This window comes from Citrobacter braakii (assembly GCF_002075345.1).
Classification (GTDB): Bacteria; Pseudomonadota; Gammaproteobacteria; order Enterobacterales; family Enterobacteriaceae; genus Citrobacter; species Citrobacter braakii.
On sequence record NZ_NAEW01000002.1, the window covers coordinates 343576 to 401246 of the forward strand.

At 51.8% G+C, this 57671-nt stretch carries 49 protein-coding genes (2 of these 49 only partly in view); 27 read left to right on the forward strand and 22 right to left on the reverse strand.

Annotated elements, in window-relative coordinates:
* Together gtdA and mhbT are read right to left on the reverse strand one after the other, a co-directional pair.
* Nucleotides 1–841: the 5' portion of a gentisate 1,2-dioxygenase gene (gene gtdA, locus BZK42_RS06125; RefSeq protein ID WP_019077221.1), read on the reverse strand. It extends 197 nt beyond the left edge of the window; the window shows 841 of its 1038 coding nt (coding positions 1–841); it begins with the start codon at nt 839–841; its stop codon lies beyond the left edge, outside the window.
* Between the two features lie 11 nt (nt 842–852).
* Nucleotides 853–2211, reverse strand: coding sequence for a 3-hydroxybenzoate transporter MhbT (mhbT, locus tag BZK42_RS06130; RefSeq protein WP_080858904.1), 1359 nt, complete (start codon nt 2209–2211; stop codon nt 853–855).
* 126 nt (nt 2212–2337) lie between these two features.
* On the opposite strand from mhbT, the gene BZK42_RS06135 reads away from it, so the two are divergent.
* From BZK42_RS06135 to preA, 8 genes are all read left to right on the forward strand, one after another.
* Complete coding sequence (locus BZK42_RS06135; RefSeq protein WP_016153710.1) at nt 2338–3246, forward strand: LysR substrate-binding domain-containing protein; 909 nt, start codon at nt 2338–2340, stop codon at nt 3244–3246.
* Nucleotides 3247–3377: 131 nt separating this feature from the next.
* Nucleotides 3378–3776: a CidA/LrgA family protein gene (locus tag BZK42_RS06140; RefSeq protein ID WP_016153711.1), complete on the forward strand. Its 399-nt coding sequence runs from the start codon at nt 3378–3380 to the stop codon at nt 3774–3776.
* The gene (locus BZK42_RS06145) at nt 3773–4468 is read left to right on the forward strand and encodes a CidB/LrgB family autolysis modulator (protein WP_016153712.1); all 696 of its coding nucleotides are present in this window, start codon (nt 3773–3775) and stop codon (nt 4466–4468) included. Before BZK42_RS06140 ends, BZK42_RS06145 begins: the two co-directional genes overlap by 4 nt.
* Before the next feature lie 148 nt (nt 4469–4616).
* Nucleotides 4617–5501: a cytidine deaminase gene (gene cdd, locus BZK42_RS06150; protein WP_016153713.1), complete on the forward strand. Its 885-nt coding sequence runs from the start codon at nt 4617–4619 to the stop codon at nt 5499–5501.
* Between the two features lie 181 nt (nt 5502–5682).
* Complete coding sequence (sanA, locus tag BZK42_RS06155; RefSeq protein ID WP_016153714.1) at nt 5683–6402, forward strand: outer membrane permeability protein SanA; 720 nt, start codon at nt 5683–5685, stop codon at nt 6400–6402.
* Between the two features lie 2 nt (nt 6403–6404).
* Nucleotides 6405–6644 carry a DUF2542 family protein gene (locus BZK42_RS06160; protein ID WP_016153715.1) on the forward strand — a complete coding sequence of 80 codons (240 nt, stop codon included), beginning with the start codon at nt 6405–6407 and terminating at the stop codon, nt 6642–6644.
* A 232-nt stretch (nt 6645–6876) separates the two neighbouring features.
* Nucleotides 6877–8118: an NAD(P)-dependent oxidoreductase gene (locus BZK42_RS06165; protein WP_080858905.1), complete on the forward strand. Its 1242-nt coding sequence runs from the start codon at nt 6877–6879 to the stop codon at nt 8116–8118.
* Nucleotides 8112–9347, forward strand: coding sequence for an NAD-dependent dihydropyrimidine dehydrogenase subunit PreA (preA, locus tag BZK42_RS06170; protein WP_080858906.1), 1236 nt, complete (start codon nt 8112–8114; stop codon nt 9345–9347). Before BZK42_RS06165 ends, preA begins: the two co-directional genes overlap by 7 nt.
* A gap of 57 nt (nt 9348–9404) precedes the next feature.
* On the opposite strand, the gene mglC is transcribed toward preA, so the two are convergent.
* The 6 genes from mglC to folE form a co-directional block, all read right to left on the reverse strand.
* On the reverse strand, nt 9405–10415 hold the full coding sequence (gene mglC, locus BZK42_RS06175; RefSeq protein ID WP_003027393.1) for a galactose/methyl galactoside ABC transporter permease MglC: 1011 nt from the start codon (nt 10413–10415) through the stop codon (nt 9405–9407).
* 15 nt (nt 10416–10430) lie between these two features.
* On the reverse strand, nt 10431–11951 hold the full coding sequence (gene mglA / locus BZK42_RS06180) for a galactose/methyl galactoside ABC transporter ATP-binding protein MglA (RefSeq protein ID WP_016153718.1): 1521 nt from the start codon (nt 11949–11951) through the stop codon (nt 10431–10433).
* A gap of 71 nt (nt 11952–12022) precedes the next feature.
* Nucleotides 12023–13021 carry a galactose/glucose ABC transporter substrate-binding protein MglB gene (gene mglB / locus BZK42_RS06185; protein ID WP_016153719.1) on the reverse strand — a complete coding sequence of 333 codons (999 nt, stop codon included), beginning with the start codon at nt 13019–13021 and terminating at the stop codon, nt 12023–12025.
* A gap of 293 nt (nt 13022–13314) precedes the next feature.
* Nucleotides 13315–14340, reverse strand: coding sequence for an HTH-type transcriptional regulator GalS (gene galS / locus BZK42_RS06190; protein ID WP_047359172.1), 1026 nt, complete (start codon nt 14338–14340; stop codon nt 13315–13317).
* Nucleotides 14341–14484: 144 nt separating this feature from the next.
* Complete coding sequence (gene yeiB, locus BZK42_RS06195) at nt 14485–15642, reverse strand: DUF418 domain-containing protein YeiB (protein WP_047500983.1); 1158 nt, start codon at nt 15640–15642, stop codon at nt 14485–14487.
* A gap of 14 nt (nt 15643–15656) precedes the next feature.
* On the reverse strand, nt 15657–16325 hold the full coding sequence (gene folE, locus BZK42_RS06200) for a GTP cyclohydrolase I FolE (protein ID WP_003027410.1): 669 nt from the start codon (nt 16323–16325) through the stop codon (nt 15657–15659).
* A gap of 322 nt (nt 16326–16647) precedes the next feature.
* On the opposite strand from folE, the gene fghA reads away from it, so the two are divergent.
* Complete coding sequence (fghA, locus tag BZK42_RS06205) at nt 16648–17484, forward strand: S-formylglutathione hydrolase (RefSeq protein ID WP_046275454.1); 837 nt, start codon at nt 16648–16650, stop codon at nt 17482–17484.
* Nucleotides 17485–17832: 348 nt separating this feature from the next.
* Nucleotides 17833–19818 carry a ligand-gated channel protein gene (locus BZK42_RS06210; RefSeq protein WP_016156980.1) on the forward strand — a complete coding sequence of 662 codons (1986 nt, stop codon included), beginning with the start codon at nt 17833–17835 and terminating at the stop codon, nt 19816–19818.
* A 65-nt stretch (nt 19819–19883) separates the two neighbouring features.
* Here the strand turns inward: BZK42_RS06210 and lysP are convergent, their stop codons facing one another.
* On the reverse strand, nt 19884–21353 hold the full coding sequence (gene lysP, locus BZK42_RS06215) for a lysine-specific permease (RefSeq protein WP_016153724.1): 1470 nt from the start codon (nt 21351–21353) through the stop codon (nt 19884–19886).
* Between the two features lie 203 nt (nt 21354–21556).
* The gene (gene yieE, locus BZK42_RS06220) at nt 21557–22429 is read right to left on the reverse strand and encodes a DNA-binding transcriptional regulator YeiE (RefSeq protein WP_016153725.1); all 873 of its coding nucleotides are present in this window, start codon (nt 22427–22429) and stop codon (nt 21557–21559) included.
* 244 nt (nt 22430–22673) lie between these two features.
* Between yieE and BZK42_RS06225 the strand changes: the two genes are divergently transcribed.
* The 3 genes from BZK42_RS06225 (at nt 22674) to BZK42_RS06235 (ending at nt 25743) form a co-directional block, all read left to right on the forward strand.
* Entirely contained in the window at nt 22674–23723 is a 1050-nt protein-coding gene (locus BZK42_RS06225; RefSeq protein ID WP_016153726.1) for a YeiH family protein, read from the forward strand.
* 71 nt (nt 23724–23794) lie between these two features.
* On the forward strand, nt 23795–24652 hold the full coding sequence (gene nfo / locus BZK42_RS06230) for a deoxyribonuclease IV (RefSeq protein WP_080858907.1): 858 nt from the start codon (nt 23795–23797) through the stop codon (nt 24650–24652).
* Nucleotides 24653–24654: 2 nt separating this feature from the next.
* Nucleotides 24655–25743 (forward strand): sugar kinase, encoded by a 1089-nt coding sequence (locus BZK42_RS06235; protein WP_046275458.1) that lies wholly within the window; start codon nt 24655–24657, stop codon nt 25741–25743.
* A gap of 43 nt (nt 25744–25786) precedes the next feature.
* Here the strand turns inward: BZK42_RS06235 and BZK42_RS06240 are convergent, their stop codons facing one another.
* The 4 genes from BZK42_RS06240 to hypT form a co-directional block, all read right to left on the reverse strand.
* Nucleotides 25787–27037 (reverse strand): NupC/NupG family nucleoside CNT transporter, encoded by a 1251-nt coding sequence (locus BZK42_RS06240; protein ID WP_080858908.1) that lies wholly within the window; start codon nt 27035–27037, stop codon nt 25787–25789.
* A gap of 96 nt (nt 27038–27133) precedes the next feature.
* On the reverse strand, nt 27134–28069 hold the full coding sequence (locus BZK42_RS06245; protein WP_080858909.1) for a pseudouridine-5'-phosphate glycosidase: 936 nt from the start codon (nt 28067–28069) through the stop codon (nt 27134–27136).
* Entirely contained in the window at nt 28057–28998 is a 942-nt protein-coding gene (locus BZK42_RS06250) for a pseudouridine kinase (protein WP_016153731.1), read from the reverse strand. The genes BZK42_RS06245 and BZK42_RS06250 overlap by 13 nt, the downstream gene beginning before the upstream one ends.
* Before the next feature lie 303 nt (nt 28999–29301).
* Nucleotides 29302–30213, reverse strand: coding sequence for a hypochlorite stress DNA-binding transcriptional regulator HypT (gene hypT / locus BZK42_RS06255; protein WP_080858910.1), 912 nt, complete (start codon nt 30211–30213; stop codon nt 29302–29304).
* Nucleotides 30214–30566: 353 nt separating this feature from the next.
* Between hypT and cuyB the strand changes: the two genes are divergently transcribed.
* Nucleotides 30567–31286: a cysteate racemase gene (cuyB, locus tag BZK42_RS06260; RefSeq protein WP_016153734.1), complete on the forward strand. Its 720-nt coding sequence runs from the start codon at nt 30567–30569 to the stop codon at nt 31284–31286.
* Nucleotides 31287–31362: 76 nt separating this feature from the next.
* A complete protein-coding gene (locus BZK42_RS06265; protein ID WP_053390083.1) occupies nt 31363–32661 on the forward strand; it encodes an anaerobic C4-dicarboxylate transporter in 1299 nt (432 codons plus the stop codon).
* 78 nt (nt 32662–32739) lie between these two features.
* Here BZK42_RS06265 and fruA read toward each other — a convergent pair whose 3' ends face one another.
* Genes fruA through fruB form a run of 3 tightly spaced genes read right to left on the reverse strand, consistent with a single transcriptional unit; the run spans nt 32740 to nt 36513 of the window.
* On the reverse strand, nt 32740–34428 hold the full coding sequence (fruA, locus tag BZK42_RS06270) for a PTS fructose transporter subunit IIBC (RefSeq protein WP_016153736.1): 1689 nt from the start codon (nt 34426–34428) through the stop codon (nt 32740–32742).
* A gap of 16 nt (nt 34429–34444) precedes the next feature.
* Nucleotides 34445–35383, reverse strand: a complete 939-nt coding sequence (gene fruK / locus BZK42_RS06275; RefSeq protein ID WP_003834544.1) for a 1-phosphofructokinase — start codon at nt 35381–35383, stop codon at nt 34445–34447.
* On the reverse strand, nt 35383–36513 hold the full coding sequence (gene fruB / locus BZK42_RS06280; protein WP_049042010.1) for a fused PTS fructose transporter subunit IIA/HPr protein: 1131 nt from the start codon (nt 36511–36513) through the stop codon (nt 35383–35385). The genes fruK and fruB overlap by 1 nt, the downstream gene beginning before the upstream one ends.
* A gap of 368 nt (nt 36514–36881) precedes the next feature.
* Here fruB and setB point away from each other — a divergent pair, with 368 nt between their 5' ends.
* Entirely contained in the window at nt 36882–38063 is a 1182-nt protein-coding gene (gene setB, locus BZK42_RS06290) for a sugar efflux transporter SetB (RefSeq protein ID WP_080858911.1), read from the forward strand.
* On the opposite strand, the gene BZK42_RS06295 is transcribed toward setB, so the two are convergent.
* On the reverse strand, nt 38060–38314 hold the full coding sequence (locus BZK42_RS06295) for a YkgJ family cysteine cluster protein (RefSeq protein WP_049281985.1): 255 nt from the start codon (nt 38312–38314) through the stop codon (nt 38060–38062). The genes setB and BZK42_RS06295 overlap by 4 nt on opposite strands.
* Before the next feature lie 157 nt (nt 38315–38471).
* Between BZK42_RS06295 and yeiP the strand changes: the two genes are divergently transcribed.
* Entirely contained in the window at nt 38472–39044 is a 573-nt protein-coding gene (gene yeiP, locus BZK42_RS06300; protein ID WP_016153740.1) for an elongation factor P-like protein YeiP, read from the forward strand.
* A gap of 56 nt (nt 39045–39100) precedes the next feature.
* Here the strand turns inward: yeiP and torD are convergent, their stop codons facing one another.
* The 3 genes from torD to torC are packed head-to-tail and all read right to left on the reverse strand — an operon-like array spanning nt 39101 to nt 43364.
* Complete coding sequence (torD, locus tag BZK42_RS06305; protein WP_047359182.1) at nt 39101–39733, reverse strand: molecular chaperone TorD; 633 nt, start codon at nt 39731–39733, stop codon at nt 39101–39103.
* Entirely contained in the window at nt 39723–42221 is a 2499-nt protein-coding gene (gene torA, locus BZK42_RS06310) for a trimethylamine-N-oxide reductase TorA (protein WP_080858912.1), read from the reverse strand. The genes torD and torA overlap by 11 nt, the downstream gene beginning before the upstream one ends.
* A 3-nt stretch (nt 42222–42224) precedes the next feature.
* Nucleotides 42225–43364 (reverse strand): pentaheme c-type cytochrome TorC, encoded by a 1140-nt coding sequence (gene torC, locus BZK42_RS06315; protein ID WP_049042001.1) that lies wholly within the window; start codon nt 43362–43364, stop codon nt 42225–42227.
* A 165-nt stretch (nt 43365–43529) separates the two neighbouring features.
* On the opposite strand from torC, the gene pdxR reads away from it, so the two are divergent.
* Nucleotides 43530–45002 carry a MocR-like pyridoxine biosynthesis transcription factor PdxR gene (gene pdxR / locus BZK42_RS06320; protein ID WP_080858913.1) on the forward strand — a complete coding sequence of 491 codons (1473 nt, stop codon included), beginning with the start codon at nt 43530–43532 and terminating at the stop codon, nt 45000–45002.
* A gap of 45 nt (nt 45003–45047) precedes the next feature.
* On the opposite strand, the gene uxuA is transcribed toward pdxR, so the two are convergent.
* On the reverse strand, nt 45048–46238 hold the full coding sequence (gene uxuA, locus BZK42_RS06325; RefSeq protein WP_016156994.1) for a mannonate dehydratase: 1191 nt from the start codon (nt 46236–46238) through the stop codon (nt 45048–45050).
* 202 nt (nt 46239–46440) lie between these two features.
* Between uxuA and BZK42_RS06330 the strand changes: the two genes are divergently transcribed.
* From BZK42_RS06330 to yejF, 9 genes are all read left to right on the forward strand, one after another.
* The gene (locus BZK42_RS06330) at nt 46441–47907 is read left to right on the forward strand and encodes a mannitol dehydrogenase family protein (protein WP_080858914.1); all 1467 of its coding nucleotides are present in this window, start codon (nt 46441–46443) and stop codon (nt 47905–47907) included.
* Nucleotides 47908–48026: 119 nt separating this feature from the next.
* On the forward strand, nt 48027–49013 hold the full coding sequence (locus BZK42_RS06335) for a CobW family GTP-binding protein (protein ID WP_080858915.1): 987 nt from the start codon (nt 48027–48029) through the stop codon (nt 49011–49013).
* A gap of 35 nt (nt 49014–49048) precedes the next feature.
* Complete coding sequence (locus BZK42_RS06340) at nt 49049–49762, forward strand: phosphatase PAP2 family protein (RefSeq protein WP_046275466.1); 714 nt, start codon at nt 49049–49051, stop codon at nt 49760–49762.
* A 413-nt stretch (nt 49763–50175) separates the two neighbouring features.
* Nucleotides 50176–50745, forward strand: a complete 570-nt coding sequence (mepS, locus tag BZK42_RS06350; RefSeq protein ID WP_003027474.1) for a bifunctional murein DD-endopeptidase/murein LD-carboxypeptidase — start codon at nt 50176–50178, stop codon at nt 50743–50745.
* 173 nt (nt 50746–50918) lie between these two features.
* The gene (locus tag BZK42_RS06355) at nt 50919–52478 is read left to right on the forward strand and encodes a cyclic di-GMP phosphodiesterase (RefSeq protein ID WP_080858916.1); all 1560 of its coding nucleotides are present in this window, start codon (nt 50919–50921) and stop codon (nt 52476–52478) included.
* A 99-nt stretch (nt 52479–52577) separates the two neighbouring features.
* On the forward strand, nt 52578–54392 hold the full coding sequence (locus BZK42_RS06360; protein ID WP_080858917.1) for an extracellular solute-binding protein: 1815 nt from the start codon (nt 52578–52580) through the stop codon (nt 54390–54392).
* On the forward strand, nt 54393–55487 hold the full coding sequence (locus BZK42_RS06365; RefSeq protein WP_016153751.1) for a microcin C ABC transporter permease YejB: 1095 nt from the start codon (nt 54393–54395) through the stop codon (nt 55485–55487).
* On the forward strand, nt 55487–56512 hold the full coding sequence (locus BZK42_RS06370) for an ABC transporter permease (protein WP_080858918.1): 1026 nt from the start codon (nt 55487–55489) through the stop codon (nt 56510–56512). The genes BZK42_RS06365 and BZK42_RS06370 overlap by 1 nt, the downstream gene beginning before the upstream one ends.
* Nucleotide 56513: 1 nt before the next feature.
* Nucleotides 56514–57671, forward strand: the 5' portion of a protein-coding gene (yejF, locus tag BZK42_RS06375) for a microcin C ABC transporter ATP-binding protein YejF (RefSeq protein WP_049268560.1). Its footprint extends 432 nt past the window's final position; the window shows 1158 of its 1590 coding nt (coding positions 1–1158); the start codon lies at nt 56514–56516; the stop codon falls past the right edge of the window.

The window sequence follows — 57671 nt, forward strand, 5'->3', positions numbered from 1 at the left end:
TGCTGTCGGTGGTACGCGCCATCCGCGAGGAAAAGCCCTTCGGCAACAGTTGTAAAAAGGTCCCCATTGAAGGCATGGGATAACCACCGGTTACCGGGTTGACGTAACGCATCTTGTAACCGTCCCACTCATCGGCGTCGCCCATGCGGGTCAGGTCATGCAGCGCTTCACGGCTGCGATCGTAGCGATAGTTGAAAATTGGCGATGAGTTACCCTTCTGATGACGCAGCGGCAGCATATTGGCCGCGTAGCGTGGTAAGTAATCCCCTTCCTTGCGCGTGACTGGTTGCTGATCCTCCGGGTAATCTTCCGCAAAGCCGCAACCCAGCAGATTCACCAGTGGCAGATCCAGACCGTCCAGCCACACCACCGGTTCACTGCCTGGGTTGCCGTGGTCGTGCCAGCGCCACTGTGGCGTCAGAATAAAATCGCCTTCATGCATTTGGGTGCGCTCGCCATCCACCGCAGTAAATGCCCCTTTCCCTTCGACAATAAAGCGCAGCGCAGACTGATTATGCCGGTGACTCGGGGCAACCTCGCCCGGCATGATTAACTGCAATCCGGCGTACAGCGTTGGGGTGATTGAAGACTGTCCGCGCAGCATGGGGTTTTCCAGCACCAGTACGCGACGAATCGCCTCTTTCGCGCCAATCAGATCGCCGCTTTCCAGCAGCAGCGGGCGGATCTCCTGATAGTTCCAGTACGCAGGAGCACAATGTGCGTTCGGCGTTGGCGGTACCAGGCGGTGCAGCGACTCCCACAGCGGGGTCAGATTCTGCCCGGAAATATGCTGGTAAAACTGCTGACGGCTGTTCTTAACATCCTGATTAAGTTCTGACATAGAGATTCTCCTTATTTGTTCACGATGCCTACGCGTGACAACGCGTCAGGGACAGAGGCCGACTGGCGGATAACAACCGTCAGCAGCATAAGCATCACCGCGCTGATGGCCGCCGGAACGGCAATAATGAAAAACAGGTTATCGAATGAGAAATTCATCGCCATCATCACGCCGCCGGAGAGCGAGCCGACAATCGCGCCGCAGCGGCCAATCGCATTAGACCAGCTGACGCCCGTGGCCCGGCTCTGCGTCGGATAAAGCGTGGCGGTTAAGGCATTCAGGCCCACCTGCGAACCGCTGATGCCGATGCCGGTGCCAAAAATGGCCAGCGCCATCAACCACAGGCCGTTCTCGCTCAGGCCAATCATGACAATACACACCGCACCCAACGCATAGCTCACTGCCAGCACGCGGAAAGGATTGTATTTATCCATCAGCACTCCCAGCACCAGCGCACCTAGCGTACCGCCAATCTGAAAGGCAGCGGTCACCCATGAGGCATGCTGCAGGTCAATTCCGCGATGGTTAAGCAGCGTTGGCATCCAGCTGGAGAGCAGATAAATGATCAGCAGGCTCATAAAGAACACCACCCATAACATCAGGGTAATGGGCAACTGTTGCCCGACGAACAGCTGGCGAATGCTGCCTTTGGCAATCGCGGCGCCCTCGTTGAGATAAAATTGGGTATTGTCATAACGTTCCCGGGTGATGGCGCTGACGGTTCTGGCAATCACGTTTTGCGGCAACTGACGACGAACCTGCCAGCGCGGGGATTCCGGCAGCGCAAACAGCAGAGCCACAAACAGCATCAGCGGTAGCACGCCTCCCAGCACCAGGATGCCGTGCCAGCCAATAACCGGCACTAGCTGTGCGCTGACAATCCCGCCCATCGCCGAGCCCAGGGTAAAACCGCAGAACATCATGGTGACCAGTGCACCACGCCGACGCGCTGGCAGGTATTCTGAGGTCATAGTGATAGTATTTGGCATCGCGCCGCCCAGGCCTAACCCGGTAAGGAAGCGCAAAAAAACCAGCGTTTGCAGATCGGGGGAAAAAGCCGAAATCAGGCTCAGTGCGCCGAACAGCGCCACGCAGAATTCAATCACCCGTTTGCGGCCAAAACGATCCGATAGCGGACCGCAGAGCAGTGCGCCAGCGGTCAGACCCAGCAGGCCTGCGCCAAACAACGGCGCCAGATCTCCGGCCGTCAGTTGCCAGTGGGTGCGAATATCAGGCGCGATAAAACCAATAGCTGCGGTATCAAAACCGTCGAGCATGACGACCAAAAAACAGCAAATGATAACGCGCCACTGGGTCTTACCGACGGGGGCGGAATCGATCAGTGCTTGTAGATCACGTTGTTGAGTCATAGTGAATGCCTCAGTGCAGGTAGAGTAGATGTCTGTTTTGTTTTAGGTATGTTGCGACTTTGTATGTTTGGAGATGAAATGTACAATGGCTTTTCATGCAGAGGCATAACCTGGAGGTTATAGCAAATGGCTAACTGGGCGCAGAAACTTAAGTTACACCACCTGCAAACGCTTATTGCGCTGGGCGAACAGGGGAATTTGACTCACGTCGCCCGAATGATGAATATCACCCAGCCAGCGTTGTCAAAATGGTTATCACAGCTCGAAGATGAGATGGGTATCACACTCTTTGAACGTCATAGCAAAGGCTTACGCCCTTCAGAAGGCGGCAAGCTGCTACTGCAGCATGCCCAACGCCTGATCAATGATATGGAACGTTCACAGTATGAAATCGCCCGTTTTAAGCAGGGAGGCCTGGTAGGGAGTCTGAAGATTGGCTGCTCGCCGGTGGCGACGGACTGCGTTTCACAGGCGATACTGGGTTTGCTCACAGAGCTGCCGACCCTGCATCTTAATATTGAAGAGAAGGTGATGACCCCGCTGCTGCACGATCTGCTCGCGGGTTCGGTGGATGTGGTGGTCGGACGCGTCGGTGGCCGGGCGCTTCAGTTGCCGCTCAATTACCAGGTGCTGTATACCGAGCCGGTCTGTTTCGTCGCGCGCCCCGACCATCCGCTGGCAAAATATCCCCTGCTCACCTGGCATGATCTGGCTAACTGGCGCTGGATTGTCTGGCCGACGGGAACGCCCATCCGGATAAGCATTGACAACGCGCTGGTAGATAACGGCGTCATGCTACCGGAAAACATCATTGAGTCGGCATCGATAAACGTCAGCACCAACCTGCTGCAAAGTAGCGACATGATCTCTATTCTTTCTCTACGCCTGGCGCAGCGTTATGCCGCCCAGGGACAGCTGGCTATCCTGAATCTGCCGAAGATTGAACAAAAAGGCAGCGTAGGCGTGTTCTGGCGCAACAATGAAACACCCACGACCGCCCTGAATCGTTTTCTGTATTACCTGGCACAGGTTTAACGTGAACAATTAGGGCCATCGCCCGATGTTCCAGATATCTATTTCTTCTATGCTTAGAATTCATGATGTGATCGGTAGCACGTTTTGAAGTTTAATTGTATGATGAATCAGTCTCGTCAAGGGTTTCAACTATGAGCAAAGCACTGAACATTATCTGGCAATATTTGCGCGCATTCGTCCTGATTTATGCCTGCCTCTATGCAGGTATTTTTCTTGCATCGCTACTCCCCATCACCATTCCGGGCAGCATTATCGGCATGCTGATTCTGTTTGTCTTACTGGCTTTGCAGGTGCTACCGGCAAAATGGGTTAACCCCGGCTGCTATGTGCTGATTCGCTATATGGCCCTGTTGTTTGTCCCGATTGGCGTGGGGATCATGCAGTACTTTGATCTGCTCCGTGCGCAATTTGGTCCGGTGGTGGTGTCCTGTACCATCAGTACGCTGGTCGTTTTCCTGGTGGTGAGCTGGAGTTCTCACATTGTGCACGGTGAGCGCAAAATCGTTGGGCAAAAAGGGTCTAAAGAATGATGTCGTATATCTGGTGGTCGTTACCCCTTACGCTGGCGGTATTTTTTGGCGCACGTAAGCTGGCTGCACGATTTAAAATGCCGCTATTGAACCCGCTACTGGTCGCCATGGTGGTGATCATTCCCATTCTGATGCTGACCGGAATTCCCTACGATCACTATTTCAAAGGCAGTGAGGTGCTGAACGATTTACTGCAACCTGCCGTGGTCGCGCTGGCCTATCCGTTATACGAACAGCTGCACCAGATTCGCGCTCGCTGGAAATCAATTATTGCCATCTGCTTTGCGGGGAGCGTTGTGGCGATGGTTACAGGTACAACAATCGCCTTGTTGATGGGCGCATCGCCGCAAATTGCTGCGTCAATCATGCCGAAATCGGTAACCACGCCTATCGCTATGGCAGTGGGAGGCAGCATTGGTGGTATTCCGGCCATCAGCGCCGTGTGCGTCATTTTTGTTGGTATCCTCGGGGCTGTGTTTGGTCATACTTTGCTCAATGCGATGCGTATTCGCACCAAAGCCGCACGTGGACTGGCCATGGGTACCGCTTCGCACGCCCTGGGTACCGCACGCTGTGCAGAGCTGGACTATCAGGAAGGCGCGTTTAGCTCTCTGGCGCTGGTTATTTGCGGCATTATCACCTCGTTGGTCGCCCCATTCCTGTTCCCGATTATTCTGGCCCTGGTCGGTTAACCTTCAATTTTTGGCTAATTATTTGCGATGCGTTGCACATTTTTAATTTAAGTTTCATAAGTTGCATACACAATGAGATTTGGATCACATATAAAGCCGTAACAGGCCCGTAAACTACGATTCCATTACATTGTTATGAGGCATCGCCATGCATCCACGTTTTCAAACTGCTTTTGCCCAACTCGCGGATAACTTGCAATCAGCCCTGGCGCCTGTTCTGGCGGATGCGCATTTCCCCGCCATGCTGACTGCTGAGCAGGTCTCTTTGCTGAAACGCGAATCGGGACTGGACGAAGACGCGCTGGCATTCGCTCTATTGCCGCTGGCTGCGGCCTGCGCGCGTACTCCGCTGTCCAACTTCAACGTTGGGGCAATTTCTCGCGGCATCAGCGGCACCTGGTACTTCGGTGGCAACATGGAGTTCCTGGGGGCGACCATGCAGCAAACCGTTCATGCCGAGCAAAGCGCCATTAGCCATGCCTGGCTGCGCGGTGAAAAAGGGCTCGCCGCCATCACCGTCAACTACACGCCGTGCGGCCACTGTCGCCAGTTTATGAACGAACTGAACAGTGGACTGGATTTACGTATTCATCTGCCGGGACGTGCGCCACACGTGCTGCGCGATTACCTGCCAGACGCCTTCGGACCGAAAGATCTGGAGATTAAAACACTGCTGATGGACGATCAGGATCACGGCTTCGCACTGCAGGGCGATGCGTTGACCCAAGCGGCTATCACCGCCGCCAACAGATGTCATATGCCGTACAGCAACTCCCCAAGCGGCGTGGCGCTGGAATGTAAAGATGGTCGAATTTTTAGCGGTAGCTATGCGGAAAATGCCGCCTTCAACCCGACCCTGCCGCCGCTGCAAGGCGCGTTAAACCTGTTGAACCTTAACGGTTATGACTACCCGGATATCCAGCGTGCTGTGCTGGCTGAAAAAGCCGATGCGCCGTTGATTCAGTGGGATGCGACCTCCGCTACCCTGAAAGCGCTGGGCTGCAATAATATTGAGCGCGTGCTGCTCGGTTAATTGCCTGGCGCTACGCTTATCTGGCCTGCAATCGCTCCAGGTTGTCGGCCAGATTTGCTGTTGCTACCATCCAACAGGGCCGTTTTGCTGAAAATCCCCCCAATCAGATTGCTGTTTCTTGCGCTACGTCTTCCGGTACAGTAGCCTGATTGAAATTCCATCCAAATAACGAGTTTTCTGCATGTTAAAGCGCGTGTTTTACAGCCTGTTAGTCCTGGTAGGCTTGCTGCTTTTGACTGTGCTTGGGCTCGACAGGTGGATGAGCTGGAAGACCGCTCCCTACATCTACGACGAATTGCAGGATTTACCCTACCGCCAGGTCGGTGTGGTCTTGGGCACGGCGAAATACTATCGCACCGGCGTCATCAACCAGTATTACCGCTACCGCATTCAGGGCGCATTGAACGCCTATAACAGTGGAAAGGTAAACTATCTGCTGCTGAGCGGCGACAACGCACAACAAAGCTACAACGAACCCATGACGATGCGTAAAGATCTGATTGCCGCAGGTGTCGATCCCGCTGACATAGTGCTTGATTACGCCGGGTTCCGGACGCTCGATTCAATTGTACGAACCCGCAAGGTGTTCGATACCAACGATTTCATCATTATTACTCAGCGATTCCACTGTGAGCGCGCCTTGTTTATTGCGCTGCATATGGGCATCCAGGCCCAGTGCTATGCGGTGCCCTCACCAAAAGATATGCTCACCGTGCGGGTACGTGAATTTGGCGCCCGCTTTGGCGCACTGGCCGATCTCTATATTTTCAAACGTGAACCCCGATTTTTAGGCCCGCTGGTGCCCATCCCTACCATGCATCAGGTACCGGACGATGCACAGGGATATCCGGCGGTCACGCCTGAACAACTACTCGAATTACAAAAGAAACAAGGAAAATAAGCATGGATGTACAAACCCTTTTCGTCGTGTTGGCCTTTCTGCTCATTCCCGTATTTTGTTTTCGCGAAGCATGGAAAGGCTGGCGCTCTGGGGCAGTAGATAAAATTAAAAAGAATGCGCGCGAACCGGTTTACGCTTATCGCAATCAAGAGCCCCTGCAATTTTGGTCTTATGTGCTGGTTTATGCCGGGTGCGGATGTTTATCCTTCGGGATGGTTATTTACTTAGTCTTTTATCGCTAAAGAATTTTCTTTTATATTAGCATTTGAGAATAGCTAATATTTTGATAATAGTTACCATTTCAATGTAAGGGATTAATGCTGCCCGCCAGCATTTCCCTCAGACTATCTTCTATTTGTGAATCCTTTCACAGAATACTCTTCCTGCAGTGCTTAGCCTTAAGAATAGCCTTCACTTTTTATATTTTGTTATTAACGGTTTGCCTTAATTTACTCAAGCATTAAGGAAGAAAATATGCCACAACAAAATTATCTGGATGAGCTCACGCCTGCTTTTACCCCATTATTAGCAATAAAAGAGGCTTCTCGCTGTTTATTATGTCACGACGCCCCCTGTAGTCATGATTGCCCGGCGCAAACAGACCCAGGGAAATTTATTCGCTCTATTTATTTTCGTAATTTTAAAGGCGCTGCCGAAACTATCCGCGAAAATAATGCGCTCGGTGCGGTGTGCGCCCGGGTTTGCCCAACCGAAAAATTATGCCAGCGCGGATGTACGCGCTCAGGAATTGATAAACCTATCGATATTGCACGTTTGCAACGCTTTATTACCGATTTTGAACAGCAGACCGCAATGAAAATCTATCAGCTGGCAACAAAAACGCTCGGCAAAGTAGCTATCATCGGTGCGGGTCCGGCAGGATTACAGGCCAGCGTAACGCTAAGTAATCTTGGTTATGATGTGACAATCTTCGAAAAACAGGCCCAGCCAGGTGGCTGGTTGCGTTATGGCATTCCAGAGTTTCGTCTGCCGCAAGCAGTTTTGGATCTTGAAATTGCCCGTATCGTTGAAATGGGCGTGACCATCAAGTGCAATTGTGAAGTCGGCAATGCCCTTTCCGTTGAGCAACTCAAAGCAGAATACCGCGCCGTACTGGTTACCGTAGGGATGTCTTACGGTTCAACGTTGCCTCTGTTTGAGAGGGCGAATCACGTAGAAATCGCCGTCGATTTTCTGCAACGAGCCCGCCAATCCAACGGCGATATTACCATCGCACAAAGTGCATTAATCATCGGCGGTGGCGACGTGGCGATGGATGTCGCCAGTACGTTGAAGCTGCTGGGCTGCCCGTCAGTCACCTGTGTCGCGCGTGAAGAACTCGCCGACTTCCCGGCCAGCGACAAAGAATTCAGCAGCATACAGGCTTTAGGGGTGTCGATAATTGACGGCTTCACGCCCGTGGCGGTTAGCGGAAATAGAGTCACCTTTAAGCACGTACGCCTGCCAGGAGAACTCACGCTTGAAGCCGAACAGATTATTCTCGCCGTCGGCCAACATGCTCAGCTTGATAATTTCGCCGCGTTAAAGCCACAGCGCAATCTTATCGATACGCACAATTATCAAACCGCCGATCCGGCTCTGTTTGCTGCGGGCGATATTGTTAAAGGCGATAAAACCGTTGTTTACGCCGTGAAAACGGGAAAAGAAGCCGCTCAGGCCATTCATCACTATTTAGAGGGAGCTTGCTCATGTTAACGAAAGATCTTTCTATTACTTTTTGCGGCGTCAAATTCCCCAACCCGTTCTGCCTCTCTTCCTCTCCGGTGGGCAACTGCTATGAAATGTGCGCCAAAGCCTATGATAGCGGCTGGGGTGGCATTGTTTTTAAAACGATCGGGTTCTTTATTGCTAATGAAGTCTCCCCACGCTTTGACCATCTCACCAAAGAAGATACCGGCTTTATTGGCTTCAAAAACATGGAACAAATTGCCGAGCATCCGCTGGAGGAGAATCTGGCCGCAATTCGTCGACTGAAACAGGACTACCCGGACAAAGTCCTGATTGCGTCGATTATGGGGGAAAATGAGCAGCAATGGCAGGAACTGGCCCGCCTGGTTGAAGACGCGGGTGCAGACATGATCGAGTGTAACTTCTCGTGCCCGCAAATGACCTCACATGCCATGGGTAGCGATGTAGGGCAAAGCCCTGAGCTGGTTGAAAAGTATTGTCGGGCCGTTAAACGCGGCTCGTCCCTGCCGATGCTGGCGAAAATGACACCGAACATTGGTGATATGTGTGAGGTGGCTCTGGCAGCAAAACACGGAGGTGCCGACGGTATCGCGACCATCAATACGGTTAAATCCATCACGAATATCGATCTGAACCGAAAAATCGGGATGCCGGTCGTCAACGGTAAATCCAGTATTTCCGGCTACTCCGGCAAGGCCGTTAAACCTATTGCTTTGCGATTTATCCAACAACTGCGCATGCACCCTGAACTGCGCGATTTCCCGATTAGCGGCATCGGGGGAATTGAGACCTGGGAAGATGCCGCCGAGTTTTTACTGTTAGGCGCGGCCACGCTGCAGGTGACCACCGGGATCATGCAGTATGGCTACCGGATTGTGGAGGACATGACCAGCGGGCTGTCACATTACCTCGCCGATCAAGGGTTTGACTCACTGGAGGAGATGGTTGGTCTTGCCAATGCCAATATCATCCCCGCGGAGGATCTTGACCGTAGCTACATCGTCTACCCGTACATCCATCTTGATAAATGCGTTGGCTGTGGCCGCTGCTACATCTCCTGTTATGACGGTGGACATCAGGCGATAGAATGGAATGAGGAAACCCGCACACCGCACTGCAACACAGAAAAATGTGTGGGATGCCTGCTGTGTGGTCACGTTTGCCCGGTAGCCTGTATTGAGCTGGGTGAGGTGAAATTTAAATCCGGTGAGAAAGAGCATGCGTTAACGTTGTAACGCTGACAAAAAAGCCCGGTACAGATTACGCTGCACCGGGCTTTTTGCGGTATACGATTACTTTTTACGCGCGTACTTCAGTGAGTCCAGCGCGACCGCGAAGATGATAATGCCGCCCTTGATAATGTACTGCCAGTAAGGGTTCACGCCAATGTAAGTCAGACCGTAGTTGATGACGGTGAAGATAATCACACCGGTCACCACGCCAAACACGGTCCCTACCCCGCCGCTGAACGACACGCCGCCAACCACGCACGCCGCAATCGCATCCAGCTCATACATAAAGCCGAGGTTGTTAGTCGCCGAGCCGATACGCCCGGCTTCGAGCAAACCACCAAAGGCATAAAACACGCCAGACAACGCATAGATGATCAGCAGGTTCAGCGCAACGTTGACCCCGGACACTTTCGCGGCTTCAGGGTTTCCGCCGATGGCGAAAATGTTTTTACCGAAGCGGGTCTTGTTCCACAGCACCCAGACAAACGCCACCGCAATCAGCGCATAGAAGGTGATGTAGGAGAGGCGGAAACTACCCAGCGCAATAAAGCCCTGCGCGAAGGTGGAGAATCCGCTGTCAAAGCCAGAAATTGGCGATGCGCCGACAAAGTCGTAGTACAGGGAGTTGATCCCGTAAACGATGATCATCGTACCCAGGGTGGTAATAAACGGCGTCACATTCAGATAAGCAATGATAATACCGTTCACCAGACCGATAATGGCGCCAATCACGCAAACAATCAGCACGACTACGATGATTGGCATTGTAGCCATTTCCGGGAACACCTTGTTGGCGTTCTCCATCGACTGTAGCAAGGTTGCCGCCACGACTGCCGCCAGACCAACCTGACGTCCCGCCGACAGATCTGTCCCTTGGGTAACAATCAGCCCGGCCACACCCAATGCGATAATTATACGCACCGAGGATTGCGTCAGAATATTACTCAGGTTCAGTAAGCTTAAGAAAGTGGGATCCTGGAAAATAATAATCGCCAGCAAAACCAAAAGAACAACGTAAATTCCGCCTTCTTTCAGATAAGTAAGAAAACTTTTCTTATTTAACGCACTCATGAGGAGCCCCTAATCTTAAAGGTGCAAAGACGCAAGACGGAGGATTTCGTTTTGCGTTGTTGTTTTAGTGTCAACAATTCCGGCAACGAGACCATTGCTCATCACCAGAATACGATCGGTAATACCTAGCAACTCCGGCATTTCAGAGGAAATAATAATAATCCCCTTATCCTTTTTCGCGAGTTCGGCAATCAGCTGATAAATTTCAAATTTCGCGCCAACATCGATACCACGCGTGGGTTCATCTAACATCAGGATTTCTGGCTGCGTTAATAACCAGCGACCAATAACCACCTTTTGCTGATTACCACCGGACAGTGAACCGATTTGTGTACGATGGCCCGGCGTTTTCACCCTCATTGAGTCAATTACCCACTGGGTATCACTCTTCATGCGGGAATTATCCAGCAGACCAACTTTATTTTTATAGTTTTGGATATTGGAGATTAACGAGTTAAAACCAATATCCAGATACGCGTAAATACCGGTTGAGCGGCGCTCTTCCGTGACCAGCGCAAAACCATGATTAATGGCCTCATTTGCGCTGTGGTTATTAATCTTTTTGCCGTGTAGCGTAATCGTACCCGATGATTTCTCACGAATACCAAAAAGCGTTTCAACGATATCAGTACGTTTTGCGCCGACCAGCCCGGCAATCCCGAGAATTTCCCCTTTGTGCAAATCAAACGAGATATCACGAATCGATGGCTGACGCAGCGAGGTCAGGTTACGCACTTGCAGAATGACTTCACCGGGTTTGTTTTCTTTATCCGGAAAACGTTGGTTCAGTGAACGGCCGACCATCATGGAGATGATCTTATCCATATCCAGCCCTTCCAGCGGCTGGGTCGCAATCCACTGGCCATCGCGCAGCACGGTAATTTCATCGCATAGCTGGAAGATTTCTTCCATCTTGTGAGAAATATAAACAATACCGCATCCACGCTCTTTCAGCTTACGGATAATGGTAAACAGATGATTAACTTCTTTCTCGGTTAACGATGACGTTGGCTCATCCATGATGACGATTTTTGCGTCATAGGAGAACGCTTTCGCAATTTCAATCATCTGCATTTGCGAAACGGATAATGTACCAACGCGCGCACGCGGATCGATATCAATATCCAGCTCATCAAATATCGCTTTGGTATCGCGGTACATTTTGTCCTGATCAACAAACATGCCTTTGGTGGGATAGCGTCCCAGCCACATGTTATCCATCACAGAACGTTGTAATACCAGGTTTAATTCCTGGTGTACCATCGAAATACCATTTTCAAGCGCTTCTTTAGCAGAATGAAAATCGATTTCTTTACCCTGAAATAAAATACTACCGGAATCTTTTTGATAGATACCGAAAAGACATTTCAATAATGTTGATTTCCCCGCGCCATTCTCCCCCATTAAGGCATGAATGGAATGTGGGCGGACTTTTAAATTGACATTATCAAGAGCCTTAACGCCGGGGAAGGACTTGTTGATGCCGGTCATTTCCAACAAGTATTCGCCTGACGACTGAGTATGTGTGCTGACCATAATTATACCTTGTTGGCCTTGCAGAGTGCGTTATTAAGGGCGCAATGACATTGCGCCCAAAGACGGAATATTTACTTATTGGTAAACTCTGCCAGATTATCTTTATCGACACCTACGTACGGAACGCGAACAATTTTGTTCTCAATTTTCCAGTTAGTGCCATCTGCCGCACCTTTACCGTCAGCCAGGTTTTTCGCCAGATCGAAGGTGGCTTTCGCCTGGTTGTTGGCGTCGTTCAGCACGGTACCAGCCATTGCGCCAGATTTCACCAGAGCCAGCGCTTCAGGCAGCGCATCCACACCAAATACCGGTACGCTGGTTTTGTTGTGCGCTTTCAGCGCTTCAACTGCGCCCATTGCCATCGCATCGTTGTTTGCGATAACCACTTCGATTTTGTTGGCGTTCGGACCGGACATCCACGCATCCATTTTATCTTTTGCCTGAGCGGTATCCCACATTGCAGTATCTAACTGCAGTTGCTCAGTTTTAATGCCTTTATCGTTCAGCTCTTTAATCACGTAAGTGGTACGTGCTTCAGCGTCCGGGTGTCCCGGTTCGCCTTTCAGCAGAACAAACTGAATTTTGCCGTCTTTGTTCAGGTCCCAGTTCGGGTTAGCTGCCCAGTGTTTGGCGATCAAATCACCCTGAATAATACCGGACTCTTTAGAGTCGGTACCGACGTAAAACGCTTTGTCATAACTGTCCAGCGCCTTACGAGAAGGTTCTTTGTTAAAGAACACGATCGGTACGTTCTGCCCGCGTGCTTTTTCAATGACCGTGCCTGCCGCTGCCGGGTCAACCAGGTTAATCGCCAGTGCTTTTACGCCTTTTGCCAGCAGCACGTCGATCTGGTCGTTTTGTTTGGACTGGTCGTTCTGCGAGTCATTCATCAGCAGCTGTACATCTGGCGCCGCTTTGGCATCTTTTTCAATAGCCTTACGTACTACAGACATAAAGTTATCGTCATACTTATAGATAGTCACACCAATGCGGGTATCAGCAGCGTGCGCAGCCGCGCCGAATAACATGCTTGCCATTACAGCAGACAGGGTCAACACCTTCTTATTCATGGTATCTCCGGTTTTATTATGCAGGGTAGTACTTGAGATAAATGCTCGGCAGGCAGAACGTTACTGAAGTGTTACTGAACGCCGAAGCTCACTTTTAAAAAATATTTCTTCCGTGTCTGGCAACGCTCCAAAAACAGGCTTTAATTTTTGTTTAAGGCACCTATACCTCGGTGAAAGTGATTATTCACCGTTACATAGTAGTTACAGCGCAACAAACAGTGTCATCATAGCTATCGCATTGTTAATATACTGTGAATTTACTCACATATTGAAAGCGGTTACATCGCGCAACGTTATGAGTTAGTGATCGGTGCCGCATTCTGCCGAAGCGCCACAGAATGGCGACGCACCAGCGTCGGCATAAAGCAGTGCGTCGCCTCCAGGTCTAACGTGCCTGCAGCCCCCTGTAGCGCAAGCTCCGTCGCCATTTTTGCCATGGAGGCAATGGGATAGCGTACGGTGGTCAGTTGCGGATCGGTGTAACGCGCGATAGGAATATCATCAAAGCCAATGATAGAAAGGTGTAATGGAATAGCGATGCCGTTATCTTTTAGCGCAGTCAGCGCGCCGGCAGCCATATTGTCGTTATAGGCGAAAACCGCCGTCAGTTGTAAGTTACGTCCCAGCAGTTCTACCATCGCAGACTCTCCGCCTTGCATATCGGGCGAACCAGTGCCGACCCAACTTTCTGCCGCAACAATCCCCTGCTCTTTCAGGGCTGTTAACCACCCTTCTTTGCGCATGGTGTCATCTTCAATGCGATGGCTTGACGCCAGATAACCGATGCGTTGATGACCATTATTCAGCAGCATTCGGGTCGCCATTTTGGCACCGCTGATGTTATCCAGACAGACGCAGCGGTGGGCGTAACCCGGCACCAGACGGTTGATTAGCACCATACCGGGGATCTGATCCATAAACTCGGCGAGTTCCCGATCGCTCAGTGCTTTAGAGTGTACAATCAGTGCGTTACAGCGCTGACGAATCAACACCTCAATGGCATGACGTTCTTTTTCAGCCTCATGGTAGCTGTTGCCAATCAGGACATACTTCTGATGCTGCTGGGCAACCATATCCACGGCTTTTACCAGCGCGCCAAAAAAGGCGTCTGATACATCCATGACCACAACACCAATCGTGTCGCTCACCTGCGTCGCCAGCGCTTGCGCGTTGGCATTAGGTCGATAGCCCAGCAGAGTAACTGCCTTCATTACCGCTTCACGCGTATCGGGACTCACCAGCGCACTGTTGTTCAGTACGCGGGAAACGGTCGCTACAGAAACGCCAGACTGTCGTGCCACATCACGTATGGTGATCATATTCACTGCCCTGTTTTAGATTGCGGTTGCCCGCAGACACCCCAGGCTGGGTATTTTGTCAGCACAATGAAACGCACTGCGTGAGAGATGTCACAGGAATGAAAGCGCTTACATCCGTTTTGTTAATGAATGTGATCCAGATCGTTATCTGGATGTACGCGGCAATGATGTCCCCGCAGCACGCAGGGTTAATTGACGCCACAGCCATTCCACCGGGCCCTGGCGGTAAAAACGTAGCCATATGACGGAGAAAAGTAGGTTAACGGCCCAAACCGGAATGACGAAATACAGCAGCTCCAGTCGGTCAAATTTCATAAATAAGCCGACCTGGTAAAACAGCGTGGTGCAGATTAAGGTTTGTAACAGATAGTTAGTTAATGCCATGCGCCCCACACAGGCGATGGCAATGACCCATTTTAAGCGGCTAAGCTGCGGCCAGAAGCCGAACATCAGCGCGGCGTAACCAATGGTTTGCAACGGCGCGCCCAGCTCTCGCGGGGCTTGTAGCAAGAAGGCACACCAGCGATATGCCCAGTCCAGATGCCACTGAGCGACGATAGCAGGCAGGTTAATCGCCATCCCGAGAATGACCAGCAGTACACCGGTGCGTCGGTAATGCTGTAAGCTGTACTGCCCTTTTAACCAACCGCTGCGCATCAATGCCGCGCCGAGCAGCATCATCCCCGCCAGTTGCCAGCCGTACTGTGCGCCCAGCGCCAGCAAGCTATTGGACATCATATCCACGCGATTGCTGACGGCTTCCATTCCACCGTTTATTTTCCAGTATTTTTCATACAGCAACGCTGAGGCATCCGGCGTCCAGGCACGACTGGTTTCACTCCCGGAGATTACCCCCAGCAGCAGCAATACGCCAACGCCCACCAGATAAAGCAGTACGCCGGTGTTAAATAAGCTTTTTACCGACGGCGCATCACGGATCAACCGCCAACAAATCAGGCCGATTAAGCCATATGCCAGCAGGATATCGCCATCCCAGAAGAGTAAACCGTGAATAAAACCCAATAGAACCAGCAGCGTAAGCCGCGACTGGATCCAGCGTTTGCCGCGCGGGAGCAGCATTTGCAGACCGGCACCGAACAGCAGCGCAAACAGCGTGAGGAATTTTACCTGCGCAAAGAGATCGAGCAGCGCCCAGGTCCAGGCGTCGGATAAGGTGATGTTGCCATACCACGCGGGATTGAGGTATGCCGCCTTTGGCAGGCCAAAGGCGCTAATATTGAGAAGCAGGATACCAAGAATGGCGACGCCACGAATAAAATCCAGCGTGACATTACGCTCCATGGTCCCTGCCCTAATCAGTTGTGATGACGTACTGCGCGCAGGAATTCCTGACGCGTGTTCTGGCTGGACTTAAACAATCCGCCAAGAGAAGTGGTCGTGGTCGCACTGGTCGCATCGCGAATGCCACGCGCTTTCACACAGTAATGTACCGCATCAATCGACACCGCCACATTATTCGTCCCGAGCAGCGTTTGCAGCGCGGTGAGAATTTGCTGGGTGAGACGTTCCTGAACCTGCGGACGCTGTGCGAAAAACTGCACAATGCGGTTAATCTTCGACAGACCAATGACCGAATCTTTTGGGATATACGCCACCGTCGCTTTGCCATCGATAGTAACAAAGTGGTGTTCGCAGGTGCTGGTCAGCGTGATATCGCGAACCGTGACCATCTCGTCCACCTTCATTTTGTTTTCAATGACGGTAATTTTCGGGAAGTTGGCGTAGTCGAGGCCGGAGAAAATCTCATCGACATACATTTTCGCAATGCGATGCGGAGTTTCCATCAAACTGTCATCGCTCAAATCGAGATTGAGCAACTGCATAATCTCGGTCATATGGCCCGAGATAAGACGTTTGCGCGTTTCGTTATCCATCTCTTGCACGGGCGGACGTAGTGGCGTTTCAAGACCACGCGCGACCAGCGCTTCATGAACCAGGGCCGCTTCTTTACTGAGTGATGACATTTCTTCTTCTCCTGCAGGTGGGGCGCCTCTGCCCTGCATGGGGCAAAGTTTTTAGGCTGTGTCACAGCCAGAACATTGTGCGTGAGGCGGCGCACATAATCCAGTATTCACCGCGATAATTATTGAAATTGGCACAGCCTTTCAGCGTAGCTGATTTCACTTGTCGTTCTACCCGGCGACGTCGAGTGTTAATGTAAAGTTATATAGATGATGAAGTATGTTTGCTCAATGCGGAAGTGAAAGTTGCTCACAGTGCCATGAATAATCTGTATTATGGTGAGTTCGCAAACATATTCAGGTTCAACACAACAAGGAGCCCCGCATGGAAATGCTTGAAGAGCACCGCTGTTTTGAAGGCTGGCAGCAACGCTGGCGTCACGACTCCGCCACGTTAAATTGCACCATGACCTTCAGTATTTTTCTTCCTCCCCCGCGCGATAACACCCCGCCTCCGGTGCTGTACTGGCTGTCGGGTCTGACATGCAATGATGAAAACTTCACGACTAAAGCCGGCGCACAACGCATCGCGGCTGAGCTGGGCATTGTACTGGTGATGCCGGACACCAGTCCGCGCGGCGAACAGGTTGCCAATGATGATGGCTACGATTTAGGCCAGGGGGCGGGATTTTACCTCAATGCTACCCAACAGCCATGGGCAACGCATTTTCGCATGTATGACTATCTGCGTGATGAGCTGCCGGCACTGATTCAATCGCAGTTTAACGTCAGCGATCGCTGCGCCATCAGTGGACACTCCATGGGCGGTCACGGCGCATTGATTATGGCGCTGAAAAATCCCGGGAAATACACCAGCATTTCCGCCTTTGCACCGATCGTAAATCCTTGCCGCGTTCCGTGGGGGGAGAAGGCTTTTAGCGCGTATCTGGGTGATGATAAATCACGGTGGGCCGAGTGGGACAGCTGCGAGTTAATGTTGGCCAGCAAGCCCGCAGACGCGATTCCGACGCTTATTGATCAGGGAGACAGCGATCAGTTTCTCGCCGATCAGCTGCAACCCGCGGTGCTGGCCGAAACGGCCCGTCAAACCGCATGGCCAATGACGCTACGCATCCAGCCCGGTTACGACCATAGCTATTACTTTATTGCGTCGTTTATTGAGGATCACCTGCGCTTCCACGCCCAGTATTTGTTGAAGTAACGCCTGAGTGAGGGCGCCAGCCCTCTTCATTTCTCCATCATTCCTTCACTTTTTCTCCTTTTTTCTTTCTCCACTATCCTATTGATTTAAAAAGCATTACCCTCAAAACAAGATCAAACACAAATGATTTCGATTATCATTTGTGTTTACAAACATTCATACTTTTGTACAATCCATTCGCTTCTTTACTGAAAAGAGTCCTTAAAAGACAAATACATACAATTGTCATGGCCTTTCACATGACGCGCTGATCGTTACCCTAAATAATTCGAGTTGTATGAACGCGCGTAGCCACGCATCTGCAACTTGAAGTATGCCGGGTAAATTCATTTAAATGGAATGATACAAATGACTATACCTCACGTTAAGGCTGTAGCTGCCGCAGTATGCGTCGCCAGTCTCCCATCACTCGGGCATGCCGCTGAACAAGACACCGTGGTGGTTACCGCCACCGGCTTCGAACAGAAAATTCAGGACGCCCCCGCTTCGATATCTGTTATTACCAAGCAGCAGATTGAGGACAAAGCCTATCGCGATGTTACCGATGCGCTAAAAGATGTCCCTGGCGTCGTCGTCACCGGCGGGGGTAGCAGCAGCGATATCAGTATTCGTGGTATGGCTTCGCAATACACGCTCTTCCTGGTCAACGGTAAACGCATCAGCACACGCGGCACACGTCCTAACAGCGACAACTCAGGTATTGAGCAAGGTTGGCTGCCGCCACTGGAATCCATCGAGCGTATCGAGGTAATCCGTGGCCCAATGTCATCTCTGTACGGCTCCGATGCGATGGGCGGCGTCATTAACGTCATCACCAAGAAAGTGTCGAATACCAAAGCCTGGACCGGCTCGCTGCACGGCGATGCCACTTTCCAGGAAGACAGAGACTCCGGCGATATTTATCAGACCAACGCCTATGCGTCTGGGCCACTGATTGACGGATTACTCGGCGCAAAAGTGACCGGATTATTCTCTCATCGGGCGGAGGACAAAATACTCAATGGCTACAATGAACAGCGTATGCGTAACGGGGGCTTAACCCTGAACTTTACGCCAGATGATAAAAATGACATCGACTTCGATTACGCACGTGAACTGCAGGATCGCGACAGCACGCCAGGCAAATCCATGGCCGAGGAAAGCTGCCGCAACGGAAGCTGCAAGCCCAACAGTAAAAGCGAAAACAAGTATGTGCACACAACGTATTCACTAACCCACAGCGGTTATTACGACGACTTCAACTCCACCAGCTATGTCCAGCAGGAAGAGACCGAAAACCCAGGTCGCCAGATGAAGTCCTACAACACGATTTTCAATAACCAGAACCAGGTCTTCCTTGGGGCGCACACCCTGACGTTAGGCGGGCAATACCGTTATGAAAAACTGAGTGATAACGGCAACCAGCTGCAAGCTGCTGATGGACTGAACAAACTGACCCGCTGGAGCTGGGCGCTGTTTGCTGAAGATGAGTGGGCCGTTACCGATACCTTCACGCTGACTGGCGGTCTGCGTATGGATAAAGATGAAAACTACGGCGACAACTGGACGCCGCGCGGTTATGGCGTATGGCATCTGAGCGATCAATGGACCTTAAAAGGCGGCGTTTCAGCGGGCTATCGCGCACCGGATCTGCGCCAGTCGTCTGCCAGTTGGGGGCAGGTCACCGGCGGCGGTAGACTGAACGGCATCATTGTCGGCAACCCGGACCTGAAGCCGGAGAAAAGCCTCAGCGAAGAGATCGGTTTACTGTGGGATAACGGCAACGATCTCAACGCGGGCGTCACGCTGTTCAATACTGACTTCAAAGACAAAATCACCGAAGTGCGCCGCTGTAACAGCAGCTCCGATCCGGCCTGTACCATCGGCAATACCCACTATGACTTCGTCAGCGATCGCGTTAACGTCGATAAAGCCAATATGCGCGGCGTAGAATCCACTTTCGGCTGGAAGATGACTTCCGACATCAACTGGACGGCGAATTACACTTACACGGAATCTGAACAGAAAAGCGGTCAGTTCTCCGGTCAGCCATTGAACAAAATGCCAAAGCATATGTTCAACACCACGCTGGACTGGCAGGCCACGCAGGATCTCGGTTTCTGGAGCCGTCTGAATCTGCGCGGGAAAACGTCTGAATACCTGAGCCGTACCTCCATGGCGCAGGGCACCCCGTCCTATACTCAGGTCGATGTTGGTTTGCGCTACTATGCTAACAAAGATCTGCTGATGACCGCTGGCGTGTATAACGTGCTGGATAAGCAAATCGATTACGATACCTACGACACTGTTCTCGATGGTCGTCGTTACACGGTTGGCCTGACTTACAGCTTCTAAGTCTGGCGCAATAAAAAAACCCCGGCACTCATCATGCCGGGGTTTTTGTTATGCTTTTTATACTGTTATTTCTTCACGCGATCCGGGAATTTCATTTCGCTGTAGCGAACAAAATGAGTTCCTTTCGCCAGCTTATAGCCAAACCAGATAATCAGGAACAGCGGGATACCGATATAGGTTGCCATCACGCCGCCCCAGTCAATGCTATCTTTCAGGAACGCTTCGTAGTTCTGGCCCAGAGTGATAATCAGGCACAGCACAAAGGCGAAGATCGGACCCAGCGGGAAGAAGCCAGAACGGTACGGCAGATCCTTAACATCGTGACCCTGCAACACATAACCGCGACGGAAGCGATAGTGGCTAATCGCGATCCCCAGCCAGGCGATAAAGCCCGTCATCCCTGAGGTGTTCAGCAGCCAGAGGTACACGGTCTGGTTACCAAACATCGAGGTCAGGAAACACAGCCCCGCCACCACAGTCGTCGCATACAGCGCGTTACGCGGTACACCGCCACGAGACAGTTTGCCGAAAATACGCGGCGCTTTACCGTCGCATGCCAGGGTGTAAAGCATACGCGTGGAGGCATACATCCCGGAGTTACCCGCTGACAGTACCGCCGTCAGGATAACCGCGTTCATTACTGCTGCGGCTGACAGCAGACCCGCATGCTGGAATACCAACGTGAACGGGCTAACGCTGATGTCTTTCACATCGTTGCGCAGCAGGCTCGGATCGGTGTACGGGATAATCAGGCTGATAATCAAAATCGCGAACACATAGAACAGCAGGATTCGCCAAAACACCTGACGCACCGCACGTGGAATGTTCTTTTCAGGATCTTCAGATTCGCCTGCCGCGATACCAATCAGCTCAGTTCCCTGGAAGGAGAAGCCGACGATCATCGCCACGCCAATCATAGCGGCAAAACCCCCGGCAAACGGTGCATCACCGGTCGTCCAGTTGCTCCAGCCCACTGGCTGAGTGCCTTTGAAGATACCGAAAATCATCATCACGCCAACCACGATGAAGATAATTACAGTGGTAACTTTGATCAGCGAGAACCAGTATTCCGCTTCACCAAATCCGCGAACGGAAATGTAGTTCAGCAGGAAGATAACGCCGAGGAACAGTGCGCTCCAGATCCAGCCCGGCGTGTCCGGGAACCACCAGCTCATCACCAGTTGTGCGGCCACCAGGTCAACGGCAATCGTTACCGCCCAGTTGTACCAGTAGTTCCAGCCCAGCGCGAAGCCAAAGCCTTCTTCTACGTAGTTTTGACCGTAAGTGGAGAACGAGCCGGAAACCGGCATATAGGCAGCCAGTTCACCGAGGCTGGTCATCAGGAAGTACACCATCAGACCGATCAGGATATAAGAGAACAACGCGCCGCCAGGACCCGCCGCAGAAATAGTTGCACCAGATGCAACGAAAAGACCTGTACCGATGGAGCCTCCAATGGCAATCATCGTCAGGTGACGCGCCTTCAGTTCACGACGTAGCGTGGGCGCTTCTGTGGTTTTAGTTTCGGAAACCATGTGAAAATGCTATCCATCCAAAAAATGAGGCGCGATTGTAGCAGACGAAATGGCATTCTTCCGGCACAAATGCGCTGTTATAAGAGACCTTCATGACTGGCCGCGGATTATAAGTAAAGCAGAAAACGGGCGGCACAAGGCGGTTAAGACGTTACAGCCATTATGGATAGGGTGGCCTGACGAGAGTTAGCGCGCTATTCGCCCTACTCAACCTGGTCGCTGTAATATAAAAAACGCGTAATGGCATTGGAGATATGTTTTTGCCGGTGATGAACGCGCCAGAGAGTGCGCACTAAACGCGGTAGTGGCACGGTAACTTCGCTCAGCGTCCCTGCCTGTAACTGCTCCGCAATGACCCGACGCGACAAACAGCTGATCCCGAGACCATGGCGCACCGCATGCTTAATGGCCTCGGAGTTACCCAACTCCATCGCCATCTGAAATCTTGGCAGATGAGACAGCAGCAGGTAATCCACCAGTTCACGCGTACCCGATCCTCGCTCACGCAGGATCCACGGCGAAGCAGCCAGCTGTTCCAGCGTAACGGGCCCCTTTGTGAGCGGTGACGACGGTGCGGCAAACACCACCAGTTCGTCCTCCAGCCACGGTTCAGAGATGATTTCCGTACTGTGACACGGCCCTTCAATCAGCCCGATGTCTACCCGAAAATCCAGCACCGCATTGATCACGTCCTGGCTGTTGCCCACGCTAAGCTCCAGCGGTAAATCGGGGAAGTCCTGCCGATAACGGGCGATCATAGCGGGCAGAATATAATTACCGATGGTGCTACTGGCATAGACCCGAATGGCGCCATTATCTTTGCGAAAAAGCTGTTCGATTTCGGTCGTTTGCTCAAGTAACGCCAGCGCGCGCGGATAAAGCAAGCGTCCGTGTTCGTTAACCACCAGCCGTTTGCCAACACGGTCAAACAGTTGCACGCCAAGTTGCCCTTCCAGATCGGTAAGCGCCGCACTCACCGCCGACTGCGACAATGCCAGCATGACAGATGCCTGGGTTGTTGAGCCGCTTTTTAGTACCTCAGCAAACACTTCAAGTTGTCGCAGGGTGATATGCATAGTCGTTTTCCACCGGATAGCCGTTACTTATACCCTAAATAATTCGAGTTGCAGGAAGGCGGCAAGAGAGAGCATCCCCCGGAGCGTACTTAAGTACGTGACTGGGGTGAACGAGCGCAGCCAACGCACATGCAACTTGAAGTATCACGGGTATACCACTTATATAGATTAATTATAAATATATAATCAATTTTATTTTTAAACCACTTCGCCTTACTCTTTTACCCAGATAAAGGAGAAGGATATGACAGAACTCACCTTACAGACTCATCGTCGTACAGCGTGGCATTTTATTCCGGGACTTGCCCTGAGTGCAGTTATCACTGGGGTCGCCTTATGGGGAGGATCCATTCCCGCCGTCGCAGGTGCCGGGTTCAGCGCTCTCACCTTAGCCATCTTATTGGGGATGATTCTCGGCAACACCGTCTATCCGCACATCTGGAAAAGCTGTGACGGCGGCGTGCTGTTCGCGAAACAACATTTATTACGTCTGGGGATTATCCTCTACGGTTTCCGCCTCACCTTCGCGCAAATTGCTGACGTCGGCGTCAGCGGTATCGTGATTGATGTGTTAACGCTAAGCAGTACCTTTATGATTGCCTGTTTCCTGGGGCAGAAAGTATTTGGTCTGGACCGTCACACCAGCTGGCTGATTGGCGCGGGTAGCAGCATTTGTGGTGCCGCCGCCGTGCTGGCAACCGAACCAGTGGTGAAAGCAGAAGCCAGTAAAGTGACCGTCGCTGTCGCCACCGTGGTTATCTTCGGTACTATCGCTATCTTCCTGTATCCGGCGATGTATCCGTTGCTTTCACACTGGTTTAGCCCAGAAACCTACGGCATTTACATTGGCTCCACCATGCATGAAGTTGCACAGGTTGTGGCTGCCGGGCACGCCATTAGCCCGGATGCGGAAAACGCCGCGGTTATTGCCAAAATGCTGCGCGTCATGATGCTGGCACCGTTCCTTATCCTCCTGGCCGCACGCGTTAAACAACTGTCTCCGGCCACGGGCGGTGAGAAGAGCAAAATAACCATTCCATGGTTTGCCATCCTGTTCATTGTGGTCGCAATTTTTAACTCGTTCCACCTGCTGCCACAGTCAGTAGTGAACATGCTGGTAACGCTGGACACCATTTTGCTGGCAATGGCGATGGCGGCCCTGGGGTTGACCACGCACGTTAGCGCGCTGAAAAAAGCTGGTGCCAAACCGTTACTGATGGCCCTGCTGCTGTTTGTCTGGCTGATTGTGGGTGGCGGTGCGATTAACGTCGCTATCCACGCGCTGATGGCATAAACGATCACGACTCACCTCTATTAACCCGCTATACTCTCCCTTTTTGTATTTGAGTATGGCGGGTTAAATTTATGAAATATATCGGAGCGCACGTAAGCGCCGCTGGCGGTCTGGCTAACGCCGCTATTCGAGCCGCAGAAATCGAAGCGACCGCATTCGCCCTGTTCACCAAAAATCAGCGCCAGTGGCGTGCCGCGCCGCTGACCACCGAAATCATTGATGATTTTAAATCTGCCTGCGAGAAGTATCACTATACTGCCGCCCAGATCCTGCCTCACGACAGTTACCTGATTAACCTCGGTCATCCGGTTAGCGATGCGCTGGAAAAATCACGTGATGCGTTTATAGATGAAATGCAGCGCTGTGAAATGCTGGGCTTATCCTTGCTGAATTTTCACCCGGGCAGCCATCTGATGCAGATCCCGGAAGATGAGTGTCTGGCGCGCATTGCCGAATCCATCAACATCGCCCTTGCTCAGACCCAGGGCGTTACGGCAGTTATCGAAAATACCGCCGGACAAGGCAGCAACCTTGGATTTAAGTTTGAGCACCTTGCCGCCATTATCGACGGCGTCGAAGATAAGTCCCGCGTCGGCGTCTGTATTGATACCTGCCATGCCTTCGCGGCCGGTTACGATTTGCGCTCCGTCGAGGAATGCGAAAAGACGTTTGCGGAATTTGAACGTATTGTCGGCTTCAGGTACCTACGCGGTATGCACCTGAACGACGCCAAGAGCGCATTTGGCAGTCGAGTTGACCGTCACCACAGCTTAGGTGAAGGCAATATTGGCCACGATGCCTTCCGTTGGATCATGCAGGACAATCGTTTTGACGGCATTCCGCTGGTGCTGGAAACGATTAATCCGGATATCTGGGCAGAAGAGATTGCCTGGCTGAAAGCCCAGCAAACAGAAAAAGCGGTGGCATAAGCATGAACGACAGGGAAAAGCAGATCCTTAAGATCCTGCGTCGCAATCCGTTGATTCAGCAGAATGAAATCGCCGATATTTTGCAGATCAGCCGTTCACGCGTCGCTGCGCATATTATGGATTTGATGCGTAAAGGCATGATCAAAGGTAAAGGTTATATCCTTACCGAACAGGATTATTGCGTGGTTGTCGGGGCGATCAATATGGATATTCGTGGTGTTGCTGACATCCACTATCCTCAGGCTGCCTCTAACCCTGGTAGCATTCACTGCTCGGCAGGCGGCGTGGGACGTAACATCGCCCACAACCTGGCGCTGCTGGGCCGTGACGTCCACTTAATTTCCGCTGTTGGCAGTGATTTCTATGGCGAAACATTGCTGGAACAAACGCGTCAGGCCGGTGTTAACGTTTCCAGTTGCATACGCCTGCATGGACATAACACCTCAACTTACCTGTCGATCGCTAATCAGCAGGAAGAGACCGTACTGGCAATTAACGATACCCATATCCTGCAACAATTGACGCCGCAGTTACTGAACAGTTCGCGAGATTTGATCCGCCATTCCGGTGTCGTACTGGCAGATTGCAATCTGACTGCCGAAGCCATTGAGTGGGTCTTTACTATTGCTGATGATATTCCGGTATTCATTGACACCGTTTCAGAGTTCAAAGCGGCAAAAATGAAGACCTGGTTTACGCGTATTCATACGCTAAAACCAACGCAGAAAGAGCTGGCGATTTTGTGGGGTCAACCTATTCATTCAGATGCCGATCGCGTACTGGCCGTCAATAGTCTCCATCAGCAAGGGGTAAAACGAATCTTTGTTTGCCTGGAAGATGAATCCGTTTTTTGCAGCGAAAAGGACGGAGAACAGTTTTTACTGACGCCTCCTGAGCATACGGTTGTAGACAGTTTTGGCGCCGACGATGCTTTTATGGCGGGATTGCTGTACAGCTTTCTGGAAGGTAGTGAATTTCATGAAAGCGCTCACTTTGCCATGGCCTGCGCGGCATTATCGCGAGCCAGCGTCAGCATCAACAACCCAACCCTCTCAGCAGATAACGCCTTGTATTTGCTGCAAACTGCTTAAATGTAATGCCGGATGGCGCTACGCGTATCCGGCATTATTTTCGCTATGCCAGCCCAATAAAGAAACCGGCTATAGTGGCGCTCATCAGGTTTGACAGCGTTGCTGCTGCCAGCGCGCGCATGCCAAGCTGCGCGATTTCCGGGGCACGCTGTGGCGCTATCGCCGAAAATGCCCCGACGACAACGCCAATCGAACCAAAGTTAGCGAAACCGCACAGCGCAAACGAGATAATCGCAATGGTCTTCACATCCAGCGTTCCACCCGTTTGCAGATACGGCGAGAAGTTGAGATAAGCGACAAACTCATTAATCGCCAGCTTCTGTCCGATCAAGCTGCCTGCCAGCGTCGCATCGCTCCAGTCCACACCCATAATCCACGCCAGCGGGGCTAGCGCATAGCCAAAGATCCCTTCCAGAGTGGCGTGACCAAAGCCAAACCACCCACCAATTCCGCCAATAATGCCGTTAATCAGCGCGATAATGGCGACAAATGCCATTACGACTGTCGCCACGCCAGCAGCAATTTTCAGCCCGGTCATCGCTCCGCTCGCCGCTGCTTCGATGATGCTTTTCGGTGGCGTTTCAGTAAATGACAGGTTCTCAAAGGTGACGCGAGATTCTTCAGTTGCCGGACTCAGCATACGCGCGAACAAAATACCGCCAGGGATTGCCATCAACGATGCCGCCAGCAAATAGTCAATCGGAACGCCCATTCCGGCGTAACCAATCATCATTGAGCCAGCAATCGAGGCCATCCCGCTACAAATAGCGGTAAACAGCTCATTGCGATTCAGGCGGTCAATAAACGGCTTCACGATCGCCGGGATCTCGTTTTGCCCGAGGAAAATCGTCGTTACGGCGACAAATGACTCGATCTTACTGATGTTCAGCGCTTTCTGGAAAATACCGCCGAGGATGCGGATCAACAGCCCCATCACGCCAATGTAGTAGAGAAGACTGATCAGTGCGGTCACAAAAATGATGGCCGGTAGCACCCGAAAAGCGAAGATAAACCCGGCTCCGTCAAACAGCACATCCATTTTTGGCCCAACCAGGGAGCCAAAGATAAATGCGCTTCCCGCGTCACTATATGACATCACCTTGTGGACACCGAACGCAGCCTGTTCAACCAGCCATTTTCCCGGCGGGAAGTACAGCATAATGCCGCCGATTGCGATTTGCAGTACCAGTGCAGCCCCGACCGTGCGCAGACTTATACGTTTTTTATTTACTGACAGCAGAAACGCGATGGCCAGTAATACCACCATACCCACAACACTTCTCATTATATCCATAATGAAATTCCCTTCATGCCAGGAAACCCGGCGTTATCGCCAGGTTTTGGTAGGTTTGATATTCGCGGGCGACCGCATTCTGCCCGGGAAATTCTGTCAGACGAGGCGCTGATACTCCTTCGCAATTTCACAGGCCAGTACCGCATTGTTGAACACCAGCTGAATATTTGATTTCAGGCTGTCACCACCGGTCAGCTCTGCAACCCGCGCTAACAGGTACGGCGTACTCTCTTTGCCCACGATGCCCTGATCTTCCGCTTCTTTTACCGCCCGATCGATTGCCGCATTAATTTTCTCTTCGGCCATCGCAAACTGCTCTGGGATGGGGTTCGCAACAACCAGACCGCCGTCGAGACCCGTTTGCCATTTCACCGCCATGGCACGGGCAATCTCTTTCGCACTGTCCAGACGGATGCTGACCTCAAACGGACTGGTACGGCAGAAAAATGCTGGCAACGCGTTGGTTTGATAACCAATTAACGGCACACCAAAGGTTTCTAAATATTCAGTAGTTAAGCCGAGATCAAGAATAGATTTCGCCCCGGCACAAATTACCGTGACATTGGTATGCGCCAGTTCTTGCAGATCCGCGGAAATATCAAAGGTATGTTCAGCACCACGATGAACCCCACCTATTCCCCCTGTCGCAAATACTTTAATTCCCGCCAGTGCGGCAATAATCATGGTTGAGGCAACAGTCGTTGCACCATTTTTTCCTGCCGCGACCACAAACGGCAAATCACGACGACTTACTTTCGTAACGCTATGACCTTCTCGCCCAAGCAGCTCAATTTCATCTTTGCTTAAACCAACTTTCATTATTCCGCCAATAATGGCAATGGTCGCAGGAACCGCACCGTGTTTACGAATAGTTTCTTCTACTTCAATCGCTGTCTGGGCATTCTGCGGAAATGGCATACCATGAGAAATAATGGTTGATTCAAGTGCAACAATCGGCTTCTTACTGTTTAATGCTTCCTGTACTTCTGGAGATATTTGTAATAATTCAGAGGAAAGAGTTAATTCAGACATTCTGTGTTCTCCACTAATGAGCTTACATTCGCAACAGACAAATCAGGGTTATTGGTATATTCACAGGCTAACGCCATTGATGAACAACCCTGCGCAAATCGAACCGAATCAATAAAGGGCATGCCGTCTACCCAGCAGGAAGCCAGTCCAGCCATCATTGCATCGCCAGCCCCGGTAACATTAATGACGTGAGTTTTAATCGGCAGCGACCAACCACGACTCCCCGCAATATCACTGTAATAAACACCGTCACCGCCCATGCTGAGCACCAGCCTATTTAAGCCGCGATCATGAAACCAGGCGGCGACTTTACCCACGTCATCACGCCCGGAAAGCGCAATACCGCTTAGCGTTTCGGCTTCAAGCCGGTTGGGTTTAAGAGTGTGAATTTGTCCAAGCCGCTCGCGAATTTTGACGCATTTCCATGCCGATACCGGGTCAACAAACACCGGAACCTCTCCGGCATTTTCCAGCACCCATGCCAGGGCATCTTCACTGATATTGCAATCGGCGACGATGACTTTCGCCTGCCGAATAAAATCATGATGCTGTGATAAAAAATCTGCTGAAATATGTTCGGTAATGCTCATATCATTAATGGCAACCAACATTTCACCGGTGTTATCAAGCAATGATAAATAACTGGACGTATTCTCTCCGGGAACGATAAGACACTTATCAACATGAACTCCGGATTGATTGGTTTGCGCCAATAACGATTGTCCATAAAAATCATTACCAACCGCCGTCAGTAACCATGAATTTTTCCCCAGCAGCGCGAGATTATGTGCAATGTTACGTCCAACTCCGCCGGGGGTGAATTTTATCTTTCCTGGATTCGAATCCGCATAATTTAGAGAAGCATGCGAATACCCAGCAACATCCATATTGGCCGAGCCAATAGTTACTATGTATTCCTTTTCACGCATAGCACGTCCCCTGGCAATTAACTTGCCAAAAATGAGTTCGTTAAAAATAACCAACGCCACACATCAGGTTATTAGAGCACATGTTCACTATCAAACACATGTTCATAGTAAGCGTGTTTTTGACAAAGTAAATCCATATTCAAGATCTAAACTCAATAGATATGAACAGAATCACAATTTTTTATAGATACAGTCTGTAAAGGAAAGAGAAAATGAGAGGTAGTACACAATTCAAGCAGTCTAAAGAGTTTAACTCCGGCATAACCGGAGATTTTTCAGATGCGCCAGACGATCCGGTTCGTATCAACTGAGCGAAACAAGGTCCTCTGGCATATGGTTGTACAAAATCCGCCAGAAGTGCTCAGCCGTTTTATTCAACCGGGTATCCATTCGGTAAATATAAGCCTGAATAGGCACCATCAGTTCCGGCGTCTGCAGACAAACCAGCCGCTTTTCGCGCAGTTCGTTTACGATAGTCCACGCCGGCAGCCAGGCGATACCATGCCCATCCAATGCCATATTTTTTAATAACTCACTCATCGAAGACATAAACAGCGTTCGGGCTGAAATGCCGCCTACTTCCGCCAGATGACGGTTTACCAATCTTCCCATGTAGGATGTGCTGGTATAGTTCAGAATCGGTGCCTGCGACTGATAGATATCAAACAACGCCTTACCCTGCGCATCAGCAGCACACACGGGGTACAGTTCAGACTCAAAAACCTTCAAGCTGCAGAAAGGTGACTGCATTAAATCTTCATCCCGAAAGGAGATAATAAAATCGCTTTTCCCCTCGCGCAGAGTATTCACCGCCTGAACAACATCAATAGCTTCAACATGATAGACAAACTCCTCACCCCAGGCCGCCATTGAGTGCACCAATCTGGGCAACATCGTCAGCGACAGAGAATGTGCCGCCGCTATTTTGATATTGGGTACACCCAGTAAATTGTGGCCGCTTAGCTCATCCAGATTACATTCCAGCTGTTGCAACAAACTACGGGTTTGCGAATGAAATAGCTTGCCCTCCTCCGTGAGTTGCAGTGGGCTCGTTGTGCGATCAAAAAGCAGCACACCCACGGCTGATTCGAGCGCCTTGATCCGCCGGCTAAATGCCGGTTGGGATATGTTGCGCTCCTCAGCCGCCTGGGAAAAATGACGGCATGCCTCCAACGTCAGAAAGTCATATAACCATTTTGTCTCAATATTTTTCATGCTTATCACGCGGATATTTAAATATGCCTATTAGCCTTAAAGCATCATGCCTGAATAGTTCCGAAGATGACATTCATCATTAGCGCCTGGTGATTCGTTTTTTGCATCAAGGCTTCATCTTTAACATTAACATACTTCTCTCCCTATCGGTTACGACCGCTTGTCCGCCGTGTAACGCGGAGCCTCTGGCCGAATACCGGCCTACTGAGGTTACACAATAAACCACAGTCATGCGGTTTTTGCATTGAACCATACATTATTGCATTTCTCCTCAAGTCTCACTGCTGTTAAACATTATCAGCAGACACACCCCGGCTCTGAATATTAATTATCGGTGAATTGAGGTATATATCGTGAAAGGTTTAATTGGCGTGCTTGGTGGTATGGGACCTGCTGCAACGGTCGATCTGTTTAATAAATTCGTCACTTTTACCGCTGCGCAACGTGACCAGGAACATATCCCCTTAATTATTTCATCTATTCCTGACATTCCTGACAGAACCGACGCGTTAATGCATCATGGCCATTCCCCACTTCCGGCAATGCGCGATTATATGCATAAACTCGAAGATGCTGGCGCCGAGTGTATTGTGATCCCCTGTAACACCGCCCACTTTTGGTTTAATGAATTAAAAGCGTGCTGCCATACAGAGCTGCTCAGTATCGTTGAAACGACCATCAATGAGGTTAAAAACTGCGGGAAATCGCAAATCGGATTACTCGCCACCAACGCCACTTTATACATGGGCCTCTATCAAAAAGGCATAGAATCTCTTGGGTTAACCTGCATCAGCCCTGACTCATCCAGTCAGGAAAAAGTGATGGAAAGCATCTATTGCTTAAAAGCTGGTGATGCTAAGCGGGCGCAAACGCTGATGAATGAACAAGCTGAAGCACTCTTCTCACGCGGGGCACAAGTCATCGTGCTCGGATGTACTGAAGTTCCTGTCATTCTTGCCGAAGCAGTCAACAAGTCACCTGAGAAATATATTGATTCAACCGGTTCGTTGGTTCGTGCCGGTATTAAATGGTACGAGAAACGCGTGGGTAAAAATCACCTTTTGGCACAATGAATGTCCATACCTGTTTAATTGTTGCATTAAATAAAAATCCATTTTAATTACAAATTACTCTCTGGCGGAGGCCATTATGATTTGGCTAGAAATTATCGTAGTGTTGGGCGCAATATTTTTCGGTATCCGCCTTGGCGGAATTGGTATTGGTTTATGCGGCGGGCTGGGGCTGGCTATTTTAACGCTGGGGTTTGGGCTGCAAATTGGTTCACCACCCGTTGACGTTATTCTTATTATTATGACGGTGGTGGTGGCGGCATCGGCGCTACAGGCCGCCGGAGGCATGGATTATCTGGTTCGCATTGCCGGTAATTTTATGCGCCGTAACCCTAAATATATCAATATTATTGCGCCGATTATCACCTGGTCGATGACGATTATGGCGGGAACAGGGTTCATCGTCTTTTCTACTCTGCCGGTGATTGCCGAAGTTGCCAAAGAGTCAGGTATTCGCCCTTCCCGTACGCTCGCAGGGTCCGTAGTCGCTTCTCAGGTGGCGATATCCGGTTCACCGATCAGTGCCGCAATGGCCGCTATGCTGACTATTATGGAAGGCAACGGTATCAGCTTTATTCAGGTTATGGCGGTATGTCTGCCTGCCTCATTTGTCGCTGCGATGGTCGCTGCTTTTATCGCCTCACGTCAGGGATGTGAGCTACAGGATGATGAAGTCTATCTGGAACGCCTGCAAAAAGGACTGGTGCGTAAATATACAGGGCAAAACAGCACAACGCCAGGTGCCAGACTGTCAGTCGCCCTGTTTATGCTGGCAACGGTGGTCATCGTTATTCTTGCCGCATGCCCTCAATTGCGCCCTGGATTCGATGCAGGTAACGCAATGAATACCCGGGATATTATCATTATCTGCATGCTAGCTGCCGCGTGTCTGATGGTGGTGCTATGCAAAACATCAACAGACGCGATTGTCCTGACATCCACGTTTCGCGCGGGTATGAGTTCGTTGGCTGTGATTCTGGGGATTGTTACGCTGGGCACAACCTTCATTGATGCCCACTTAACGGGGATAAAGGATATCGCGGGCGATATTCTACGGGCTTATCCGATGCTGTTGGCGCTGGTGCTGTTTGGTACCTGCGCGCTTCTCTATTCGCAGGGAGCCACCACGCCGCTGATTATCCCTCTTGCCGTCGCGCTCGGCGTACCTACATGGGCCATTCTGGCTTCCTATGTCGCAGTGACCGGCGTGTTTGTTCTGCCAACTTATCCGACTTCGCTGGCGGCAATGGAGTTCGACACCACCGGGACAACGCGCGTGGGTAAGTATGTCTTAAACCATCCGTTTATGTTGCCAGGGCTTGGCGGGATCATTGCTGGCGTTGCCTTTGGTTTTATCATCGCGCCAATGATTGCCTGAACCGGTTAACACTACCGGGCAGATTTAATGGATAAAAAAAGGGGCAGAGAAATCTCTGCCCCGGATGTCAGCGTTAAATCAGGCCGCCTTTGCCACAACCTCTGCTTCCGGGCGTTTCAGCACCGCGTAGGAGAGACCGGCTACCAGCGTACCGGCAATAATGGCCAGCAGGTATCCAACCACCGGAGTGATTGCGCCAGGGATTAACAGCACGAACAGACCGCCGTGCGGCGCCATCAGCTTAGCCCCCACCGCCATCGAGATAGCTCCGGTAATCGCGCCGCCAACGATACAGCAAGGCAGAACGCGCATCGGGTCACGGGCAGCAAATGGGATAGCCCCTTCGGTAATAAAGCACAGGCCCAGTACCAGCGCAGCTTTACCGCCTTCCTGCTGCGCTTTGTCGAACTTACGACGCGCCACCAGCGTTGCCAGCCCCAGGGCCAGCGGAGGCACCATACCCGCCGCCATAATCGCCGCCATCGGCGCGTAGGTTTGCGTACTAAGCAGGCCCACACCGAAAGCATACGCCGCTTTGTTAACCGGACCGCCCATATCGGTACACATCATGCCGCCCAGAATCGCCCCAAGCAGCACCGCGTTCGCGGTTCCCATGGTTTGCAGCCAGTGGGTCAGACCTTCCAGAATGCCCGCCACTGGTTTACCGATCAGGTAGATCATGGCCAGACCAACCACCAGGCTTGAGAGCAGCGGAATGATCAGGATCGGTTTCAGCGCTTCCATACTCTGCGGGAGTTTCAGCTTCGTGCTGATGAGCTTCGCCACATAACCGGCAAGGAAACCGGCAATAATCCCGCCAATAAAGCCGGAACCGGTGCTCACCGCCAGCATACCGCCGATAAGACCAGGCGTCAGACCCGGACGGTCAGCGATGGAAAACGCGATGTAGCCCGCCAGAACCGGCACCATCAGCGCGAAAGCTGAACCACCGCCAATCTGCATCAGCGCCGCCGCCAGCGTACCCTGCTCCTTGAACGCTTCGATACCAAAAGCGAATGAGAGTGCAATACACAGACCGCCAGCAACCACCATCGGCAGCATGTAGGATACGCCCGTCAGCAGGTGACGATACGCGCCAGCGCTCTCTTTCTTACCTTCAGTGGTTGCAGACTGCGCTTTGCCGGCTGGCTGGTACGGCGTTGCTTCTTCCAGCGCTTTATCCAGCTCCTGCTTCGTTTTCTTCAGCGCAAGGCCAGTAGAAGTACGGTACATTGGTTTTCCGGCAAACTTCGCCAGATCAACTTCAATGTCAGCCGCCACAATCACCAGATCCGCCTGAGCCACCTCTTCCGGCGTAATGGCATTGCCTGCGCCAACAGAACCACGGGTTTCAACCTTCACCCACCAGCCACGTTTTTTCGCTTCTGTTTCAATAGCTTCAGCGGCCATAAACGTATGGGCAACGCCAGTTGGACAAGCCGTCACCGCCACCACGCGTTTTGGACCGCTACTGGCCACGGACGCTGTCGCAACCGGAGCGCTATAAGGTTTTGCGTGGCCTTTCGCTTCGCTGAGGAAAAGTTCAGGATGCGCAACCGCACGACCAATATCGCCCAGCCAGACTTTTTTGCCGTTCAGCGAACTGTCGGCAGGAAGCGTGTCGCCCAGAACAATTGCCAGTTCGGCATCATTAGGATTATCAATAATTTCCAGATGTGCTTTCTGCGCCGCCGCTCCAAGCAGGGTTTTCGCCATATAAGCGCGAGCCTGGCCGAGATTAGCGTCAATAATCAGCAGCGTTTTCATTATGCCTCTCCTGCTGTCAGTTAAACGGTTTTAAGTCGACACGCGCCATCATTGCGGCCAACTGAGGACGATCGGTAATGCCCACATTGCTTTGGCTTACCGCCAGGGCGGCAACAGCGGTTGCCAGACGCAGGGTGTGTTCACTGGATTCACGCATCAGCAGGCCGTAAATCAGGCCGCCAACCATTGAATCACCCGCGCCTACGGTGCTTACCACCTCGACTGACGGCGGTTTAGCAATCCACTCACCCGAAGCGTTAACCCACAGCGCACCTTCCGCGCCAAGTGAAATCACCACGTGAGCAATACCCTGCTCGCGCAACGCATGTGCAGCTTCAATCACATCTTTCATTTCTGGCAGCTTACGGCCTGCCCAGATTTCCAGTTCACGACGGTTTGGTTTCACCAGCCACGGTGCCGCTTTCAGACCGGCCACTAATGCTTCACGACTACTATCAAAGATAATGCAAGGACACTGACTGCGCAGGCGCGTCATCCAGTCGGTGAATGCTTCCGGGCTAACGCCGGTCGGCAAACTGCCGCTGACGCACACCATGTCGAACTGGCCCAGCCAGCTCAGCGAGTCATTCACAAAGCGTTCCCAGTCAGCCGGGGTGACTTCAAAGCCGGAGAAATTGAAATCGGACACTTCGCCGTCTTTTTCGGTCAGCTTGACGTTGATACGGGTACGCCCCTGTACAACCTGAAAACGGTTGGCGATACCCAGTTCGCTGAACAACTGCTGAAAACCATCCTGGTTGTCTTTACCGAGGAAACCACCCACCGTTACATCGATACCTAAATCTTTCAGAACCTTAGCGACGTTAATCCCTTTCCCTGCCGCGTGAAGACCGGTCGTTTTAACCAGGTTCACTTCACCGCGTTCAATTTCCGGGCAGAAACCCACCAGATCGTAGGCTGGGTTAAGGGTGATAGTAGCAACACGTCTGCTCATTACGCGCCCTCCCCAAGACCCGCCGCGATGGCTTCGCCAATCGCTTTCAGCGCCTGTTCAGCATCTTCACCCTGGGCGGTAAAGCGCAGGTGATGTCCTTTCTTCACGCCTAATGCCACAACTTTCATCAGACTGCGTCCATTCGCCGGCTTGCCGGTTCCATCAAGATTTGTCACGGTAATTTCACTGTTAAATTGTTTAATCGTATTCACCAGCATGGTGCCCGGGCGGGCGTGTAAACCATGCTCATTGCGCACAATAAATTCGGCGCTCAGTACATCATCAGTTAAGGCATCATCGCTGGTCAGCAGCGCCAGCACCGTTGCCGCATCGGCTTTCAACAAACGGTCAGCTTTATTATTCAGCAGCAGATCGCCAAGGCGCTTCAGCACCGCAACCGGTTGTTCGTCATTCATGGCGACGGTCACCAGCAGGGCTGCCGCTTCACCTTGTACATCGAACGCTGTTGCTGCGCGGCTGACCGCAATGGCGCTGCGCACATTGCCTTCAGCACAGTCATTCAGCCAGATCCCCTGACCGAGATTCATCGGTTGCTCATTAATGGCTCTGGCCACAAAGGTGGCGTCAACCGCGCCGACCTCTTTCAGCCGTGCGGCGTTGAGAGCCTGCAGCGTGACCAGCGAGTTGGCAACGACGTCCAGCGACAGCGTTTCGTTATCAAGCTTCAGCTGTTCGCTTTGCTTTTCCCCCATCAGCAACGCGCGCAACTCTTCCGCCGTGGTCGCAGATTTCAGCTGTTCAGCGACGGAGTCATCGCTCAGCACATGCGTCAGCTGACGCAGTAAACCGAGGTGCTCATCAGAGCTGGCGGCGATGCCGATTGCCACATAAGCAACCTGCCCTTCACCCCAGATCACGCCCTGCGGAAACTGAAACACCTGCACGCCGGTTTTCAGCACCCGATCGCGCGTGTCCGTCGTACCGTGAGGAATAGCAATACCGTTGCCGAGGAACGTGGACGTCTGTTGTTCACGCGCCAGCATGCCATCGACGTAGCCTTCCGCTACGTTACCTGCCAGCACTAAGGCAGCGGCAACCTGGCGAATAGCCTCTTCTTTATTCCCGGCCTGTTCGCCCGGGTGAATATCCTGAACAGATAACTGGAACATGGTTCTCCTCTCCCGCTGATTTGAAACGATTCAGCTAACATGAGAAAAAAGGCGTCACCTGACTCCATCAGTTATGGCGAGATGACGCTGAAACGTTTCAAGAAGTCTTGCTCTTTTTTCTTCAGCACACAAGTAAAGTTGACAAATTACTTGCTGAATTTAGAGATAACGCACATTTTCTCCGCGGAGGAGAAAAAATTGCTGACGCAAAAACGGCGTCAGCCTGTCAGATTCAGCAGCGTCAGCAAACTGCTTTCTCTGACTGAAATGCTATTTTGATTTTTGATGCCGATTTTGATTTGGCTCCCTGTTTATTTTCTGACAAGCAGCGTAAACTCCGCGTCTCTTCACATTATTGATATCAAAACATGCACAACACCCCCGTAGCCGCCACACCCAAGGCGTTTGATTTAACGTCTTCGGCGTTCCTGCTTGTCGCGTTTCTGACGGGTATCGCCGGTGCGTTGCAGACGCCAACGCTCAGCCTTTTTCTGACGGATGAAGTCCATGCCCGTCCCGGCATGGTCGGGTTCTTTTTTACCGGTAGCGCCGTAATCGGCATTTTGGTGAGTCAGTTTCTGGCCGGACGTTCGGATAAAAAAGGCGATCGCAAAAACCTGATTGTGTTTTGCTGCGTGCTGGGGATGTTGGCCTGCGTGCTGTTCGCCTGGAACCGTAACTATTTTATTCTGCTGTTTGTCGGGGTATTCCTCAGCAGTTTTGGTTCGACCGCCAACCCGCAAATGTTTGCTCTCGCCCGCGAGCACGCCGACCGTACGGGTCGGGAAGCCGTCATGTTCAGTTCAATATTACGTGCGCAGGTTTCGCTGGCCTGGGTGATTGGCCCGCCGCTGGCCTACGCGCTGGCCATGGGGTTTAGCTTTACGGTGATGTACCTCAGCGCGGCGGTGGCGTTTGTTGTCTGCGGCGTAATGGTCTGGCTGTTCTTACCCTCGATGAGTAAAAATGTGCCTCTCGCGACAGGCGCGGTAGAAGCCCCGCGCCGCAATCGACGCGACACGCTGCTGCTGTTTGTTATCTGCACATTAATGTGGGGGACTAACAGTCTCTATATCATTAATATGCCGTTGTTTATTATCAACGAACTGCATCTGCCGGAAAAGCTGGCGGGCATCATGATGGGAACTGCCGCGGGGTTGGAAATCCCAACCATGTTGATTGCCGGATACTTCGCGAAGCGTCTGGGCAAACGCCTGTTGATGAGAATCGCCGTTGTCGCCGGATTTTTCTTTTATGCCGGCATGCTGTTGGCCCACTCTCCGGCGATATTGCTTGGCTTACAGCTGCTGAACGCGATTTACATCGGCATCCTCGGCGGGATTGGCATGCTCTATTTCCAGGATCTGATGCCGGGACAAGCGGGTTCAGCCACAACTCTCTATACAAATACCATTCGCGTGGGCTGGATTATTGCCGGATCGTTGGCGGGTATTGCCGCTGAAATCTGGAACTATCACGCGGTATTCTGGTTTGCGTTGATGATGATCGTCGCCACCGTCGCGTGTCTGACGCGCATCAAAGACGTTTAAGGTGCGGTCAGCGCCTCGAGCTCAATGAGATAGACCATGGCCTGGTGCGTCGTCTGTCCGCACATTTCCGCACTGGGCTGTAAACCGGCGCACACTTTTGGCCGCAGAGGCGAAGCAAAAATTTTACAACGCAGGGATTCATCCAGCTGAACGCATGGTGTATTAGCGGGCTTGCCATCAGGCATGCCGGGGATGGCACTGGAAATTGAAGGCGCGGTGCAACATGCACCACAATCCGGACGGCATTCCATACAGTACTCTCTTTATCGTAAACCATCGGATTGTGCAGGAAGCGCACAGTAACACCTTTTGGGCACCAGCAAAAGCATCAATTCCGCTTGCCTGAATGCCCCGGCGCGAGTAGTTTTACGCGATATTTTAGACACTCCTCATTACAGGATTTTTTCGATGCCAAGAGCGAACGAAATTAAAAAAGGTATGGTACTGAATTACAACGGCAAACTGCTGATTGTAAAAGATATTGATATTCAATCACCAACCGCACGTGGCGCCGCCACGCTGTACAAAATGCGTTTTTCTGATGTTCGTACCGGTCTGAAAGTTGAAGAGCGCTTCAAAGGTGATGACATCGTTGATACCGTCACCCTGAGCCGTCGTGGCGTTGATTTCTCCTATGTCGATGGCAACGAATACGTCTTCATGGATAAAGAAGACTATACCCCGTATACCTTCACCAAAGACCAGATCGAAGAAGAATTGCTGTTCATCCCGGAAGGCGGAATGCCGGATATGCAGGTACTGACCTGGGACGGCCAGCTGCTGGCGCTTGAACTGCCGCAAACGGTAGACCTGGAAATCGTTGAAACGGCTCCGGGCATTAAAGGCGCGTCAGCAAGTGCACGTAACAAACCAGCGACCATGAGCACCGGTCTGGTTATCCTGGTTCCTGAATATCTGAGTGCAGGTGAAAAAATCCGTATTCATATCGAAGAACGTCGCTACATGGGCCGCGCAGACTAACTTTTCTGCTGCGACAGCGGTGAAAAGGGACAGCATTTGCTGTCCCTTTGTTCTTTTCAGCCCTGGCTGCTGAGGTAAAAATCATCCACCAACAGAGATTCCAGATACAGCTCATCCTCACGCATAAAATGCGTTATGACGTTAACCGCCTGAGGATAAACCCCCTCTTCGTCCCGGTGTAAACAACTTTCCCGTAGCAGGGGTGCCCAGCACATAATGTGATGATGCAAAAAGTAATATTGCGCCGATAACGTCTCCTTTTTGGTAACCATTCTCGCCATCAGTGCCAGCTGTACAGCAATATGGTCGGCAGGCTCGTTGTCCTGCGGTGTCAGCCCATACTCGACTAACAGCACATTCATTTCCTTGCGTTCTTCAGGCGCGGTCGTATGCGGATAATGCCCCGCATAGGGAGAAACGCCGCCGGGAGGTGCCAGTAAAAACAACGAGGCATAGTCCGCCGCCAGCTCCAGCTGTCGGCTTTCCCGGCGCAGCGCCCGAACGAGACTACGTTCCAGGTTTTTAACATCAACGGATAACCCAGGGATAGCCGTCAACGACGCCAGCCACTTTCGGCTTTCCCCACTTTCCAGACGGATGAGTTGCTCCTCGTCCAGCTCGCGGAACAGCAGTTGCGAAAACCACTGGTACACCGCCGCCCGCTGTCGATGAATGTGATTATGCTGCACTTGCCCCCTCCTCTTTCACAACCTCCGGCCCGCCAAAGCCCGTGACCTGCGGGGCATTCTCCTGGTACCGCTCCACCTCGACCAGCACCGTATGCGCCGAAGGCCCCTGCGCCAGTTGTGATGTACCGATATCCGCACTCAGCACATTCGGATCGCCATAAGTGCATAGTGTGCCCGCTTTCCCACCTTCCTGCGGCGAATACCACGCGCCTTCGTGAATCCGGACGACGCCAGGCGCGTAATCCGGACTGATCACCACCCCGGCCAGTACCTGGCCTCTGGCGTTAAACACGCGCGCAATATCCCCGGCTTTCAGGCCACGTGCGCGGGCATCCGACTGGCTCATGTACAGCGGCTCTCTTCCTGCCACCGCATAGGTGTTGCGAAACGCCTCGCTTGAGCACAGCTGAGAGTGCAGACGTTTATCCGGATGGCAGGACTGCAGATGCAGCGGATATTTATCTGTTTTGCTGCCATGGGTACGCTCAAAAGGTTCCATCCACACCGGATGCCCCGGGCAGTCATCGTAGGCAAAGCCCGCGATGGTTTTGCTGTAAATTTCAATCAGACCAGAGGGTGTTCCTAACGGGTTGATATCCGGCTGTTCGCGAAATTCTCCATGACGCACCCACGGCTTCCCGGCAGGATATTCAATGTATCCTTCGCCCTGCCAGAAGCTCTCGAAGTTCGGCATACTCACGCCAAGGGACGCTCCCGTTTTCGCGCCCTCATCATAAATGGCTTTTATCCACTGCATTTCATCCCGCTTTTCGCGGTATGTCTCTTCCTGACCAAAGCGTTTGCACAGACCGGCAAAGACATCAAAGTCATGTCGCGCTTCAAACTGCGGTTTAACCACCTGATGTATCGCCATCAGCCCTTTATTCGAGTGTGTACCGAACTGCTCAATGTCATTACGCTCATAGCGCGTGGTCACAGGCAGGACGATATCGGCAAAACGACAGGATGCTGTCCACTGATGATCCAGAACGACCACGGTTTCCAGCTTCTTCCACGCTTCGATCATGCGGTTACGATCCTGCTGCGCATGGAACGGATTGGCAGCGCTGAAAATCGCCATTTTGATATCAGGGAAAGTTAATGTTTCACCGTTGAAAGCGATCTTTTTGCCTGGCGCCAGCAGACAATCGATCATTCGCGAGGTAGGAATATGCTCTGAAGCGCCGCGGAAATCCGCTTTGTATTTCGCGGCCGGGGGATTATTGATGCTTCCGAGGCCGGACAGGACGGGACCGGCAGAAGTGACCGTCCCGCCGCCGTTATAGTGCCAGCCAAACCCTACTCCGCCGCCCGGCAAGCCAATTTGGCCAACCATGCTGGCCAGCACCACCAGCATCCACGGATACTGCTCGCCATGGTGCATACGCTGCACGCACCAGCCGCCCATAAACTGTGTCCGGCCTTTGACCAGCAGGCGGGCGAAGTCGCGGATCTGCTCCGCCGTCAGGCCGCAAATTTCCGCCGCCCATTCGGCATTTTTCGGCTGCTTGTCGCTTTCCCCAAGCAGATACGGCAAGAACTGTTCAAAGCCCACGGTATAATCGTTAATGAACGCCACGTCATACAGTTTTTCTTCGTACAGGGTATGCGCCAGCGCCAGCAATAACGCGACATCCGTTTGCGGTCGCAGCGCCAGTTGCTCACAGCCAAGATAGTTTTGCGACTTGCTACGCACCGGATCAACGCTGATAACGCGCATCTTATCCTGCGCAACCGCTTCTTTAATCTGCTGCCAATAGCCAAACGCATCGTGATCGGGAACCAGGAACTCGATCTGCAGATTCTTGATAGGATCGCAGCCCCACAGCACGATGGTTTGGGTATTTTCGATAACCATGGGGAGTGACGTTTGCTGCTCATAAACTTCCAGCGAACCAATCACATGCGGCAAAATCACCTGCGCTGCGGCTGCCGAGTAGTCGCCGACGGTCGTTACATAGCTACCGTGCAAGCTGAGTCCCCGATCCATCGCGCCGCCGGCCTTATGATATTTGCCAACAATTTGCCAGTCCGCCAGCCCGGTAAAGACGCCAGAGGATCCGTAGGTCTTTTGTACCCGCTCCAGCTCTTCATAGAACAGATCCAACGCCTGATCCCAGCTCACACGGACAAAGCGATTATCGCCGCGCTGGTTGCGATCTGACTTTTCACGCTTGCGCAGCCAGTCCAGCCGCACCATCGGGTAGCGCACGCGCGAAGGGTTGTAGACCACCTCCCGCACCGCATTCAGCATATCGCAGGGGTATTTGTCATGTTTGAAGGGGCGGGTATCAACCCATTCACCGTTCACGACTTTGGCTTCAAAAGCGCCAAAGTGCGAGCCAGACTGGATCCATTGCTCCGGGTTTTCACCCGCTGCCCAGACCTTTGAGATCAGTGGATTTGGCCCTAAAGCGCTGACGGCACCGACTGCCAGCATTCCACTTAAAAACCGTCGACGTGACGGATTAAAATCATGAATATCCATAAATTATCCTTTTGAATTGTTAGGTTGAGGTATATCGCTGGCGTGAGTCTGGAGATATTTCAACAACGTACGGTCTTCCACCGGATTAAGCCGGTAGTAGGTGGACATGGATTTCAGTCCGGCGATCCAGCCATTCGCGGAATAACGGGTCGGCGGCGGCGTGCTGTGGCAAGCGCTACAGGTGGATTGCAACATCTGATCGGCGTATTGCCAGAGGGGGTCAATATTGTCGGTAAAACCCTCCGCCGAACTCCAGGCCATCACGCTGACCTGCTGCCACTCCTGATGTGACTCCGGATCAACCTGTGTTTGCTCAACCTTCACGTTGCTCATCAGCGAGGCATCTAATACGGCAGCAAAAACGCGTTTACCCATATACTGGGTAATCACCCGTCCCCGTCCTTTGCTTTCCCGCCAGCCGGTCAGCTCTATCTGAACGTTTTTTCCTTCTCTTTTCAGCACACGCACTTGCGTTGCCGGGTACAGCATGGCTTTACCTGCCGGGCTCTCTGCTGTCGCAGTCAGTGATTTTTCGCCTAACGAATACAGCGTCGTCGCCGTGGGTAACTGCTCTCCCTGACGCTGCAGCTGCTTGTAACGATCGCGAAAACCGCTGCTCATATCGGGTTTGTGATGGGCAATGCCTTTGTGACAATCGATACAGTTACTGTCTTTTGCCGCCGCCGCGGTCATTTGCGCCGCTGCATTTGCCGATTGCTTGCCGTGATCCATCGCCTCGTAGCTATGGCAGGATTTACACGCCGCTGAATTATTCGCGCTCATGCGCGCCCATTCTCGCTGGGCCAACTCCGCCCGCTTTGCGGCAAATTTTTCCGGGGTATCGATCGAAGGAGAGATAAAGGTGTGGTAGAGGTCGTTTAAGGCTTGCGTTTTACGAACCAGCGTTGGGACGATGCCTGGCGGAATATGACAATCCTTACACTCCGCACGCACACCAGAAGCATTACGAAAATGCACGCTGGTTTTATACTCCTCGCCAGATGTGCGCATCGAGTGACACGATAAACAAAACTCGGTAGAACTGGTGTAATGAACGCCTTGCCACGTTCCCCAAATAGCCAGGGCCATTGCTACCGCCCCGGCGAATGCGCACCATAGTGCGTTTTTTCTTATCCACGACATGCTTGCCTCCATTTTTTTAATAGCGACACGCTAAGGGATAATAAAAATCAAAAATAGAGACAGCGAAGGCAGATTATAGGAACAGCATCCACTCTATGAGGTTCGTCAAATAGTAAAGAGCAGAAGTCCGTAATATAATCACCATCTATAAATAAGGAATTTATCATGCTCAAACTGACTCTCGATAGAGAAAGCCGGACTCCGCTGCAGTTGCAGATATTTCAATTTTATTTACAGGCCATTCAGCGGGGTGATTTGCTGTGTGGAGATAAACTCCCCTCTATTCGCGAGCAGGCTCAGGCATTGAACATTGCCAAAATAACGGTAGTGATGGCCTATGATAAGCTGATGGCGGCTGGATTAATTAAGAGCCGACACGGCATTGGCTATGAGGTGATATTCACCACGCCTGTACGTGTAACCCCAGCGCATGTGTCCGTACCCCAGGGCTCTCCGCCAGTAACACCAAAAGCGGCCGGGGTCTCTACCGATGTTTACGCAGAGCCTGGGCGGGAGTGCTACTGCCGGATGGGCGTCCCCGATCCCAATGCTTTTCCCTGGGCAAGCTGGCGAAAATGGAATAACGCGCCAAGCGTACTTAAAGAGCAATTGTTTACCCGATATCATTCATCAAATGGATTATTTTCACTGCGTGAGCAACTAGCCAGGTACCTTAATTTATCTCGCGGCATTAATACCCGGGCGGAGAACATCATCATTACCAATGGGATTCAGGAAGGATTGTCGCTGCTCAGTCAAATATTTATTGTTCATCATGCCGTCAGTCAGCAAAAAAGGTGCCACGTTGTGGCCGAATCCCCTTGCTATTCTGGCGCATGGCATCTGTTTAATTATTACGGTGCAGACATTACGTCAATTGCTGTAGATAACCACGGGCTGCAAACAGATAAATTACCCGAATATGAAACCCAGCTTTGCTATGTGACTCCGGCTCACCAGTATCCAATGGGAAGCGTCCTTTCGCTGGAGCGCCGTCAGTCATTATTGACGTGGGCGCAGCGCGTCGGCGCTTATATCCTTGAAGACGACTACGATGCTGTTTTTACCTATGGCGAGAACCCCCTTCCTGCCCTGAAAGCTATGGATTATCACAACCGGGTTATCTACATGGGGACATTTTCCAAAACGCTGGGGCCGGGAACGCGTCTTGGCTATCTCATTTGTCCTGATGAACTGCTCCCGGCAGTAAAGAATATGAAAGCACTCAATAACAATGGCAGTCAGTGGTTATTGCAGCAATTTTTAGCCGAATTAATGCAAAATCAGGTGTTTTACTCGCACATCAGCAAGCTGGCCTGCAACTATGCGGCGCGCCTCAATCTGTTACGCGATGGCCTTTCTGTTCTGTTTCCGTCAGGGAAAATCGCTGGCGCAACGGCGGGTCTGCACCTCTCGTTACGCGTTGACAGACACCCAGATATGATAGCCAGGCTGCAACAGCGCTGCCTGCTGGCAGGGATCCGCTTTGACACTCTGCCAGATATTGAAAATGGCTCAGGAGCCGCATGGCGTAGGGAGAACAGCGATGCTGTTATGTTTTTCGGGTTTGGCGGATTGCAGATACAGCAGATCAAAAAGGTGCTGTCGGTACTGGAGCAGGCGCTAGCGCAGCCTTGATGAATTTCAGGGATCGCGCCTGCGGCACAATCCCTGTTGTTAACCTTACAGCAGATCGCGGAACTGCGTTTGTTTTAACGCCAGTTCAACGCCGCGAACTTCCGCCAGCCCTTTCAGGCGACCAATCGCGGAGTAGCCTGGGTTGGTTTTCTTGTGCAGGTCGTCAAGCATCTGGTGTCCGTGATCCGGACGCATCGGGATAGGACGCAAATCGCCCGCCTTTTTACGGCGCTGTTCTTCGCTCAGGATGGCAGCAACCACCGATACCATATCCACATCGCCTTGCAGGTGCGCACCTTCGTGGAAGGTTTTCGGGTTATCTTCACGGCAGGTGGAGCGCAGATGCGTGAAGTGGATTCGATCGCCAAAGGTTTCGATCATTTTCACCAGATCGTTATCGGCGCGCACGCCGTAGGAACCGGTGCACATGGTGAAACCGTTATTGATGCTGTCGACGGTTTCTTTCAGCCACTGCATATCTTCGATAGTCGAAACAATGCGCGGCAGGCCGAGGATCGGACGCGGCGGATCGTCAGGGTGGACAGCCAGACGCACGCCGACTTCTTCCGCCACAGGCACAATCGCCCGCAGGAATACCGCCATATTATCGCGCAGATCGTCTTTGCTGATGCCGTCATATTCAGCGAGGCGCGCACGGAACTGATCCAGCGTATAGCCCTCTTCCGCACCGGGCAGGCCGGCAATGATATTGCGGGTCAGCTTTTCGATATCGGCATCGCTCATAGCATTGAAGTAATTCAGCGCCTGGCGTTGTTCTTCTGCGGTGTAATCCGCTGCGGCGCCTGGGCGCTGAAGAATATGCAGTTCGAAGGCCGCAAAAGCAATCTGGTCAAAACGTAGCGCTTTGGAGCCGTCCGGCAGCTGATATTCGAGATCGGTACGTGTCCAGTCGAGGATCGGCATGAAGTTATAGCACACGGTATCGATGCCGCAGGTCGCCAGATTACGGATACTCTGCTGATAATTGGCAATCCACGTTTGGTACTGGCCTGAACGCGTTTTGATATCTTCGTGGACAGGAATACTTTCCACCACCGACCAGGTCAGCCCTTTTTCAGCCAGAATAGCCTGACGCTGTTGAATCTCTTCTACCGGCCACACTTCACCGTTGGGAATGTGGTGCAAGGCGGTCACAACACCCGTTGCGCCAGCCTGACGCACATCATCAAGCGATACCGGATCGTTAGGTCCGTACCAACGCCAGGTTTGTTCCATTGTTTCACCTCACAAGTTGTTATACCAAATTAAACTACCTGAATGACGACTACCATACAGCCATCCCGGAGATGTTCAACAGATGGCCTATCATTGATTGATCCAGCTCACATTCCCCGGATAAATGAGGCACACCAATTCAATTTGCTGTCATATAACTTTATACTGCCATTGTTAATTAATGGTTAATCAGGTGTATTTAATGAAAACTATTGCCTCAGCGCCACTGGCGGAAAATGTCATGATGCCGCAGTACGACCGCCAAAAATTAAAAACGCGGATTGTACATTTTGGTTTCGGTGCTTTTCATCGCGCCCATCAAGCGTTATTAACCGACAGGGTGCTGAACGCGCAGGGCGGAGACTGGGGGATTTGCGAGATCAGCCTGTTCAGTGGCGATCGGCTGATGCGTCAGCTTCGCGAACAGGATCATTTATTTACCGTGTTAGAAAAAGGGGCTAACGGCAACCAGCCTATTGTTATCGGTGCCGTTAACGAATGCCTGAACGCCACGCTGGATTCGCTGGCGGCCATTATTGAAAAATTCTGCGAGCCTCAGGTCGCGATTGTCTCGTTAACCATCACGGAAAAAGGCTACTGCATCGATCCGGCGACGGGTTCGTTAGATCTCTCTAATGCGCGTATTATTCACGATCTGCAGACACCGGCTGAACCGCACTCCGCCCCCGGTATTATCGTTGAAGCGCTGCACCGCCGACGTGAACGTGGACTGCAGCCATTTACCGTCCTCTCCTGCGATAACATCCCGGACAATGGCCATGTGGTAAAAAATGCCATACTGGGGATGGCGGAAAAACGCTCTCCTGAGCTGGCGCACTGGATCCAGGAGCACGTCAGTTTCCCGGGTACTATGGTGGATCGCATTGTTCCCGCCGCCACCGAAGAGTCGCTGGCTGAAATCGCCCGTGAGCTGGGCGTTGCCGATCCTTGCGCAATCAGCTGCGAGCCGTTTATTCAGTGGGTGATTGAAGACAACTTTGTCTGTGGTCGTCCGCAATGGGAAACCGCGGGTGTCCAGATGGTTGAAAACGTCTTGCCGTGGGAACAAATGAAACTGCGGATGCTGAACGGCAGCCATTCGTTTCTCGCTTATCTCGGCTATCTGGCCGGATTCCAGCACATCAGCGACTGTATGCAGGATAGCGCATTTCGTGAAGCCACTTACCGGCTGATGCTCACCGAACAGGCCCCCACGCTGCAAATTACCGATGTTGATTTAAACCAGTATGCCTTAAGCCTGCTGGACCGCTTTGCCAATCCAGCTCTGAAACACAAAACCTGGCAAATCGCGATGGATGGTAGCCAGAAATTACCCCAGCGAATGCTGGAAGGGATCCGCGTGCATTTAGCACGTCAAAGCGAGTGGCCGCTGTTGGCGCTCGGCATCGCAGGCTGGATGCGCTACGTGAGCGGTGTGGATGATTCAGGCGCTACGATTGATATTCGTGACCCGCTCAGTGAGAAAATTGCCGCTCTGGTGGCACAGAGCACTGAATCAGAACGCGTCAGCGCCCTGCTTTCTCTGCATGAGATTTTCGCCGCCGATCTCGTACAGAATCCGCAGTTTGTCGCGGCCATTCAACAGGCCTGGCAACGTATTGCCCAATACGGTGCGCATCAGGCTGTCATTGAAACGTTAAAAAATTAACGATTTCTGCCATTAAACAGGACGAAGCACGTCTTCGTCCCCTCCCCCCTTCTCTTTTTCCCCATTTTTCGCCAGGATTGTTAAATGCCATTACGGTAATTTATGATTCTGGAGTAATTGTGACTAAAACCAATCTCATCACTGGTTTTCTCGGCAGTGGCAAAACCACCTCTATTCTTCATCTATTGGCGAACAAGGATCCCGCAGAGAAGTGGGCCGTGCTGGTCAATGAATTTGGTGAAGTAGGTATTGATGGCGCCCTGTTAGCCGACAGCGGCGCATTACTAAAAGAGATCCCCGGCGGCTGTATGTGCTGCGTTAACGGTCTACCGATGCAGGTTGGCCTCAATACTCTGCTGCGTCAGGGAAAACCCGATCGATTGCTGATTGAACCTACTGGCCTCGGACACCCTAAACAAATTCTGGATTTACTCACCGCACCGGTTTACGAACCGTGGATCGATCTGCGCGCGACCCTCTGTATTCTTGACCCCCGGCTGTTACTGGATGAAAAAAGCGTCGCCAATGACAATTTCCGCGATCAGCTGGCCGCCGCAGATATCATTGTTGCCAATAAAGCCGACCGCGCCACAGCGGAAAGCGAAAACGCCTTGCAAACCTGGTGGCAACACTACGGTGCCAATCGCCAGTTGGTTCATGCCGACCATGGGCAAATTGACGGGCAGTTACTGGATTTACCCCGACTAAACCTGGCAGAGCTTCCTGCAAGCGCAGAGCACGCCCATAGCCATGCAGACAAAAAGGGACTGGCGGCATTGAGTCTGCCGTCACAGCAGCGCTGGCGGCGCAGCCTGAACAGCGGCCAGGGCCATCAGGCCTGCGGTTGGATTTTTGACGCCGATACGGTGTTCGATACCATCGGTCTGCTGGAATGGTCTCGTCTTGCCCCCGTGGGGCGCGTGAAAGGTGTCATGCGTATAAAGGAAGGGCTGGTGCGCATTAACCGCCAGGGAGACGACTGGCATATTGAGACGCAAAACGTCGCGCCACCGGATAGCCGTATTGAACTCATCGCCGATACTGAGACCGACTGGAATACGCTACAGAGTGCATTGTTGAGACTTCGTTTAGACGCTAACGCGTAAGGTTGCCTTCGTTTTTATAGCAATGGTAAACGATGATGAAAACCCGATACCCTCTTATTCTCCTACTCAATATTGCGGGACTGGCGCTGTTTCTGTCCTGGTATCTTCCTGCCGGACATGGGATCTGGTCTTCATTGGATACGGGCGTTTTCCGCTTCTTTAACCAGAAACTGGTGGAAAGCCCGCTGTTCTTGTGGATTGTTGCTATCACCAATAACCGGGCATTTGATGGGTGCTCATTGCTGGCAATGGGCGCCTTGATGCTGCATTTTTGGCTGAAAGAAACGTCGGAAGGTCGCCGACGCATTGTCGCTATTGGCCTGGTTATGCTGCTCACCGCAGTGGTATTAAATCAGTTAGGCCAGGCGCTTATTCCCGTTAAACGCGCCAGCCCTACTCTGATGCTGGATAATATTTATCGCGTCAGCGAACTGCTGCATATTCCGACTAAAGATGCGTCCAGAGACAGTTTCCCCGGCGATCACGGTATGATGCTGCTTATTTTTTCCGCATTTATGCTGCGTTATTTCGGAAAAGTCGCCGGAATAATCGGCCTTATTATCGCTGTGGTTTTTGCCTTTCCACGCATAATGATTGGCGCTCACTGGCTCACCGATATCGTGATCGGTTCCATGACTGTCGTCTTGATTGGTCTTCCCTGGTGGCTAATGACACCGTTAAGCGACCGATTAGTCACTCTGTTTGCGAATTATCTGCCCGGTAAAAACAAACATTTTTTAAACAAATAACGCAGAGTAATTAACATCATCAGGGAAAACTCTGATTCCCTGATGATGCTTGTCGATATTTCATCATTCTGGCTGTCATTCTCTCGTCATCTTATTCATCTTTAAAATGATTGGGTTGCGTCTTTTTTATCCCGATTGTTCTTAATTTAGGCAATGCCGGTTATTCACTTTCTGTATCAATTTTTCTTATAAGAAATCACGTAAATTCACTCGCAATGACCGGACCGATCGGGTAATCTCGAACTCGTTTTGCCTCGCGGGATAATTATTCTCTTCAGGAATAAATTTGTGCGTTCTGCCACAGATTTGACCTTAAAGAATTGTCTCATCGTGCGATGGTAATTAGTCTCGTCACGTTTGGCATTTTTTATAACGATATTTATCGTTAAGGACTTCAAGGGAAAACAAACAAAATGGTCAAATCTCAACCGATTTTGAGATATATCTTGCGGGGCATACCCGCGATAGCAGTTGCGGTTCTGCTTTCTGCATGTAGCACAACGAACACCGCCAGGAATATGCATTCTGAGACGCATGCTGTGGGCAATGGAGATAACTCTTCACTGCAAGCCTCTCAGGATGAATTTGAAAATATGGTCCGTAATATCGATGTTAAATCACGTATTATGGACCAGTATGCTGACTGGAAAGGCGTGCGTTACCGCCTTGGCGGCAGCACCAAAAAAGGCATTGATTGTTCAAGCTTCGTACAACGTACGTTCCGCGAGCAATTTGGTTTAGAGCTTCCTCGCTCAACCTACGAACAACAGGAAACGGGTAAATCCGTTTCGCGCACTAACCTGCGCACCGGCGATCTGGTTCTGTTCCGTGCTGGCTCCACAGGCCGTCACGTCGGTATTTATATCGGCAACAACCAGTTCGTACATGCCTCGACCAGCAGCGGTGTTATCATTTCCAGCATGAACGAACCTTACTGGAAAAAACGTTACAACGAAGCTCGCCGGGTCCTGAGCCGCAGTTAATTTCGTTTGGCAGCTATCCCTTGGCTATCCTGATGAGACATTTTGAAAAGCACTGCTTCGGCGGTGCTTTTTTTTTTGCTTTGTCTTGTGACTAAGAAAAATCTCACAAGGTGAGTCATTTCAGGTTATATTCATACAGAATAAGCGGTTAACTCAGGTAAACATAAGGAACTATGTTTAAACGCTCCTCTTCATCCAATCAGAAAATCCTGCTTTCCTGTATGTTAACGGGGCTTATCGTCGCGCTCCTGGTGAGTACCCTGCAATTTTTCGTGACCTGGCATAAACGAGACATTAAGTACGACACGCTCCTTTCCGATATCCAGAATTATGTCAGCAGCTACTTCGCCGATCTCAAATCCACCACAGATGACCTTCAGCCACTGGTCGCCAACAGTTGCCAACAAGTCGCTGCTCAACTGACCTCCAGCGCGGCCTTTAGCCTCAACGTTCGCGCATTTTTACTGGTCAAAAACGGCATTGCTTTCTGCTCCTCCGCAACGGGCGCAATGTTCACCCCGATTTTAGATCTGGTCCCAAGCCTCGATATCAACAGAAATATTGATGTGGAATTACTCCCCGGTACGCCCATGATGCCGAACAAGCCGGCGATAATGATTTGGCACCGGAACCCATCGTTCACTGATAGCGGCGTGTTTACCTCACTGAATATTAATCTGGCCCCTTATCTGCTTTACACCGCCCGACAGGATGATTTTAACGGCATTGCCATAGTCGTCGGTGATAACGCGATTTCAACATTTTCATCACGGATTATTGATGCCTCCGCTCTGCCCCACTCTCACTGGCGGCAGGCGACCGTGGAAGGTATTCCGCTACAGATTCGTTTATATGCCGATGAGTGGACCTATACCGACATCTGGTATTCGATTATGTTGGGATGCATGGCGGGGATTATTGCTGCGCTTCTTCTCTGGTACTACATCTACACCATCCGTTTACGTCCGGGCAAAGATATCCTCAACGCTATCAAACATAACCAGTTTTATGTGGTGTACCAGCCCGTCGTAGAGGTGCAGACACTGGAGGTGAAAGGTGTAGAGGTGTTATTACGCTGGAATCATCCAACAACGGGTGAGATCCCTCCGGATGCTTTTATTCACTACGCCGAATCCCAGAAAATGATTGTCCCGCTGACCCAGCATCTCTTTAAGTTGATAGCCCAGGACGCACCGATGCTGCAAAAAGTGTTACCCGCTGGAGCAAAATTGGGGATCAATATCGCGCCAACGCATCTGCACGGCGAGACGTTTAAAGACGACATTCATCACCTGCAGGCCTCGCTTCCCGCAAACCATTTCCAGATGGTGCTGGAAATCACCGAACGGGATATGCTTAATCAACACGAGGCCACAAAGCTTTTTGAATGGCTTCATTCCGCAGGTTTTGAAATTGCCATTGATGATTTTGGCACCGGTCATAGCGCGCTGATTTATCTGGAACGCTTTACCGTTGACTACCTGAAAATCGATCGCGGCTTTATTAACGCCATTGGAACAGAGACCCTGACCTCTCCGGTTCTGGACGCCGTGTTGACACTCTCTAAGCGTCTTAATATGCTGACGGTTGCTGAAGGGGTTGAAACGCCTGAGCAAGCCCGTTGGCTACGCGATCGTGGAGTGCATTTTTTCCAGGGATACTGGATTAGCCGACCATTAAAACTTGCTGATTTCGTGCGTTGGATGGCGCAGCCCAATAAGCCGACGTGGTGATCGCAGTATGCGAATCATATACTCTCACTCGCCGCCACATCCCTTATCTTTCAGGCATGATGCCCGTCGGGTTGTGGCAGGAAAAGGAAATCGCTTTTAATGATCCCTCGCGTATTGCTGCTGTTTATCGCCCTCATCGGGTTTAGCGCCGAGGCGCAGTCCATCAAAGAAAGCTATGCTTTTGCCGTACTGGGCGAACCAAAGTACGCGTTTAACTTTAATCACTTTGATTACGTCAACCCTGCGGCCCCCAAAGGGGGGCAAATCACCCTCTCCGCCATCGGCACGTTCGATAACTTCAACCGCTATGCGATGCGCGGTAATCCCGGAGCACGTACCGAAACGCTTTACGATACGCTGTTTACTACCTCTGACGATGAACCTGGCAGCTATTATCCGCTCATCGCCGACAGCGCACGCTATGCTGATGACTATTCCTGGGTAGAAATCGCCATTAATCCGCGAGCGCGTTTTCACGATGGCTCCCCCATTACCGCCAGCGATGTCGCATTCACCTTCCACAAATTTATGACTGAAGGCGTGCCGCAATTTCGCCTGGTCTACAAGGGAACAACGGTAAAAGCGATCGCGCCATTAACCGTACGTATTGAATTAGCCAAACCGGGTAAAGAGGACATGCTCAGCCTGTTTTCATTACCCGTGATGCCAGAGAAGTACTGGAAAGATCATAAGCTCAGCGAGCCCTTATCATCGCCTCCGCTCGCCAGCGGTCCTTATCGCATCACGAAATGGAAGATGGGTCAGTACATTGTCTATTCGCGCGTCAACGATTATTGGGCCGCTAATCTGCCCGTCAACCGTGGCCGCTGGAACTTTGATACCATCCGCTACGACTACTATCTGGATGACAACGTCGCCTTTGAAGCGTTTAAGGCCGGAGCGTTTGACCTGCGTCTTGAAAACGATGCTAAAAACTGGGCGACACGTTATACCGGTAAAAATTTCGCGAATCATTACATCATCAAAGATGAGCAAAAAAACGAATCCGCCCAGGATACGCGTTGGCTGGCGTTTAATATTCAGCGCCCAGTGTTCAGCGACCGACGGGTGCGAGAAGCCATCACCCTGGCATTTGATTTTGAATGGATGAATAAAGCTCTGTTCTATAACACCTGGAGTCGGACCAACAGCTATTTTCAGAATACCGAGTATGCCGCTAAAAATTACCCCGATGCGGATGAACTGGTGATACTTGCGCCCTTGAAAAAAGATCTCCCTCCTGAGGTCTTCAGCCAAATTTATCAGCCGCCGAAATCAAAAGGCGATGGCTACGATCGTGACAACCTGTTGAAAGCCGATGCCTTACTGGAGCAGGCCGGATGGGTACTTAAGGGACAACAGCGCGTAAACAGCGCCAACGGTAAACCCCTGAGCTTTGAACTGTTGCTCCCGGCGGGCAGTAACAGTCAGTGGGTGCTGCCGTTCCAGCACAACCTGCAGCGCTTAGGCATTACAATGAACATCCGCCAGGTTGATAACTCACAAATCACAAACCGGCTGCGCAGTCGTGACTATGACATGATGCCGAGATTGTATCGCGCAATGCCGTGGCCAAGTTCGGACCTGCAAATTCTCTGGGCCTCTGAATATATTGACTCCAGCTATAACGCCCCGGGCGTGCAAAGCCCGGTGATTGATAAACTGATCAACCAAATCATCGCGGCGCAGGGTGATAAAGCCAAACTAATCCCACTCGGTCGGGCACTGGACAGGGTATTAACCTGGAACTACTACATGTTGCCGATGTGGTTTATGGCAGAGGATCGCATCGCCTGGTGGGATAAGTTTTCGCATCCAGCTATTCGCCCCATTTATACCATTGGTCTCGACAACTGGTGGTACGACGTTAACAAAGCGGCGAAACTGCCAGCAGCCAGACGGCAGGGAGAATAAATGGGCGCTTATCTGATTCGACGTCTGCTACTGGTGATCCCAACGCTTTGGGCCATCATCACCATCAACTTTTTTATCGTGCAGATTGCCCCCGGTGGTCCGGTTGAGCAGGCCGTCGCCGCCATTGAGTTCGGGCAAAGCGGGGCATTACCCGGCGCGGGTAGTGAAGGCATTCGCGCCAGCCACGCGCAAACCGGCGTCGGCAATATCAGCGACAGTAATTACCGAGGTGGCCGTGGTCTTGACCCGGAAGTGATCGCCGAAATCACTCGCCGTTACGGGTTCGATAAGCCTATTCATGAGCGTTATTTCAAAATGCTCTGGGACTATATTCGTTTCGATTTCGGCGACAGTCTGTTTCGTAGCGCCTCAGTGCTGACGCTTATCAAAGACAGCCTGCCTGTTTCCGTCACGCTGGGACTATGGAGTACGCTCATTATCTATCTGGTGTCGATACCGCTTGGGATCCGCAAAGCCGTTCACAACGGCAGCCGATTTGATGTCTGGAGCAGCGCATTCATTATTATTGGCTATGCCATACCGGCCTTTTTGTTTGCGATTTTACTGATCGTCTTTTTTGCCGGGGGCAGCTATTACGACCTGTTCCCGCTTCGCGGACTGGTTTCCGCCAATTTTGATTCCCTGCCCTGGTATCAGAAAGTGACCGACTACCTTTGGCATATTACCCTGCCAGTGCTGGCGACGGTGGTTGGGGGTTTTGCCGCGCTAACCATGCTGACCAAAAACTCATTTCTGGATGAGGTACGCAAACAGTATGTCGTCACCGCGCGCGCCAAAGGGGTCAGCGAGAAAAACATTCTGTGGAAACATGTGTTTCGCAATGCCATGTTGCTGGTAATCGCTGGCTTCCCGGCAACGTTTATCAGCATGTTTTTTACCGGTTCGCTGCTGATTGAAGTGATGTTTTCACTTAACGGTCTGGGACTACTGGGTTATGAATCCACCGTATCACGTGACTACCCGGTAATGTTTGGCACGCTCTATATCTTCACCCTGATCGGTCTGCTGCTGAATATCCTCAGCGACATCAGCTATACGCTGGTCGATCCCCGTATTGATTTTGAGGGACGCTAATGTCGCGATTAAGCCCCGTCAATCAGGCCCGCTGGGCGCGTTTTCGCCATAACCGTCGCGGCCATTGGTCGCTGTGGATTTTTCTACTACTCTTCGGCCTTAGCCTGTGTTCAGAACTGATTGCCAATGATAAGCCGCTACTGGTGCGCTACGACAGTAGCTGGTATTTCCCCCTGTTCAAAAACTACAGTGAAAGCGACTTCGGCGGACCATTGGCGACCCAGGCTGATTATCAGGATCCGTGGTTACAGCAGCGCCTGGAAAACCGGGGCTGGATCCTGTGGGCGCCGATACGCTTTGGAGCCACCAGCATTAACTTTGCCACTGATAAGCCCTTCCCTTCCCCGCCTTCTGCACAAAACTGGCTGGGAACGGACGCCAACGGTGGTGATGTGCTGGCACGGATCCTCTACGGCACTCGTATTTCTGTCCTGTTTGGATTAATGCTAACCCTGTGCTCCAGCGTGATGGGGATTATGGCTGGCGCAATCCAGGGCTATTATGGCGGCAAGGTGGATCTGTGGGGGCAACGATTCATTGAGGTTTGGTCAGGTATGCCAACGCTGTTTTTGATCATACTGCTGTCGAGCGTGGTCCAGCCAAACTTCTGGTGGCTACTGGGCATTACCGTGCTGTTTGGCTGGATGAGCCTGGTTGGCGTGGTACGCGCGGAATTTTTACGTACCCGAAACTTTGATTACATTCGTGCTGCCCAGGCGCTCGGCGTGAGCGATCGCAGTATTATTCTGCGCCATATGCTGCCCAATGCGATGGTCGCCGCCCTGACCTTTTTACCGTTTATATTATGCGCCTCGATCACCACTCTGACCTCGCTGGATTTTCTTGGCTTCGGCTTACCGCTTGGCTCGCCATCGCTGGGAGAACTCCTGTTACAGGGTAAAAACAACCTGCAGGCACCGTGGCTTGGTATCACCGCGTTCATCTCCGTTGCCCTGCTATTATCGCTACTGATATTTATTGGTGAAGCGGTACGCGACGCGTTCGATCCCAACAAGGCGATTTAAGATGACACAACCACTGTTAGCTATTGAAAATTTATCGGTAGGTTTTCGCCAACAGGAGACCGTGCGCACCGTGGTCAATACCCTCTCACTGAGGGTTGATGCCGGGCAAACTCTGGCGCTGGTGGGCGAGTCCGGTTCGGGTAAAAGCGTGACCGCACTTTCTATTCTACGGTTATTACCGACCCCTCCCGCAGTCTACCTTTCCGGCGACATCCGTTTTCATGGCGAATCATTGCTTCATGCCGATGAGCAGACGCTTCGCGGCGTTCGTGGGAATAAAATCGCCATGATTTTCCAGGAACCAATGGTGTCGCTAAACCCGCTTCACAACCTTGAAAAACAGCTGTATGAAGTGTTGTCGCTGCATCGGGGAATGCGTCGGGAGGCCGCGCGGGCAGAAATACTGACCTGTCTGGATCGGGTCGGCATCCGTCAGGCGGCCAAACGTCTCGCAGACTATCCGCACCAACTGTCCGGCGGCGAACGCCAGCGCGTAATGATCGCCATGGCGCTGCTTACGCGACCGGAGCTGCTTATTGCCGATGAACCGACCACCGCGCTGGATGTCTCCGTACAGGCGCAAATCCTGCAGTTGCTGCGGGAGTTACAGCGCGAGCTGAACATGGGATTACTGTTTATCACCCATAACCTCAGCATTGTGAAAAAACTGGCCGATACCGTTGCGGTGATGCAAAACGGCCAGTGCGTTGAGCAAAATCGAGCAGCACAGCTGCTCACTGCGCCAACACATCCCTACACGCAGAAATTGTTAAACAGCGAACCTTCCGGCGATCCGGTGCCTGTACCTGCCGGGCAAGCTCCATTGCTGGAAGTGGAAAAACTCTGCGTCGCCTTCCCCATCCGTAAAGGTATCCTGAAGCGCGTGGTGGACCATAACGTTGTGGTTAACAACGTCAGTTTTTCCCTCCGACCCGGTGAAACGCTGGGCCTGGTCGGGGAGTCAGGATCGGGGAAAAGCACTACCGGGCTGGCGCTACTGAGGTTAATCACCTCACAGGGAAGCATTGTGTTCGATGGCCTGGCGCTGCATACCTTAAATCGCCGCCAGCTGTTACCGGTACGTCACCGCATTCAGGTCGTTTTTCAGGATCCCAACTCCTCGCTGAACCCGCGCCTGAGCGTGCTACAGATTATTGAG

Coding starts and splice junctions, on each gene's coding strand:
- pdxR (WP_080858913.1), top strand. CDS start 43,530: ATGCTCAAACTGACTCTCGATAGAGAAAGCCGGACTCCGCTGCAGTTG.
- BZK42_RS06140 (WP_016153711.1), top strand. CDS start 3,378: ATGAGCAAAGCACTGAACATTATCTGGCAATATTTGCGCGCATTCGTC.
- BZK42_RS06330 (WP_080858914.1), top strand. CDS start 46,441: ATGAAAACTATTGCCTCAGCGCCACTGGCGGAAAATGTCATGATGCCG.
- mglB (WP_016153719.1), bottom strand. CDS start 13,021: ATGAATAAGAAGGTGTTGACCCTGTCTGCTGTAATGGCAAGCATGTTA.
- BZK42_RS06250 (WP_016153731.1), bottom strand. CDS start 28,998: ATGCGTGAAAAGGAATACATAGTAACTATTGGCTCGGCCAATATGGAT.
- BZK42_RS06225 (WP_016153726.1), top strand. CDS start 22,674: ATGACAGAACTCACCTTACAGACTCATCGTCGTACAGCGTGGCATTTT.
- BZK42_RS06145 (WP_016153712.1), top strand. CDS start 3,773: ATGATGTCGTATATCTGGTGGTCGTTACCCCTTACGCTGGCGGTATTT.
- folE (WP_003027410.1), bottom strand. CDS start 16,325: ATGTCATCACTCAGTAAAGAAGCGGCCCTGGTTCATGAAGCGCTGGTC.
- BZK42_RS06245 (WP_080858909.1), bottom strand. CDS start 28,069: ATGTCTGAATTAACTCTTTCCTCTGAATTATTACAAATATCTCCAGAA.
- BZK42_RS06165 (WP_080858905.1), top strand. CDS start 6,877: ATGCCACAACAAAATTATCTGGATGAGCTCACGCCTGCTTTTACCCCA.
- yeiP (WP_016153740.1), top strand. CDS start 38,472: ATGCCAAGAGCGAACGAAATTAAAAAAGGTATGGTACTGAATTACAAC.
- BZK42_RS06370 (WP_080858918.1), top strand. CDS start 55,487: ATGTCGCGATTAAGCCCCGTCAATCAGGCCCGCTGGGCGCGTTTTCGC.
- galS (WP_047359172.1), bottom strand. CDS start 14,340: ATGATCACCATACGTGATGTGGCACGACAGTCTGGCGTTTCTGTAGCG.
- hypT (WP_080858910.1), bottom strand. CDS start 30,213: ATGAAAAATATTGAGACAAAATGGTTATATGACTTTCTGACGTTGGAG.
- torC (WP_049042001.1), bottom strand. CDS start 43,364: ATGTCGTGGATAAGAAAAAACGCACTATGGTGCGCATTCGCCGGGGCG.
- BZK42_RS06295 (WP_049281985.1), bottom strand. CDS start 38,314: ATGGAATGCCGTCCGGATTGTGGTGCATGTTGCACCGCGCCTTCAATT.
- fruK (WP_003834544.1), bottom strand. CDS start 35,383: ATGAGCAGACGTGTTGCTACTATCACCCTTAACCCAGCCTACGATCTG.
- BZK42_RS06355 (WP_080858916.1), top strand. CDS start 50,919: ATGTTTAAACGCTCCTCTTCATCCAATCAGAAAATCCTGCTTTCCTGT.
- BZK42_RS06240 (WP_080858908.1), bottom strand. CDS start 27,037: ATGGATATAATGAGAAGTGTTGTGGGTATGGTGGTATTACTGGCCATC.
- sanA (WP_016153714.1), top strand. CDS start 5,683: ATGTTAAAGCGCGTGTTTTACAGCCTGTTAGTCCTGGTAGGCTTGCTG.
- mepS (WP_003027474.1), top strand. CDS start 50,176: ATGGTCAAATCTCAACCGATTTTGAGATATATCTTGCGGGGCATACCC.
- uxuA (WP_016156994.1), bottom strand. CDS start 46,238: ATGGAACAAACCTGGCGTTGGTACGGACCTAACGATCCGGTATCGCTT.
- mglC (WP_003027393.1), bottom strand. CDS start 10,415: ATGAGTGCGTTAAATAAGAAAAGTTTTCTTACTTATCTGAAAGAAGGC.
- nfo (WP_080858907.1), top strand. CDS start 23,795: ATGAAATATATCGGAGCGCACGTAAGCGCCGCTGGCGGTCTGGCTAAC.
- BZK42_RS06265 (WP_053390083.1), top strand. CDS start 31,363: ATGATTTGGCTAGAAATTATCGTAGTGTTGGGCGCAATATTTTTCGGT.
- fghA (WP_046275454.1), top strand. CDS start 16,648: ATGGAAATGCTTGAAGAGCACCGCTGTTTTGAAGGCTGGCAGCAACGC.
- BZK42_RS06135 (WP_016153710.1), top strand. CDS start 2,338: ATGGCTAACTGGGCGCAGAAACTTAAGTTACACCACCTGCAAACGCTT.
- BZK42_RS06365 (WP_016153751.1), top strand. CDS start 54,393: ATGGGCGCTTATCTGATTCGACGTCTGCTACTGGTGATCCCAACGCTT.
- BZK42_RS06235 (WP_046275458.1), top strand. CDS start 24,655: ATGAACGACAGGGAAAAGCAGATCCTTAAGATCCTGCGTCGCAATCCG.
- fruA (WP_016153736.1), bottom strand. CDS start 34,428: ATGAAAACGCTGCTGATTATTGACGCTAATCTCGGCCAGGCTCGCGCT.
- BZK42_RS06340 (WP_046275466.1), top strand. CDS start 49,049: ATGAAAACCCGATACCCTCTTATTCTCCTACTCAATATTGCGGGACTG.
- preA (WP_080858906.1), top strand. CDS start 8,112: ATGTTAACGAAAGATCTTTCTATTACTTTTTGCGGCGTCAAATTCCCC.
- setB (WP_080858911.1), top strand. CDS start 36,882: ATGCACAACACCCCCGTAGCCGCCACACCCAAGGCGTTTGATTTAACG.
- mhbT (WP_080858904.1), bottom strand. CDS start 2,211: ATGACTCAACAACGTGATCTACAAGCACTGATCGATTCCGCCCCCGTC.
- torA (WP_080858912.1), bottom strand. CDS start 42,221: ATGGATATTCATGATTTTAATCCGTCACGTCGACGGTTTTTAAGTGGA.
- BZK42_RS06360 (WP_080858917.1), top strand. CDS start 52,578: ATGATCCCTCGCGTATTGCTGCTGTTTATCGCCCTCATCGGGTTTAGC.
- mglA (WP_016153718.1), bottom strand. CDS start 11,951: ATGGTCAGCACACATACTCAGTCGTCAGGCGAATACTTGTTGGAAATG.
- yeiB (WP_047500983.1), bottom strand. CDS start 15,642: ATGGAGCGTAATGTCACGCTGGATTTTATTCGTGGCGTCGCCATTCTT.
- BZK42_RS06160 (WP_016153715.1), top strand. CDS start 6,405: ATGGATGTACAAACCCTTTTCGTCGTGTTGGCCTTTCTGCTCATTCCC.
- cdd (WP_016153713.1), top strand. CDS start 4,617: ATGCATCCACGTTTTCAAACTGCTTTTGCCCAACTCGCGGATAACTTG.
- fruB (WP_049042010.1), bottom strand. CDS start 36,513: ATGTTCCAGTTATCTGTTCAGGATATTCACCCGGGCGAACAGGCCGGG.
- BZK42_RS06210 (WP_016156980.1), top strand. CDS start 17,833: ATGACTATACCTCACGTTAAGGCTGTAGCTGCCGCAGTATGCGTCGCC.
- lysP (WP_016153724.1), bottom strand. CDS start 21,353: ATGGTTTCCGAAACTAAAACCACAGAAGCGCCCACGCTACGTCGTGAA.
- yieE (WP_016153725.1), bottom strand. CDS start 22,429: ATGCATATCACCCTGCGACAACTTGAAGTGTTTGCTGAGGTACTAAAA.